The organism is Arcobacter sp. YIC-80 (assembly GCF_044841725.1).
Lineage (GTDB): Bacteria > Campylobacterota > Campylobacteria > Campylobacterales > Arcobacteraceae > Arcobacter_B.
This window is the reverse complement of record NZ_JBJBSI010000011.1, coordinates 1-57,671: the sequence shown is the minus strand read 5'-3', so window position 1 is coordinate 57,671 and position 57,671 is coordinate 1. Positions and strand designations below refer to the sequence as shown.

The following is a 57,671-nucleotide window of genomic DNA, read 5'->3' as shown; positions in this document are numbered from 1 at the left end:
AACAATAGAGTTATCATAATTTGTTAAATCATGAATTATAATTTCTGTATTCTCACCTAAAACTTCGCCTAAAAAGTTAGCAATAGGAATATATTTTTTAACATAAGGGTTCAAAGGATGCCTTTTTATTATGATTGATTTTCTAAATTATAAGAAATATATAAAAAAATGTCAAGATGATAATAAATTGTTATCATGTTAATAAATCTTTTAAAATAATATATATTCTAAAGTTATTAAAGTATAAAAAATATCAGTTTTTGAAACAAAAATATGACTTTTTTATAACAAAAAAACAATAACTGTATAAAAAATACAATAAAAATTTATCAATTCATAATAAAAACTATTTACAATGATAAAAATTTATTATATACTGACCGCAATGAAAATAAATTATCATAAAAGGAATGAAAATGAAAGCAATAAATTCAGCAAAAGCACCAAGTGCAATAGGGCCTTACTCACAAGCAGTAGATAAAGATGGTTTTATCTTTGTATCAGGACAATTACCTATTGATGAAACTACAGGAGAGTTTGCAGGTCAAACTATAAAAGAGCAAGCAAAACAATCTTTAGAAAATATCAAGTTTATTTTAGAAGAAGCTGGTTTAGAAATGAAAGATATTACAAAAACAACTATTTTATTAAAAGACTTAGAAGATTTTGTAGTAGTAAATGAAATCTATGGAAGCTACTTTAGTGAGCCTTTCCCTGCAAGAGCTACTTATGAAGTATCAAGACTTCCAAAAGATGCACTAATAGAAATAGAAGCAATAGCAAAAAGATAATATCAAATTTTACATGGAGAGTTAAAATGAAGAAAGATATTGTAATAGTAGGTGGTGGATGTATTGGGCTTATGTCTGCTTACTGCTTACAAAAAAGTGGTAGAGAAGTAACAGTAATAGAAAAAGGAGATATTACAAGTGGTACATCATTTGGAAATGCTGGCTTATTATCTGCCTTTAAAAAAGCACCTTTAAGTGCTCCTGGAGTTGTACTTGATACTTTAAAACTTATGGCAAAAGGTCAATCCCCTGCAAGTGTTCATCCAACATTTGATTTACACTTATATAAATGGCTTTTAAAATTTGCTGCAAGTGCAACTGAGGCTAGACTAAAAAGAACACTTGCTTTATTTGAGAGATATGGGCAAATAAGTCTAGATATGTATGAATCAATGGTAAAAAATGATGGAATGGACTTTCATTTTTGTAAAGATGGTTTACTTATGATTTATACAGAGCAAAACACTTTTGATGCAAAAGCAGCACTTTGTACAAATCCTGATGCTTATGAGATTCTTTCAAAAGAAAGAACAAAAGAGTATATGCCTATTTTAAATGAAAAAGTAATAGGTTCTATTTTATTAAAAGAAAATGGTCATGTTGATCCAGGTGAATTTATGCTTGAGCTTAAAAAATATCTTGAAAATCAAGGTGTAGAGTTTTTACTAAATGAAGAAGTTCAAAGATTAGAGTTTGAAGGCTCAAAAGTAAGTAAAATAAGAACTTCAAAAGGAACTTATGAAGCTGAAACTTTTGTATTATCAACAGGGGCTGATGATAGTTTAGCAAAGCAAGCAAAAAATAAGTTCATGATGACACCAGCAAAAGGCTATAGTGTTACTTTCAAAATGGAAGATGAACTAAAACCAAAAACATCATCACTTTTTGCTGACTTATTTATAGCAATGACTCCAAGAAGAAATACAGTAAGAATGACTTCAAAACTAGAATTAGGTACTACAAATCCTGATATTGTAAGAAAACAAATAGATAGTATTCATAAAAATTTAGGACTTTACACAAATAAGTTTGAAATGAAAGAGCAAGTAGAGTGGGCAGGGTTTAGACCTCTTACTCCAAATGATATGCCAATTCTTGGCTTTGATGAAACATATAACAATCTAGTTCATGCTACGGGACTTGGATGGTTAGGTATTACATTTGCACCCGCGATTGGGAAGATAATAGGGGAAGTGATTACAGAAGATGGAAAAAATGAGACTAACGAAGATGTGTTGTTGTTCTCAGCATTTTATCAAGGGTAATAAATTTAAGTTTTAAATTTTAAAGGAGAGATTAAAATGATATTAAAAAGAGTATTACTATTTATGGTAGTTTTATGTCTACCAAGCATTGTTTTTGCAGAAGAGACTATAGGTATAGATAAACAAATAGATCAGTTTTTTAGTGATTATTTAGGTTGGTTTGCTAATGCTATCTTTTTTGGAGCTTCAATTGAAGATGGTGTTTCATTTCCATTGATTGTTGGATGGTTATTTGTTGCAGCTATTGTATTTACTATATATTTTGGATTTATTCAATTTAGAAGGTTTGGGCTAGCAGTAGATATAGTTTCTGGAAAATATACTGACCCGAAAGAAAAAAAATCTGGTGAAGTTTCACACTTCCAAGCTCTTACATCTGCACTTTCTGGTACAGTAGGACTTGGTAATATTGCTGGTGTTGGTGTTGCTATTGCTATTGGTGGACCTGGGGCTACATTTTGGATGATTTTATGTGGTTTATTTGGTATGGCTTCAAAATTTACTGAGTGTACATTAGCTGTAAAATATAGAAACGTTAATCCTGATAGTACAGTATCAGGTGGTCCTATGTATTACCTTTCTAAAGGTTTCAAAGATGGTGGTTATGCAACTCTTGGTAAGTTCTTTGCTATTGGTTTTGCTATTATGACAATATTCTCAGCTCTTGGTGCTGGAAATTTATTCCAAGGAAATCAAGCAAACGCGATGATAGTTCAAACATTTGGTATTGCTCCTGGTTATGGTTGGGTTACAGGTGTTATCTTAGCAGTTTTAATTGCTAGCGTGATTATCGGTGGTATGCCTTCAATTGGTGCAGTTACTTCTAAACTAGTTCCATCAATGGCTTTCCTTTATATAGGAATGGCATTAGTTGTTTTAATAGCTAATTATGACAAAATAGGTTGGGCTTTTGAGCAAATACTTGTAGGTGCATTTACTGGTGCTGGTGTTGCAGGTGGATTTCTTGGGGCATTGATACAAGGTCTAAAAAGAGCAACTTTCTCAAATGAAGCAGGTGTAGGTTCTGCTGCTATTGCTCACTCAGCAGTAAAAACGAAAGAGCCTGTAACAGAAGGTTTAGTTTCATTACTTGAGCCGTTTATTGATACAGTTGTGATTTGTACGATGACTGCATTGGTTATTATTATTGCAGGAGTTAACACGGGTGAATTAACAGGTGTTACTTTAACATCAGCTGCATTTACACAAACATCACCAATTTTTGAATACTTATTAACACTTTGTATTGTTTTATTTGCATTCTCTACGATGATTTCATGGTCTTACTATGGACTAAAAGCATGGACTTATCTGTTTGGAGAGGGTAAGAAAACTGAACTTGTTTATAAAACTATGTTTTGTTTATTTGTAATTGTTGGTACAAGTATTAGTTTTAGTGCAGCAATTGACTTCTCAGATGCTGCTATGTTTGCAATGTCGATTTTTAATATCATTGGTTTATACTACTTAATGCCAGTTGTAAAAAAAGAATTACAGTCATATCTTGCGAGAATTGACTCAGGCGAAATAAAAAAATATAAGTAGAGTAATTAGTACAAGAAAGTTTTACTTTCTTGTACAAATGCTATTTTTATGAAGATAATATAAAGTTTTGTGCTTCTTTATATTGTCTTCATAAGAATATCATGTAATAATAAGTACGAAATAGGAGAGAAAATTGGACTTAACAAGAGCAGTATGGGCTGAAATAAACTTAGATAATTTAGCAAATAATATTCGAGAAGTAAGAAGAGTTACTAATCCTAAGACTAAAATATCAGCTGTTATAAAAGCAGATGGTTATGGACATGGAGCAGTTGCTATCGCTCAAACTTTACTTGAAAATGGAGCAGATAGATTTGCTGTTGCTACTTTAAGTGAAGCACTTCAGTTAAGAAAAGAGTTCAAAGAAACTCAAATCATGGTCTTAGGATATACTCCTGAACACTTAGCTCAAGAGATAATCCAAAACAACATAATACAAACAATATATTCACTAGAACAAGCCAAAGAGTTCTCAAAAGTAGCTAAACAACTAAATAAAAATATCGTAGTTCATATAAAAATAGATAGTGGAATGAACCGTCTAGGTATGTTATGTAGTGAAGATACAGTAAACACAGTTTTAGATATAAGTAAGCTAGATAACTTAGTGATTGAAGGTATTTACACTCACTTCGCAGCAGCAGATGAACTAGATAAAACATATACAAAAATGCAAGTAGAGAAGTTCAGTAAAATAGTAGAACAGATAGAAGAAAAAGGTTTAAGTATACCTATCAAACACGTTTCAAATAGTGCAGCTATCATAGATATGCCTGAGTTTAACTTCGATATGGTAAGAGCAGGTATAATGCTATATGGCCTATACCCTTCACAAAGTGTAAATCATGAAAGAGTAAACTTAAAAGAAGTCATGTGTTTAAAAGCAAAAATAGCCCAAGTAAAAGAAATCGAAGCAGGCTCAGGCATAAGCTACGGACTTACATATAAATGTGAACACAAAACAAAAATCGCAACACTACCAATAGGCTATGCAGATGGCTATACAAGAATGCTTTCAAACAAAGCAAAAGTACTAGTAAAAAACAAAATAGTACCAGTACTAGGAAATATCTGTATGGATCAATGTATCATAGACGTAACAAACCTTGATGTAAAAATGGGCGATGAGGTAGTACTATACGGAGGAGATAATAAAGATGGAATCTCAATCGATAGTGTAGCAAACCTTCTAAATACAATCAACTACGAAATCGTATGTATGGTAGATAAAAGAGTCCCTAGAGTCTACCTAAAAGACAATACTAAAACAAACTACAAAGACTATGTACTATGTCTTTGTAAAGACTAAATAAAAATAAATCTCAATAACTTTAATAAAACAAAGAATAATTCTTTGTTTTGTCTCAACAACTACTACATATCAGATATAAATATTTATTATATAAAATAATAATCAAGTATATATTTATAAATAAGTGTTATAAAAACTTACATTTTAATCCAAAATCAACTAAATAAATAATACTATAATAGTAAAATTATTTTAGGTTTGAGATTTGAAGTTGATAGCTATATTAGAACTTTTTAGTTCTCATCTCTCTTATTTGTTGAAATAAAAATAAATCCATTTTCTTAGATAAAAGCGTTTAGAACTAGCACTAAATGCACTAAATCAATTACAAAGTTTATGAAAATGGTATGTTTGATTTCCTATGTGGAAGCACTAAAAGAGAGAATCCCATTGTAGATAAAGGTTTGAGCCTAAGGGTGTTGGAACGAGTTTGTTGGAATTGAATTAGGAGGGATATAATGATTGATGAATTAATAAAATATTTTATAAGTACAGCTGTTATTACAACTGGAATTGTATATATAGGAAAGAAAATTTTTGATAAATCAGCAGATTTTACGTTAAAAAAATTTGAAATGGAGTTAAATAAAAAATATCAAAAAGATGAACGTAAACTAGAAGAACTTAAAAAGTGGACAAATCCTTTATTAAGTTCTTTAAATGGTTTAATTGGAAGATTAAATAATATAGTTAATGAAGATGGGTATAAGAATTTATCAAATAGTAGCTCAGAATATGAATATTATATGCCAAGTACTTTATATTACTTGTCTCAATATCTATGTTATATTCAAATATTAAGAGAAGAAATAAATTATGAAATATTTGATGATAATAAAAATGAAAGTGATTTTTTTCAAGTATTAAAGAAAGTTAATAAGTCATTAAGAGGTAAAAATAATAATTTTGATAGACCTTTATATTCTTTAGAACAAAGAGAAATATCTGAATTAATGATGGAGATAAATAATAAGAATAGTAGAGTTTGCAAAAGTTATTATTCTTTTCATGAAAAATTTGAAACTCCTGAAATGAGAGAAATATTAAAGCCACTAAGAAACTTATTTGAAAACATTCAGAAAAATGATAAAAAATTCAATAGACTTTCTTTATTATTGACTGCGTTAAGAGAATTAAAAAAAGAAAGTGAAAATTTATTAAAGAAGTGACATGAAATATGATAAAGAAAAATTAAACTCTATAGATATTTTAGAAGTTTCTAATATGTTAGGTATCAAGAATACTTCAAAGAAAGGTATACCTTGCTTTAATGGACATGATTCAAAAAGTCCAAGTTTACATTTTTATCATAATACAAATACATTTTATTGTTTTGGTTGTGGAATAGGTACTAAAAATATTAATTTAGTTATGGAATATTGTGATGTTTCTTTTTTAGAAGCTTGTGAGATATTAGAAAAACATTTTTTTGGAAATTCCCCATATCAAAGACCAAAAAGAAAAATCACATATCAATATAAAATAGATTTATTTTCACATGACAGTGAAGTATATCAATGGATTTTAGATAATTCTACTCTAAGTCAAAGAGGTTTAGATTATCTTCAAGATCGGGGATATAGTTTGGAAACTATACGAAAGCAAAGAATTTTTGATATTAGTAATACTGAAGATTTTTTTAAATCTCTTAGAAAAAAGTGGGATGATGAAAGACTTTATAAATGTGGTCTTTTAAAGACTTATGATAATGGCTTTTCTAATTGTTGGTGGTGTTACACAATCGTATTTCCTTGCTTAAATTTAAAAAGTCAAGTAATTAATTTAGAGGGAAGATATATTGACCATGAACATTTAAGATGGGTTCATCTTCCAAATGTAAAATCGTCTATTTATAATTTACAAATTTTAGATCAATGTAATATAGGTGAAAAAGTTTATATTTGTGAAGGTGTATCAGATACTTTATCAATGCTAGAAAAAGGTTATAAGGCTATTGGAATTATGGGTGCTACTAATTTTAAAAAAGAATACATTTATTATTTTATGGATTATGATATATATGTTATCCCTGATAATGATAATGGTGGAGATAATTTTTATAAAAATATTGTAGATGCTTTTTCATTACATAAATCAATTAAGAGAATAACTTTTGATAGAAAGTATAATGATATATCAGATTATTTTAAAGAGTCAAAAAATGTTAAATAAATCTATAATTAAATTAATTGTTGAGTTGGAAAATTTACACTGGGCATGGGAAAAAGCAAGAGATTTTTATAATGATGATAACTATTGGTGTGATGAGTTAGAAATAATAGAGTTTAAAGTAAATTATGAAAATGAACTAAAAAACATTCAAGAATCAATATTGGAAAATAAGTATAAACTATCGTCTTTAAAACCTATATTCTTTCCAAAAACTAAAAGTGAAGATGGCGAGTTAAAAAATAGACAAATGTTTTGGGTATCAATTAGAGACCAAGTTGTATGGCTTGCAGTTATGAATGTAATTGGTAAGTATTATGATATGCAAATGCCTTATTGGAGCTATGGTAATAGATTGTATGTAAATATCTATCCAAATAAAAAAGAGTCAACAAAAGATAAGATACAATGGCTATATGGACTATATAGAAATAGTACTAAAAAAACTTATCGTAATTTTAATCAAAGTTGGCCAAGATTTAGGAAAGATATTTTTATAACTTCTAAGGTAATGACCTTATCTAAAGAGACATATGAAGAACAGTTTAGTGATGAAGAAAAAGAGAATATTATAGAAAATGAAAAACTATCTGATTTACATAAAGTTAAATATAAAACAAATGACTTTTGGGGAGATAAATATGGAGAAGATGTTTATTGGTGTAGTTTAGATTTAAGTAAGTTTTATCCTAATACCCCAGTTAATATAATTTTGAAAAATTTTAAGTTATTTGGAGAAAGAATACAAGAAAAATTTGAAGATTTTGAAATATTATTAACTCTATTAGAAAACTTATTGTCATTTGAGATTGATACAAATAATCCAGATTTTAGTAAAATTGGACTTGATATAGATGAAAAAAGATTCTATGGAATTCCTACTGGTCTTTTTGGAGCTGGCTTTTTAGCAAATATTGCTATGTTAAATGTTGATAAATATTTAAATCAAATTGTAGAAACAAATGCCAAAACAAGTGAAAAAGTTGCATTATTTAGGTATGTAGATGATTTTACTATTTTAAGTCAAAATTATGATAATTTATTATTGATTATTGACTTAATTAATAATAAGTTAAAAGAAGAATTTCAAGGTAAACTAAGTCTTAATTTTGAAAAAACAAAACCTGACGAACTTAAAAACTTATTAGCTTTAAAATATATTAAGATAGATATTTTATCTGAAGAAGAGTATAAAAATATTGAGATTGAATTAAATACGAAAGCAAGAGCTTCTTCAAAAATTGATGCTAATTTTCCAACACAGCTTATGAATCATACTCTTAAAAAAGTTTCCACGTCTAATAGAATTGCATTTGACTTATTAGATTCAGATGAAGAAAAAAAGTTTATTCAAGATTTAGAACATCTTTTAGTTACAGATATATCAGAAGATGAAATTAGAAAAGATACTAGACTTTCATTCGCTTCTTCAAAATTGTCAATTTTAGTACCTCAAAAAAAATATGATTACACAAATATTTATGAAACACATTGTCAAATAAAAAGATTAGAACAAAAAATAAGTGTTAACAGACAAAAAAGAGAATTTATAAATAAGCCAATTGAAGAACAAATTAATAAATTAAAAAAATTATTGGTAGAGAATAAAGAATTTTTGGCATTAGAAATAGAACAAGATAGAAAAAAAGTGTCAATTCTATTAAGATTCGCAATTGAAAATTATCCTGATAAATTAAAATTATGGAAAAACTTAATTAATTTTTATAAAAATATTGGATTTAGTAATAGTCCACACTTAGAAATTTTAGATATTTTTGAGTTATTAAAGAAATTTAAGAGAAATAAGTTAATTAATGAGTTTACTCATGAATATTTAATAACATATATTTATGATGTTTTAACTAATAGTATTTTTTCAGCTATCAAAGTTTATAAGTCAGAGTATATTTCACGTAAAGATAAATTGATAAAAGAAAGTTTTTTTAATCAAATAATAGAATCAAAAGTATCTAAAACATTAAATAATCCAGAAGGTACATCTCAATATAAATCATTTTATTTTAATCAATCTAAAATACTTTTAAATATTGCTATTTCTATAGGAAGATATTATTTTAAAAATTCAAGCATAGAAAGTATAAAATTAAATCAGATTCATTATAGTTGGTTAATTAATAAATTAGACAAAAAACTTGCTAAAGTATTTATAGAACAATATTTTAAATTAAATAAAGATAATAATTTAAATACTAATGATTTGTATTTAATTTCTCTTTATCCAGAGTTTAATTATCAAAATAAAAAACTATATGATAATGAAAATTTTCAATATCTGAAATTTCCATGGTTTTTTAATCATATAAGTAATTTAGATTTTAAGGGGTTTTTAGAAAGTGAGTATTTAAAAAATATATTAAATTTAATAGAATATCAAAAAAAGAAAGAAGAAGAAAAATACATAAATATTTTTTCTTATATCAAAAATAATGAATATTCTGAATTAGATGCCTTAGAATTAATTGCTAAAATTCTCCAACAATCTATTAGAATTGAGTTTTCTTTTGATAGTGAAGATAGTTATGATAAATTAAAAAAACAGTTTCCATATAATATTTATATAAAAAGTAAAAAACTAGAAGTTTTAAATTTTGGAAATGAAAATATTATTGATAAAAGATATTTTCCAGATTTTGTAGATTTTGACTATGATGATTCAGATAGAAAATTTATTTATGGAATAGGAATACTTCTTTATCAACTTATTTCAAAAGATTTAGATTTACTCCCTGAAATGTATCAACCAAGTAATCAATTAATTAATTCAGGTTATTTTATTAGAGAATTAGAGAAATATCATATTTCAACTTTTAGTTATGAAATTATAAAAGCTTGTTTATCTAAAAAAAATAGAGAGTATGTGAAGCAATCATTGGAAAATATGGATATAAATGAATTTGATATTGATGAAGAAATGATAAACATCTCAACATTAAATGGTTTATCAAGTTATGTGAAACAAGCTATTAGTTTTTTAAGAAAAAATCAATTTAAAAATTCTAATAGACAACTAGTCCCAAAAAAATTATTTAGTTTAACTTCTAATTTTGAGAATAATTATATAAAAGAAAAAAATGAGATATTAAAATTAGGATTTATACAAGTGAATTTTGATAGTAATTCCACTTGGGGGCCAGAAAGTGATATTACATTGCATATGAAATCAGATGTTGAAGATTATGTCTGGCAAGAGATTCAAAAGGGTTTTCATAAAATGATTAATCATCATACTAAGCCTGATATTATAATATTACCAGAATTAACTGTTCCTCATCCGTATGTTCAAAAACTAAGAAAACTTGCATCAGAGATTAATGCAGTTACATTTGCTGGAATTGATTGGTTTGTTGATAGTGATAACAGAGAAGTAAAAAATAAAGCTATCATGATTGTCCCTAATAATTGGAATTCATCATTAACATCATATGGCTCTAATATAACTTTTTTAGGTAAAACTAATCCTTCAAATGGTGAGAAAAAAACAATTTTTAATTATGACAAAGTAAAACCTTATAAATTTACTCCAGATGATAATATGTATATCATAGATAGTGGAGAATACGGGAAAATAGGATTCGCAATATGTGCAGATTTTTATGATATTGAAAGATTTGTAGTTTATAAAGGTAGAGTACAGCACATAATAATTTTAGCTCTAAATAAAGATACAAATTCTTTTTTTGCAATTTCAGAAGCAGTTGCAAGACTAGTTATGTGTAATGTAGTTATTTGTAATACTGGAGAGTTTGGTGATTCTTTAGCATTTTCTCCATATAAAGATAGTTTTAAAAGAATGATTTATAGAAATCAAGGTTCTAATCTTTTTTCAACACAAGTAGTTGAGTTACCAGTAAAAAGTTTAGTTGAAGAACAAGAAAAAGAAGCTAAAATTGACACTCTTGATGAATCTAAAATATTTAAGATGCCACCAGTGTATGAGTTTAAACCATAAAAGCATGAAAAAAACTAGATGGAGTTCAAAATGGAAGATATGTGTATTAATTCATAAATCTCTTTACACAAAAGGCATTCAATGCCCCAAAGTACTTTGGCTTAAAAAATACAAGCCAAATGTACTAACATCATTAGATGAAAAAGCCTAAGCTATAATTGAAACTTGAAATATGTTAGGTAATTTAGTTTGTATTCTATTTTTTGATGGATAATCAAAAGCGTATTGAAAACTTGATTATTTAGCATTAGTAAAGATTTTATAGCAATAAAAGGAAACAACTTGATATTAAAAGAAATCGATAAACAAAAAGAAGAAGATATTAAACTTTTAAAAGAAAAACTAAATTTATCAAAAAATGAAAAGCAAAAATATCTAATCAAGCAAGAAATATCCAAACTAGAAACAGGTTTGATAGGAGAAAAAGAGACGGCTTATTTTATAGATTTTAAGTTAAAAGATAGTGAAAATTATGCGATTTTACATGACTTGCGACTTGAGATAGATGGCTTAACTGCACAAATAGACCATCTTCTTATAAACAAAGCAATAGGTATAATACTAGTTGAAACTAAAAACACAAAAGCAGAAGTTACTATAAATGACGATGGAACTATGTTATATAAATACCCAAATAACAAGACTTATAATCAAGCAAATCCATTAGAGCAATCAAAAAGACATGAGCTAGTAGTAGAAAAGGTATTAGACAAATATAATATGAAATTAAATATCACATCTTATGTAGTATTTTTACCAAATGTAATTATCAAAAATAAAACTCTTCCAAAAAACTTTTTAAGATCAGATACTTTTTATGATTCTATTTATACAGAGTTTACACATAGTCCAAAGAAGGTATTAACAGCTGCTGCAAAACTATTTATAAATAAAATACCATCAACAAAAGAGATTAGAAATATAGGCAATATTTTAGTAGCAGAACACAAACCTATAAGTATTGACTACGATGCTAAATATAAAATCAAAAAAGAAATAGAAAAAAAAGTAGAAGAAACTATCATAGAAAAACCTATTTACCATGAAAAAAATATGAAAAAATTCAGAGATATAAAAAGCTCAAAAAAATACATGGGAAATGAAATGCTAAGTTTTATCTGCATTAGCTGTGGAAAAGAACAGAGAAAAGGTTTGAAAACTTTTAGTACAAAAGAGGTTTTTTGTAATCATTGCAAAGTGTAAGATTTTTGGGTAAAAATATTTTTTAATGTTATTATTATCTTTATGATATAAAACTAGGATGATGACATGAATGAATTTGAAAATTGGAGGTCACAATTTGTGACTTCCAATTCTGATAAGATGGGATTAAGAAGTCCACCATATACATTTACTGAGCAAGGTATTTCAATGTTAAGTGCTATTTTAAAAGATTTAGGTAAAAGTGGTTTGCTTTTTCTAAGATGGATATTAGGAGTTTTGATATTTTAGAAAGGTTGTAGATTGGCTGGATTAACCCCATCAAAAAGATGGGTCGTCCCGTAGGAATTTAGAATAAAATTCTAACACAAATTATAAATAAATGCAATAACAAGATAATTGTATTAAAATAATCTGATACAAAAAAAGAACTGGTCACAAATTGTGACCACTTTTGTGTCATGAGTAACACGTGCATAAAAAACCCAAGCTTAAACTCTAAGGTTTAAGACTTAATGGGCGTCATAATAAAATTATATAAAAATATTAGTGATAAGTCAAATGTAGAACCTATTTTAAAACAATCTATAATATTGACTTTGTAGTATAAAGGTACTACAATTTATAAAAATAAAGAGGATTGAATTATGCCTTTAGATTCTACAGTAAGAGCAAGAGTAGATAATAAACTAAAAATAAAGTAATATATGACACTCATACAAAAAACAACAGCCTATCTCATAAGCATACCACTATTTACTATCTGGTTGCTTTTTTGCTTTATTATCTCTCTTATTGGCTCACTTCTTTATAAAAAAAGAGTTCATATTGATTTGGATAGGGTGAAGAAAAGAGAGACTATTTGTAGTGTTTTAAATAGTAAAAAATATCTAAGTGATGAAGAGTATGAGTTTGAAACTTTTGAGGTGGCTTCACTTTATGATGATCTTACTTTTAGGGGATATTTGTTTGTTTTAGCTCCTGTTATATTTTTGCTAAAGCATTTTAGTTTTGCTGATGGGTTTGTTTTTTATCTTGTAAAAAAGTGGATGTATATACACAAGTATCAAAGGCAACACAAGAAAAAACCTAAAAGCTTTTTCTCAGCCCTTATGTCTTTGTGTGTTTTACTTGCCTTTTTTGTAGGGCAGGTTTTGTATAGATTAAAACCTTAAAACCCTTTTTTATTCTCCAAAAAGTACATTCTCTTTTTGATGTATGATTTTAGATGTAAAGAAGTTTACAACTAAAATAGTAAGTATTGGTATTAGTAAGAAATAAAGCACTAGTATATCAGCTCTAAAATCCCAAGTAGACTCAAAAAGTAAACTACTTATAAAGTATGAACCAACACTTCCAAGTATGATACCTATACTACTTGCACTAACTGCTATAAGACCAAACTCCAATAAAAATGAGTTTTTAATAGTCTTATTTTTTATACCTATCATCTTTAGTCTTAGGATATTGTTTTTTTGTAAGTTCATTTGATACTGTATGATGATAAAACTCATAAGAAGCCCAATAGCAACAGAGTAAAAACTCATCTTTTCAGTAATAGCTGTAACATCATCAACTACCGTGGCAAATGACTCAAACAAGCTCTTCACATCTATTACCGTAAGACTTGGAAACTTATCTGTTAATGCAAGTAGCATTTTTGAAGCGTCATACTCACCTGTAGAGATAGTTGCTAGTATAGTTTTTGGAGCGTCATTTATAGCTCCTTCTTGCAGTAGTAAGAAAAAGTTTGGTGTAAACTCTGTCCATTTAACTGATCTTATATTTACTACTTTCGCAACTACTTCAAGTCCTAGCACATCAAATACTACAGTATCACCTAATCTTATGCCTCTTCTTTTTGCATATCTTTTTTCAACACTTAACTCAATAGGTTTTGAGAAGTCATCTGAGTTATAAACTCCACTAAACTCTCGCCCTTCAAGTATTTGCTCAGTTGTTTTCAAATCACTTCTGTATGATAAGTTTACAGCTGAGTTTCTTGCATTTTCACCTTCTTGTGATTGTTCTTTACCGTTTATTTTAAGAACTCTTGCTCGAATCATTGGGGCTATGTTTTCTAGTTTTGCTCCTAGTTTTTCAACTTCTTTACTTATATCTGATAGTTGCTCTTCCTTTGCATCAACTACAAAAAATCTAGGTCTTTCTTCTACACTTTTTGATAAGACATTTGATAAAGAACTTCCAACTTGTGGTATTAAACTAAAAAATGCAGTACATAAAAGTATGGCACTAAATAGTGTAAGTGAAGTTCTTTTTTGTCTTGTGATGTTTTTTAGAGCTAGTGATAAAGCTAGATTATCAAGATGACCTGAAAAATCAAATCTTTTTAATACAAAAGAGCCTATAGCAAAAAGTAGGGCGATGATTACAAGTACACTTAAAGCAAAGAAAAATCCTATATTCCGAGCTGGCGTTACAAAGTGTGAAAGTAGAAGTAAAAACACAATAAAAGGAGTAAAACTTATGATAACTCTTGATAGTTTTCTTTTTTGTCTTTGTACAAGTGGCAGTATCAAAGGAAGACCAATAGATAAACTTAAAGCAAAAAGCACAACAGCAGACTTCACAAAAAACATATAGTCAAGACTAAAATCAAAACTAAAATCAATATACTTCTGAACAAGTGGCCCTATAAACTGTGAAGATGCTGTGATAAAAGCAAAGACTAAAACCGTAGCTATTGATATAAGTACAAAAAGATGAGTTAAGTAAGTCATGATAAGGTTTTTCTTACTAACTCCAATATCATTTAAAACTGTAATATCTTTTTCATGTTTTTTCAAAAAGCCTGAGTATAGATATATAAGTCCCACAAGTCCTAAGAAAAATGAAATCAAAGATACAAGTGATAGGAAATTTGTCAAGAAGCTAAGAACGGCTATTAGTCTATCTCTTCCGTCATTTGGAGATAGAACTCTAAGACTTCTATCAAGTTTTGCTTCTATTTGTTCTTCTAGCTCTTCAAGTTTATCATTGCTTAGATTTTGCTCAAAAAGATAGTTTAGTTTATATCTAGCAGTTGAGCCAAACTTTAGAAGTTCACTTCTTTCAAGACCTTTAGCACTTAAATATACTTTTGGCATAAAGCCACTAAAACTTATGTTTTTAAGACTATCTTCTTTTATGACTTTTACAATAGTGTAGTTTTTACTTCCTATTTTAAGAGTGCTTCCAAGAGTAAGTCCTAGTAAATCTAAAACTTCTTGATATACCCAAACTTCATTCTCTTTTGGGAGGGCTTGTCCTTTTGGATAAGTTGAATTGTCATTGAAAACTAAACCACCATAGTATGGAAAACCTTTATTTATTTGTACAAGCTCCATAAGTCTAGCTCTTTTTTCTGAAGCCACCATACTTACTGTTGAGACACCTTCATCAAAACTTTTGATTTGAGGAAGTAGGTTTTTTACTTGTTCTTTTTGCTTATCACTTATTGGAAATCTAGAGTTTACTACTAAATCAGCTCCAAGTAAACTTTTGGCTTTTGTATCAAGGGAAGTATCAATACTTCCTTTAAAAAACTGTAAGTATGATAGGGAAGCAATAGCCAAACAAAAGTTTAGTATAAAAATAAGACTAAAAGATTTTGACCTTTTAAGTGCTTTTGAAACTAGTTCAGCTACTAACATTTCTCTAAGTTTCCATGATTTAGTGAATAAGTTTCTTCACATCTAGCAGCTACATCTTTTGAGTGAGTTACTAAAATCAAAGTTGTGTTGTTTTTTTTGATTAACTCAAAAAGCTTATCCATTACAGCTATACCTGTATCTTCATCTAAGTTTCCACTTGGTTCATCTGCTAGAATAATTTTTGGATTATGTATCAAAGCTCTTGCTATTGCTACTCTTTGTTTTTCTCCACCACTAAGTTCAGATGGTAAGTGATCAAGTCTATGTCCTAAACCTACACTTTGTAGAAGTTCAATTGCTTTTTCTTTTGGTTTTTTTATACCACATACTTTTGCAGGAAGCATTACATTTTCTAAGGCATTTAAATACGAAACTAGATGAAAGTTTTGAAATACAAAGCCTATATTTGAAGCTCTAAAGTCATTTATCTGCTCTTCTTTCATATCTTTATATGAAACACCATCAAGTAAAATATCACCTGATGTTGGTTTGATAATCCCTGAGATTAGTGAAAGTAGGGTTGATTTTCCACTTCCTGATTTTCCCATGATAGCAACTCTTGAAGCTTTTTTTATATGAAAGTTTAAATCTTCATAGATTTTTACTTCTTGTACGCCTTGAGTGTATGATTTTTTAAGTGATTTGATTTGTAGCATTATAACTCTTCCTTTAAAAACTTGAAAACTTCTTTTGCCATGATTTTATGACCTTTTGGATTTGGATGTATTCCATCTGCTTGGTTTAGTTCTTGAACTCCTGCAACATCTTTTAGTAAAAAGGGCATAAATCTAAGATTGTATTTTTCTTTGATTTTAAGATACATTTGTTCAAACTCTTTTGAGTAAGCAGGGCCATAGTTTGGGGGGGGGATTAACATACCTGCTAATAGTACTTTTGCATTTGCTTTTTGGGCATGAGTTATAATCTCTTCTAAGTTTTTTTGACTTTGAGTAAGGTTTAAACCTCTAAGCCCATCATTTGCTCCAAGAGCTACAAAAACTATATCAGGTTTTCTTTTTAGGTACCATTTTAGTCTTGATAATGCATCACTTGTAGTTGAGCTAGAAACTCCACCGTTTATAACTTTGATATTTTTGTTTAGTTCATTTTTTGCTAGTTCTTGTACTAAGTTTGGATAGGCTTGATTTTTTGATACTCCTAAGCCCTCAGTTAGTGAGTCTCCTAAAAATAGGATAGTTTTAGTACTTGAATTTGCTGTTAAAATTTGTAGTGTAATTATACATAAGATAAAAATTATTTTTTTCATGTTGGTATGTTATCAAAAATTTGTTAACCAATCATAAAGAAGATAAATTAGCTAAAATCAAAAAGAGATTCTTGTTTTTGTTTAAAAGGTTCTATTAGTTTATAGGCTTCTTTTATATAAAAATCAAAGTCTAAAAACTCATAAGAAAAGTCATTTATATTATTACAAAGTTCTATTTTGTATCCTACATTTATACCTATTACTCTTGGCTCGCTATTATTATTTAGAGGTGGAAGGATTTTCTTTAAGGCAAATCCATTTTTACTTATAAAATATCTTATTGTATTTGGTAGTTTCATATAGGTTTTTTCTAGGGAGTAAACTTTTTCAAGTACTAAGTCTATGTTTTTAGTAGCTTTGGTATTTAGTAAAAAGTCATATTTATTTCTATGATTACGTATAAACTCTTCTATTGAAATACCCTTTAAAAGATGAGCTTCAACAGCTTTTTGTACCACAAGACATGAATGATTTTGATTCCAAGCAAGTTCATATTTATAAGCACCTATTTTTTTTGCTTCACCGTTTTCTTTTAGGGCTATATAGTTGTTTACATCTCTTATCCAAAGTTTTTTATAAATAGTTTCTTCTAACTCTAAGCCTGTAAACTCTTGCCAGTGTTTAGAAATGCCTTTGTATAGAGCTTTATCTTTTTTGTCTATTTTAAAAGTAAGACCATCTGTATTTGCTTGTATTAGTGAGACTGAGTCTATACTCATAAGTTTTTCAGCAAGCATACAAAGCATAAGTTGACCATTTAAAGTGATACTTAGAGTCATTTTATAGTCATAAAATGGACTAAATTTATTGTTTGTATCTCCATAAGCTGAGTTAAGAGCTAGTTTTAACATCTTGTTTTGAGAAGTTCCTTTTTCATAAGAAAATCTCATATCTCTTATTTCTTTGTATATATCTACAAATTCAGCCCCTAGATGTTCTGGGTAAAGACCATTTTGTATCACAATAGATGGATAGTAACTAGCAACATCTACATCTATGATTAAGTACTCATCACTTTGGTCATAAAATTTTCCTTCAACACTTCCATGAAGTCCACCAGTTCCAAAGTAAAAAGAAAAATCTTTATAGTTAAGGTGTAATGAAGAAGCTTCATTTTTTGCATTTAGTGTGCAAAAAGATGATAGTTCTTCTAAATCTCCTTTTTTGATATTTGAAAAGACTTTTGACATATCGTTTGTGTACTGTTTTTTTAGGTATTTTAAAAGAGCTTGAAACTCATAACTTTCAAACTTCACATAGTCAAATATTATCCCACCAAAATTTAAAAAGTTTCTTACCGTTTGTCTTGGTTTGCCGTTTATATAGCAGATGTTTTTACCAAGTTTCTCTTCAAGGTTTCGTATAAAGTATCTTTTCCCTATTTTTGTATCACTGTAGTTAAGCATATACTCATTATATTTTGAACTTAAATTTTCTCTAAACTCTATAGCTTCAAAGGAGTGATTGAAAAAAAGTAGGGTTGCTTCAACGTCATGTTTATTGTATTTGATAAGATTATCAAATTCATCTACTTTTAGGTTTTCTCCAATAGTGAAATTTAAATCTTCAATAGAGTTCATACACATATTTACTTCTAAAACTTTTAGACTAACTCTTGTTGCTTTATAATCAAAGTTATGTATTTTCATAAGGTCAAGTTGATTAATCTTTATAGAGTCTTTGTCTTCTTTGTATATGATGTTATTTTTTATTAAATCATCGGCAAAAAGAAATGTTTTGTAAATAAGTTCTTTTAACTCATACTTTTTAGCATTTTTATAAATATATTGAAGTACTGCATAATCAAAGTTTAGGTTATTGTATCCAACTAGTATTTTATCAGTTTTACTTAGCCATTCTAAAGTTTTTAGAAGTTTTGCTAAATCGTTTTGTCTTATGCTTAACTCAAAAACTCTAAGCTCTTTTGTCTGGGCATTTTGCATAACACAAGTAAAGATATTTGGAAAAGTTTCTAAGTCATATATGTAGTATTTCATTAAAGTAATTATAGTTTATATGAACTGTGTACTACTTTATAGAGTTTAAATTACAAATAATATTCTATTATTTAATCATTTATATAATATTATTTTGTGAGGTTAGTAAAATGAAAGATAAAACTATTATTGGTAGAAGAGAGATTATCTCTATTTTAGATTTGGATTTATATGATTTAGATGCGAAGGTTGATACTGGAGCTGATTCAAATGCTTTACATTGTGATGATATTTTTATTGATGATAAAAACTTTGTTCATTTTAAATTACTAGATGAGGTACATCCAGCTTATCATGGTAAAACTATGAAAATGCCTTTATATAAACTAAAAAAGGTAAAAAGTTCAAATGGTGTTGTTCAAGAAAGACCATCTATAAAAGTAAAAGTTGCTTTCTTTGGAAAAGAGTATGAAACAGTTGTCTCCTTGACAAATAGAGCTGATATGAAGTTTCCTATGTTATTGGGTCGATTATTTTTAAAAAATAAATTTCTTGTAGATGTTTCACAAGAGTATTTATCAAAACAGGAGAAGTAATGAGAGTTTATGTATTATCGAGAAATCAAAATCTTTATTCTACAAAAAGATTGCTTGAAGCAGGTGAGCAAAGAGGTTGGGAAATAAAAGTAATTGACTATTTAAAGTGTACAATTGAGATTATGAAAGGTGAATTAGTTATTAACTATTTAGGAAAAGTTTTACCAACTCCTGATGCAATTATTCCAAGAATAGGTGCTAGTAGAACTTTTTATGGTACAGCTATGGTTAGACACTTTGAAATGATGGATGTATTTAGTACATCAGGAAATTTAGCAATTGCTAGAAGTAGAGATAAGTTAAGAAGTCTACAAGTTTTATCTAAAAATGATGTTGATATGCCAAAAACAGTATTTGCCTCAAACATGTCAAGTTCAAAAGATGTAATAGCTCTAAGTGGTGGAGCACCTTTAGTTTTAAAAATCTTAGAAGGAACACAAGGTGTTGGAGTTGTTTTAGTTGATAGTGAAAAAGCAGCTAAATCTGTTCTTGATGCTTTTTATGGAATGGATGTAAACTTACTTGTGCAAGAGTTTATAGAAGAAGCAGGTGGTGCTGATATTAGAGCTTTTGTTGTTGGTGGTGAAGTTGTTGGAGCCATGAGACGACAAGGTGCTGAGGGGGATTTTAGGTCAAACCTACACCAAGGTGGAACAGCAGTTGCTCATAAACTTTCAAGAAAAGAAAAATCAACAGCCTTAGCTGCTGCAAAAGCTATGGGACTTGGAGTTTGTGGAGTTGATATGATTCCATCAAGTAGAGGGCCTTTAGTTATGGAAGTTAATTCATCACCTGGACTTGAAGGAATTGAAAAATCAACTCAAATTGATATTGCTGGTAAGATTATGGATTATATTGAAAAAAATGTAACACCAATAGAACCAAATAAAAAAAGAAGAATCAAAAGAGATAAAATAGGTGTTTAAATTTATAAAGAAATAGATGAATTTTATTCGTCTATTTCTTTTTTTGTATACTCTTTTTCAAAGAAAGATGGGCTATACTTAACAGTAAAAATTCTAAAAGCAAATAAAATAGCAATAATTCCTAAAATAGCAAATATTTTTTTAGAATCAAAAGTGTCATTTACTATTAGCATTATATCTCTAATAAAAAACACAATAGTTGAATCAATCATTAATCTCATTCTAATTCTGTTTTCATCACTTAATAAAAATTCAATAAGCATTCTTACAAGCTCTAGTATAATGATCAATTCTAATAAAGCAACAGCTAGTTTACTAAATGAATCAATAGAATTAAAGTCTTTTATTGATATAAATAGAACTAATGCTATAATAAATTTTATTAGAGGTGGCATGTTTTTTTCAATAAAAAAACTTTTCATTAAAATTCCTTTTTTTTCGAATTATAATCGAAAAAATTGATTTTTATTCTTAAAGTATTCTTATTGTGAAAAAATTATATTTAACTATTTTTTCTTTGTTTATATCAAGTGATGAAACCTTCAATTAAAGAAGAAAAATCTTCAAAAACTTCTTCATCTTTGATAATTAAAGTTTTGAAAAAATAACTCATAGAATTAAAGACAATAAATTAATCCTTAATACGAGAACAGACCCAAAAGATAAAATATTTGCATGTATAGAAATGTTTTATAACTTTAAAAGAAGACATAGTTTTTATAAGTCCAAATGAATTTGAGAAGAGCTATAATAAATTTGTTATTCAATTTAAGGCTTAATTGAATAAAAAAGTGTCTACATACTTGGCATTCCACACTATTTATAATAGCTGTTTTACTAATAAAGGATTTATTACTATGATATTTAATCTATTTAAAAAGAAAACATTTAATATCAATTGTATTTATTTAAAGGATAAGACTAAACACAAGCATTTAGTAAAAGAATTCGATAAAGTTTTTGATGCAAAAAATTTTCTTCGATATACAATTGAAGAGAAACTAAAAGAACTTTGTCCTCAAACAAAAACTTATATAGACTTAGAAGATTTATATTTTAAATCAAGAAAATATTTCTATAAAATAGAAAATGATGATTTTAGTGAAGATGACTATGTAAAGCAGATTGTTCCAAGGGTTTATAAGCAATTCTTGGAAAGAACTATAGATGGAGAATTTAAAAAATTCAAAAGTGAAAAAGAAACAATTATATTTGAAAATATTAAAAACTGTGAAATCTTAGAAGTAAATAAACTAGGTGAGGAAATAGGAATTGTTTACCTAAAAGATAACACAAAAAAGTTTTTAAATATTGAACCCGTTTATCATATAAGTTCTATGTATGGAATAGCAACTTTTTTTAAAATAGATAGTAAACCCTTAGATGCAAGAGTTATGAAAACTACTTATAATGAAGATACAATATTTGAAGAAGATTTCATACAAACTACTCACGATATATTAACTGATATAAAACAAATAGTAAATATATTTCATTTATCAAGCAATCATGATTCATATTATAGAGATGATATAATTGAAATTATCTATAAAAATAATAAAAACACCACAAATTCATATAGATTATCTTTTATTAAAGATGAAGATTCAGAGATAAAACTTGATATTAAAAGATATGAGAATATTTTTTCTTTTAAAACAAGAGTTTTAGATGACAAAGATAAAACAGAATTAAACTATTCCTATGATAAAAAATTTTTTAGCCCGACAATTGAATATAACTATTTTGAAGAAGTTTATGATGAATCAAAAGACCTTGAAAACTTATCTCCTCAAATAACAAGAAGAAGAATTGGAGATTATTATTTAGATTATCCTTGTACAACATTTGGTAAAAAAATCTATTTTACAAAAGAAGATACTGGAGGAATATTAGCTTATAATATATCATACTCACACCTTTTAAATCCTCTTTCTTTACCAAGCAAAGAAATTTATAACTACTTAAATGAAGAAGAAAAAGATAAGCTTCAGCACTTTTTAGCAATTGCCCAACTATATTTAAATGATGTGTATGTAAATAGAGTTTTTGATAATATTTTTACAATAGATAGTTTTATTAATCCAAAAGAAAATGAAAGAATAGAAAAGTTAGAAAAAATACTTAAAAATTGTGATTGGATAGAAAGGTGGTATTATAGTAATGCAGAGCAAGGTCATCCTTATCCTACTAAAGCAGTTGTTATTTATCATAAAGAACATGATAAAAGTAAAAACTTTATACTATTTAATGAAAACGACTGGATAAGCTTTAAATATACAGTTCAATACAATAATAATGTAAAAGATGAAGTAGAAGAGCTATTAAAGGATGTTAGATGAAGAAATTAAAATATAATATTTCTTTTTTACTAATATTTCTATATGCAAGTGTAATAAACCTTAATGCATCAGAAGAAGTAAAAATTGATAAAGAGTTTAAAAAATATGTTCCAAAAGAGTTTCACTACAAATGTGATGGTTTGGGTGACTTATGTAAAAAGTTTTACATAGGATATAATCTATTTCATATTCAAGGAAGAACAAAACAAAGTTTAAGCTATTTACTTGAATCATATAAAAACAATATATCTTCAATACTTAAAAATGATTGGGATGCAAGAGATAATTATCTTACTGATACTATATCTAGACTTTACGGAAGACTTGGTGACAAAAAAAACCAAATTAAATATATAAAACTTTCAATAAAAGCAGGGGAAGAGCGAAATATTTGTTATCTAGGAAGAGAATATGATAAGCTAGATATGCTAAAAGAAGCTTATGAGCTTTTTAAAGAAGGCTCTTCTAAAAACTATACTGAATGTTTTACGGATTATGGTATGTACCTTTTTAATGGACGATATGTGAAAAAAGATAAAGAATTAGCAGGTAAATATTGGAAAAAAGCTTATTGGGACGATAGTTATAATGATATTACAAACTATAATATGGCTGTTTATTATGCATATAAGAAGAATGATTTAATGTATAAATATCATTTGTTAAAAGCATCGCTTTTAGGAGATAATGAAGCTAAATCTTATTTAAAAAATCCATATATAAAAAGTATAAGTACAACAAGACTTTTTTTAGAAGAAGCATTGGGAAGTAAATATAGAGATATTTCAAAGGTAAAAAATTTAGAATTTTCAAATAGTTTTGATCTATATTATAGGCTAAAAGAAATGTTTAATAAAAAAAGCCCACTTTATAGTAAATGGGAAGAAGATTATGAGTATAGCAAAAAAAGATGGGATGAAAATGAGTCAAATGTAGTTAAATTTTATAGAGATCTAAGTTCATTAATTTTTGAAGATAAAAAGCTGATACTAGAAACAACTTTAAATAATCACTTTAAACAAAGAAAAATGATAGTGGATATGAAACTTTTATATAAGGTTTTACTAGTTGATTTAAGTGAAGCTAAGGAGTTTAAAAAATTTTATACTGTAACAGTTGGCTTATTAGCAAAAAATGAAAGTTTTGAATTTAAAAATCAAATCACACAATATAATTATAAGTTTTACTGGTATGCAAAATTTGATAAAGATAGTGGTAAATTAATAGTTGAGATAGGAATCATTTAATGAGTTCAAAACAAAAAAGAAATCTTTTTATTGGATATGTTTTTTTATTTTCTATTATTATGTGGGGTATATTTTTTAATGATAATGAAAAAGAAAATAATTTCTCAAATGCTTCTCTTTCAAATGAACAAATTAAAATATTATCAAATTCTCTAATTAAACCAATTCAAGGTGATATGCCAATGGACGAATATCTACTAATGAAAGAAGTTTTTGAAAAAGACTTTATTATTAATTTTTTAGATTCATTCAATGAGTTAAGTTTTAATGATAAACAACTTTTATGGGATAGCTTTAAAGAGTTTTATAATAATCAAATAAAGTTAAAAAAACTTTTTGAAAAAGATTTATTTTATAAGTTTATGAGTAAAGATATCTCTTATAAATATCATTTTAAAATTAAAACAGTTAATGAATATAAAATCTTTTTAGAATTAATAAGTAATAATAAACAACAAAAAGTATTTAATGTAGATTATTCAAAAAAAGAAAAAGAATTCTCTTCTAAAACTTTTTCAAAAGATTATATGATCGTATTCTTCCCTTATCTTAATCAAAAATTTTATATTACGATAGATAAAAAGGCAATATTAATTGAAATTTACAATCTTTTAGAAAACTCAGCAAAACACTTAGAAATAATAAAAGAAAACTTAGAATAAAAGATGTGTGAAGTTAGAGTTGGATAACTTAATCTATATGTAGAAACTTTTGATAAATTTTAGGTTTGTGTTTATAGTATTTCTTTTTTTGTGAATTTTTATTAGTATAGTACCCATAAATAGGGCACTAAGCCCATATTTAAGGGATTTATCTATTTATCATCCACCATACATTAGATTAGGTAACCAAAGGGCTACTTCTGGGATATATGTAGTGATTAAAAGTCCTACTAAGATAGTCATTGTCCATGGGAACGCCGCAACAATAACATCTTTTATACTCATTCCTGTAAGTCCTGAAGTTACAAATAGATTTAGACCAACAGGTGGGGATACCATACCAAGCTCCATATTGATAGTAATTACAATACCAAAGTGAATTGGGTCAATTCCAAGTGCTACAGCAACTGGAAGTAATAATGGAACCATAATCATAATAATCGCACTTGGTTCCATAAATGAACCAGCTAAGATTAATAAGATATTTACCATTAATAAGAACATGTATTTATCAACATTTGCTTCAATTAACGCATTTGTAATTCCTTGAGGAATGTTTTCAATTGTTAAGAAGTGAGCAAATAACATAGCATTAGCAATAATAAACATAATCATCGCAGTTGTTTTTGCTGATTCTAAAGCTGTTCCCCAAATTTGTGTTACTTTAATATCTTTATAGATAAATACAGAAACAACAAATGCCCATACACAAGCTACTGCTGCAGCTTCAGTTGGTGTAAAAATACCACCATAGATACCACCAATAACAATAACAATTGTCATTAATCCCCATGCTGCATCTTTCATCTTTTGAAGTCTTACTTTTAAAGGAGCTGGCTCAGTTTTTTCAAATCCAAGTCTTCTTGCACCTATATAAGTTACAACCATCATCATAAGACCAAGCATAATACCTGGCACAACACCAGCCATAAATAACTTACCAATAGAAACTTCTGCAGTTACTCCATATACGATAAGTACAATTGATGGTGGGATTAAGATACCTAATGACCCAGCCGTAGCAATAGTACCAACTGCATATCTTTTAGGATAACCAGCTTGCATAATAGCACCAAACATAATAGAACCAATAGCAACAACTGTTGCAGGTGAACTACCAGAAACAGCAGCAAAAATAATAGATGCAAAAATAGCTGAAATTGGAAGACCACCAGGTAAGTGACCTACACAAGCTTTTGCAAATTCAATAATTCTAGTTGCAGCTGAACCTTTTGAAAGTAAATTACCTGCAAAAATGAACATTGGAATAGCCATAAGCGAGTAATGCTCAACTTTTTCAAACATCATTGCTGAAATTTCAATTGGTGAAATTGACGTAAATAACATTAATGTTGTAAACGTAGCTACACCTAAACAAATTGCGATTGGAGCTCCAAGAATTACAAGGAAGAAAAATATACCAAATAATACACCTACACTCATTATAGCATTCCTCCTGTTTTCTTTTCTACTTCTTTAACCATATCATTTAACTCTTTTACGTGTTTATTTGAATCATCATCATGTTTAACACCTAATTCAGCTAAAACCATTTCAGCTTCACTTTCAGGTACTACTTTATCATGTGGAGTTTTAATAATATGCACTATTTTTTCTGCTACTCTATATGCACCAAATGCAAAAGAAACAGGTATAACTAAATATACAATCCACATAGGCATATCCCATAAATCAATAGATCTTTCATCAAGTTCTGCCACTAGTAATAAATATTCATATCCATAATATGCAACTGCAAGTAAAAAGAAAAATGTTACAATATGAGAAATTAATAACATTGGTTTAGCAATTTTTGTTGGAACAACATCTAATACTACTGTAACAGCAATATGAGCATCTTTTTTGAAGCAATACGCAGCTGCAAAAAAAACACTCCATAAAAATAAAAAGATTGTAAGCTCTGTTGCCCATACTAATGATGCGTCAAATACATATCTTGCTACAACATTAGTAAAAGCAATAGCAACACCGGCTGTAATACCGAATGCTGCTATTGTTTGATTTATAAAGCCTATAAGTTTACTTATAAAACTAAACATAATTTACTACTTTGTAGCAATAGTTTTTTTGATTAAATCTTCACCAATTGTTCTATTAGAGTAGAATTTTGGGTAAATTTTACTAACTTTTTGTCTCCATGCATCTCTTTGCTCAGGAGTTAAAGTATGAATATTTAATTTACCAGTAGTTTTTGCATACTCTTTAATTTTTTCTAATTGAGAATCATTTAATTCTTGTGCGTATTGTCTTTCTTTTGCTGTAGCTTCTTTCATTGCTTGTTTTACATTTGCTTGTAAATCAGATGGTAATGAATTCCAGAATTTTTTTGACATTACAACTAAGTAACCTAAGTATCCGTGATTTGAAATTGTTAAATCTTTTTGTACTTCATGGAATTTTTTTGTATAAATGTTAGAAATTGTATTTTCTTGACCATCAATAACACCTTGTTGTAAACCTGAATAAACCTCTGAGAATGGCATCATTTGAGGATTTGCATCTACTGCATGGAATTGAGCTTCTAATACTTTAGAAGACATAATTCTAAATTTTTGACCTTTTGCATCTTCTGGATTAATTAAAGCTTTTGTAGATGATGATAATTGTTTAAATCCATTATCCCAAAAATCTAATGCTACGATACCTTTAGCTGTTACTTTATCTTTTAAAGCTTGGCCTACTTCACCGTCTTGAACTCTATGTAAGTGATCAATATCTTTGAAAAGGAATGGTAAATCAAATAGTGCTAAGTTTGGAACAATCTTACCAAATTTAGAAAATGAAGGTGCTGCCATTTGAACAGAGTTTAATCTTAATGCTTTTAAAACTGCATTATCTTTATATAACTGTGATGATGGATAAACTTGAACGTCAATTTTACCACCTGATAACTCTTCTAATCTCTTTTCAAAGAAATCTGCTGCTTTACCCTTTGGTGTATTTGGGCTTACTACATGTGAAAACTTTAAAGTATACTCCGCTGCTAATCCTGATGTTGCAACCATTGCTGCTGCAATAGTTCCTAGTACTAATTTTTTCATATCATTTCTCCTTAATTATTTTGATATAAGAAAATTATAGTAAAAACTTATGTCACAATTATGTAAAATCAACAAAAGTTTTAAACTTATTTTAGCTTATTATAAGATATTAATACTATTTATTAAATTTAGTTTAAGTAATACAAATTGTAATACTAAATGTAGTGTTTTCTAAGTCACATAAAAGTTTCATATTAATTTCAAAAAGTTGCTATAGGTACCATGAAATCAATCTTCTATAATATGACAAAAATTAGAAGCCAAAATTAATGACAAGTTTTTTTTAACCATTTTTTAAACAAGATTAGAGTAGTATATTCCACTTTTCTTAGGAATATAAAAGATTAAAACAAAGGAAAATAATGGGTTCTAATTTAGACTTACTAACTTCTTTTAAAGATAACTGTGGTTTTGGTCTTGTTGCTGATATGAAGAACAGACCAAGTCATAAGAATTTAGAAGATGCAATAACTTCGTTAGAAAGAATGATGCACAGAGGTGCAGTAGCAGCTGATGGTAAAACAGGAGATGGTTCTGGTTTACTTTTATCAATGCCAGATCAATTTATGAGAAAAGTAGCTATGCAAAAAGGTATAGATTTACCTGAAAAATATGGTGTAGCTATGATCTTTACAAAAGATTTACAAGATATTGAAACTTTTAAAGAGTTCTGTGAAATAAATGATTTAAAAGTTGTATTAACAAGGGATGTTCCAGTTGACACAGAAGCACTAGGTCAACAAGCACTAGAAACATTACCTTATATTATTCAAGTATTTGTTATTCCAAATACTCTAATGTCATCAAAGAGATTTGATGCAATGCTATATATGACAAGAAAAGAGTGTGAACACAAATTAATAGATAAGAAAGATTTTTATATTCCTACATTCTCATCTAAAGTGATTGCGTATAAAGGTCTTGTAATGCCTACGCATATTAAGCGATTTTATGTTGATTTAAGAGATGATGATTTTAAAATCTCTTTTTCTTTATTTCATCAAAGATTTTCAACAAATACATTACCTCAATGGAGATTAGCACAACCATTTAGGGCTATAGCACACAATGGTGAAATAAATTCTGTTGAAGCAAATAGATTTAATGTAAAAGTTAAGTCAGAAAAAATTAAATCAGAAGTATTTTCTGATGAAGAAATAAAAAGACTTCTACCAATCTTACAAGAAGGTGGTTCAGATTCTGCTTCTTTAGATAATATGTTTGAATTTATGTTAGCAAATGGTGTAGACTTTTTTAAAGCAGCAAGATCATTAGTTCCTGCTCCTTGGCAAAACTCACCACACATGGATGCGGATTTAAGAGCATTTTACGAATATACAGCAACTGCTATGGAAGCATGGGATGGACCTGCTGCTGTATCTTTAACTGATGGTAGACATATTGGATGTTTAATTGATAGAAATGGTTTAAGACCATCAAAATATGTAATTACAAAAGATGATAAATTATATATTACTTCTGAGTATGGAACATTAAAAATTGATGAAGATAATATCAGTGAAAGAGGTAGATTACAATCAGGACAGATGATTGGACTTGATCTTAAACATGGTAAAATATTAAAAGAAGAAGATATAAATGACTATTTAAAATCATCACAGCACTATGCTAAGTGGTTAAATGATGATATGGATTACTTACAAGAATATATTGAAGACTCTTTTTTAAATATAAGTGATTATAAAATAGAAAACTTAGAGAAAAGACAAAAATATTTTAATATTACTTATGAAGCAATTGATCAAATGATAGAGCCAATGGCTAAAGATGGTAAAGAACCAGTTGGTTCAATGGGTGATGACACTCCTTTAGCATGTTTTTCAAAAGTAAATAGAAACTTTACAGACTTTTTTAAACAAAAGTTTGCACAAGTTACAAATCCACCGATTGACCCATATAGAGAAAAAGTTGTAATGTCTTTAGAAACTGGATTTGGTAAGGTTCAAAATATACTAGTTGAAAAACCAGAAGATGCTAAAAGAATTAAAGTAGCAAGTCCTATTTTAATGAAAGAAAAATTTGATGTTTTATTTTCATTTGGTGATGAAAATTCTCCAAGATATGATGAATATTATAAAAACAGAGTATTCTCAACTACATTTAAAAATGATTTAAAAGAAGCATTAAAAAGCTTAGCTTCTTATGTTATAAAAGCAGTAAAAGAAGATGGTATTTCAATAGTTATCTTAGATGATAGAAATATTAGTGAAAACACAAAACTTATTCCTATGGCAATGGCTGTTGGATATGTAAATCAAGTTTTATTAAAAGCAAATGTTAGACATTGTGTTTCAATAGTACCTGTAACAGGTGAAGTATATGATCCGCACATGGCAGCAGTAATGTTAGGTTTTGGTGCTCAAGCAATGTATCCATATATGATGTATGCAACTACTGTAGCATTATATGAAAGAAAAGAAGTATCTAAATATGAGATGCAAAGAGTACTTAAAAATACACAAAAAGCATTAAATGCAGGTCTTTTAAAAATTATGTCAAAAATGGGTATTTCTACAGTTGCTTCATACAGAAATTCATCATTATTTGATGCGATTGGATTATCTGATGAAATTATAGAAGACTGTTTCCCAGATGCTTATTCTGAGTTAGCAGGTCTTGGATATGAAGATATCGAGGAGAGAATTGAAAAATCTCATTTAAATGCTTTCCATGATGATAATCACATGTTCCCACTTGATTTAGGTGGATTCTACAAATATATAAATGGTGGTGAATACCATGATTATGGTCCAGCTACAACAAGAGCTATGCATAATAAATCTGCAACTACAAAAGAAGAGATTACAGACTTTGATGGACTTAAGAAATTAGTTCAAAATAGAGATAAAAAATTTATTAGAGACTTTTTGGAATTTAATTCAGATAGAAAACCTATTTCTATTGATGAAGTTGAATCAAAAGAAGATATCTTTAAAAGATTTGCTTCTGCTGCAATGTCATGTGGTTCTATTTCTCCAGAAGCACATGAAGCATTAGCACAGGCTATGAATACAATTGGTGGATCATCAAACTCAGGTGAGGGTGGAGAAGATCCAGCAAGGTTTAATACTTTAAAAAATTCTAAAATTAAACAAATCGCATCAGGTAGATTTGGTGTAACTCCTGGTTATTTAAGAAGTGCTGAAGAATTACAAATCAAAGTTGCACAAGGTGCAAAACCAGGTGAAGGTGGACAATTACCAGGACATAAAGTAACAAATCTTATTGCTACATTAAGACATACTGTTCCAGGTGTAACTCTTATTTCTCCACCACCACACCATGATATTTATTCTATTGAGGATTTAGCTCAGTTAATTTTTGATTTAAAACAAATCAATCCAATGGCAAAAATAACAGTTAAATTAGTATCTTCTGTAGGTGTAGGAACAATTGCAGCAGGTGTTGCAAAGGCTTATGCTGATAAAATTATTATCTCAGGTGGAGATGGTGGTACAGGTGCTGCTCCATTAACATCTATTAAGCATGCAGGTAACTCTTGGGAAATGGGACTTTCAGAAGCTCATAATGCTTTAAAAGCAAATAATTTAAGATCTTCTGTTCATGTACAAACAGATGGTGGATTAAAAACTGGTTTAGATGTTGTTAAAGCAGCTTTATTAGGTGCTGAATCTTATGCATTTGGTACAGCTGCATTAACACTTCTTGGATGTAAAATTTTAAGAATTTGTCATACAAATAAATGTTCAGTTGGTGTTGCTACGCAAGATGAAGATTTAAGAGGACACTTTACAGGAACTGTAGAAAGACTTATTTCATATTTTACATTTATTGCTCAAGAAGTTAGAGAAATACTTGCAGAACTTGGATATAAAACAATCGAAGAAATTGTTGGTAGATCTGATTTATTAAAAGTAATTGATGATAAATTTGCACAAAAATTTGACTTTCAAAATATTTTAAGAAAAGTTGATGGAATTGATACTTGTCAAAAAGAATCAAATGACCCATTTGATGATAATAAATTTGAGAAAGAATTATTAAAAAAAGTTCATAGAACAATAGAGAATCCAAATACTCCTATAAAAGTTAATACAGAAATTTCTAACTTAAATAGATCATTTGGAGCTCTAATTTCTGGAGAAATTGCTAGATTTTATGGTGATTCTGGATTACCAGAAAACTCAATCAATATTAATCTAAAAGGTATTGCTGGACAATCTTTTGGTGCTTTCCTTTCTAAAGGAATGAGTTTAACACTTGATGGTGCTGCTAATGATTATGTTGGTAAAGGAATGAATGGTGGTAAGATTATAATTAATCCTGCTCATCAAGGTCAAGAGTTTGCAGGTGCTGGTAATACTTGTTTATATGGTGCAACTGGTGGAAAATTATATGTAAGAGCAAGTGTTGGTGAAAGATTTGGTGTTAGAAACTCTGGAACAATAGCTGTAGTTGAGGGTACAGGTGATAATGCTTGTGAATATATGACTGGTGGTATTGTAGTAATCCTTGGAAATACTGGTATTAACTTTGGAGCAGGTATGACAGGTGGTATTTCATTTGTTTATGATCCAGAAAAAGCCTTTGTTGATAAAATGAACCAAGAGTTAATCGAAGCAGTTAGAATAGATACAGATGCAGCAGAAAGAGAAAGATTATATCTGAAAAGATTACTTTTAGATTATGTTCATGAAACTGAAAGTGAAGCAGCACAAAATATTTTAGATAATTTTAGAGCAGAAATTAGAAACTTCTGGATGGTAAAACCAAAAAATATGACTGTATTACCATTAGATCCAGATGAGGGAGATTAAAATGTTAAACTTTACAAAATTTGAAAGAATTAACCCTGAAAAAAGAGATGTACTTCAAAGATTAAAAGATTTTAATGAGATCTATGAAGTGTTTGGAAAGCAAAGAGCAAAAGAACAAGCTGATAGATGTATGCAGTGTGGAGATCCATACTGTCATACAGGATGTCCATTAGGAAATTTTATACCAGCATGGTTAAAGCAAACTGCTACTAAAAATCCTGATTTAGCTTTTGCTTTATCAAATGAAACATCACCTTTTCCTGAGATTTTAGGAAGAATTTGTCCTCAAGATGTACTTTGTGAAGGGGCTTGTTCTTTAAATACAGGTCATGGTGCAATTTCAATTGGTGCTATTGAAACTCATATTAGTGAAAAAGCTTTTGAAAGAGGTTTAAAACCTAAATTTACTGATAAAAAAGTAGATAAAAAAATCGCTGTAGTTGGTTCTGGTCCTTCTGGTATTTCTGCTGCAACTTTTCTTTTAAGAAAAGGTTACCAAGTAGAAATGTTTGAAAGAGAAGATAGAGCTGGTGGTTTACTTATGTATGGAATTCCTGGGTTTAAACTTGATAAAACAACTGTAAATAGAAGAATTAATTGGTTGCTTGAAGCTGGTATGAAACTTCATTTAAATTGTGAAGTTGGAAAAGATGTATCAGTAAAAGAACTTGAAGAAGATTTTGATGCAATCTATCTTGGAACTGGTGCAAAAGATGGTAGATACACTGGAATGGATGGGGAAAAAGAGGCTTCAAATGTTCATTTAGCAATGGATTTTTTAACAGGAATTCAAAAAAGAAATCTAGGTACTGATGTAGAGTTTATAGATGTAAAAGATAAAAATGTAGTTGTAATTGGTGGTGGAGATACTGCAATGGACTGTGTAAGAACATCTGTAAGAGAAAAAGCTAAATCTGTTAAATGTTTATATAGAAGAGATGAAGCTAATATGCCTGGATCTAAAAAAGAAGTTGTAAATGCTAAAGAAGAGGGTGTTGAATATGTGTTTAATGTTTCGCCTAAATCTTTAAAAATTGAAGATGGAAAAGTAAGTGCTGTTGAATTATTAACTACATCTATGTCTGATCCTGATGAGTCAGGAAGACAAAGAGTTGTGTTCAATGAAGGTACTGAATATTTTGAAGAAGCTGATGTAGTAATTCTTGCTTTAGGATTTTCACCAGAGAAACCACAATTCTTAAAAGAATTAAATATTGAAACTAATTCGTGGGGTGGAATAGAAACTACTAATTATCAAACATCAAATAAAAAAGTTTATGCAGGTGGAGATTGTCAAAGAGGTGCTCACCTTGCTGTAACTGCAGCTGTTGATGGTAGAGAAGCTGCAAAAGCCATAATTGAAAAACTTTCATAATGATTGAAAATATTGCAGAAGCTTATAAAGAAGACTTTATAAGTTCTGTAATAAATGCTAACAAAGAACTATACAAATATATACACTTTAATTTAAAACAAACAGATTTAGAATACTCAAATATTATAGGATATGGTGGAGATAATTCTTTAAATATTGATTTATATGCTGAAAATATTTTTATTAAATATTTGAAAAAATTTGGAAATATTTATTCTGAAGAGTGCGGTTTTTTAGATTATAAATCAGACTTTACAATTATTATTGATCCTCTTGATGGAAGTGATAATTTTTATTCAGGTTTAGAGTATTATGGAAGTTCTGTAGCTTTAAAATATAGGGATAAAATTATTGCAGGTTTTGTTTGTAATTTAGCTACAGGTAGTTTAATATATAAAGCATTTAATTATGAATTAAATGAGATAAATTTAGATAAAAAAAATATCATAAATAGTGAAAAATTAAATAAATTTGGTATTTTTGAAAGAGCTTATAAATATCCAAAAATTACATATAAATTATATAAAAATCACATAAAATATCGTTCTTTAGGGGCAGCAGCGGTTTCCTTGGCTTTTGCTAAAAATTATGATTTTGTATTGTTTATGGGTGATATTAGAGAGTTTGATATTGCTGCTTCTTTATATATATGTAACGAACAAAATATTTATAAAAGTAAACATTTTTTACTTATATCTAAAAATATACAAAAAGTTGAGCTGATTAAAGAAATTATAAAGAATAATAGGTTATAACTCCAACATATATTTTAAAACTAGGGATTGGTGTTATATGTCTTTAATTATTACTGATGAATGTATCGCATGTGATGCATGTAGAGATGAGTGTCCAAATTATGCAATCGAAGAAGGAGATCCAATATATTTAATTGACTCTGATAGATGTACTGAATGTGTTGGACACTTTGAGGAACCACAATGTATTGAAGTTTGTCCAGTTGACTGTATTATTATAGATCCAGATAATCAAGAAACAATGGAAGAGTTAAAGTTCAAATATGAACAAATAATGGAAGAAGAAGCCTAATGGCAAAGATTACAACTATTATAGATATTGGGTCAAACTCAATGCGTATGGTTGTATTGGAAAAAAGCAGTAGATTTGCTTTTAACCTAATCAATGAAACAAAAAGTAGAGTAAAAATTTCTGAGGGTTGCTATGAAAATAATGGCAATCTTCAAGAAATACCTATGCAAAGAGCTTATGAGTCACTAAAATCTTTTTTAAATATATCTAAATCATTAAAATCAAGAAAAATTATATGTGTTGCTACTTCGGCTTTAAGAGATGCACCTAATGCAAAAGTTTTTTTAAACAGAATTAAAAATGACTTTGGTTTAAATATCAAAGTAATTGATGGAGAAAAAGAGGCTTTTTATGGAGGTATTGCTGCGTCAAATCTTATTCATGAAGACAATTTTATAACAGTTGATATTGGTGGAGGTTCTACTGAATTTTCATTTGTAAATAATGGTGTTATTTTAAAATCAATTTCATTAAATATTGGAACTGTAAGAATAAAAGAGTTGTTCTTTAATAAAAATGATATTGAAGGTGCAAGAAAATATATTTTAGATAATTTAAAAGAGCTTTTTGATTTAAATATGAATGTTCCTCTAACGGCAGTTGGTATTGGAGGAAGTATTAGATCTTTATCAAAACTTATAATGCAAAAAAATGAATATCCTCTTGATATTTTACATGGTTACAAATATAATGTTGAAAATGAATTTTCTCATTTTGATTTGATAGTAAATGCAAAGACGAATAAAGAACTTAAAAACCTTGGAGTAAAAAAAGATAGATTTGATACTATAAAAGAAGGTACTTTTATTTTTAAAACTATTTTAGAAGAATTAAATATTAAAAAAGTTATAACCTCAGGTGCTGGAGTAAGAGAAGGAGTTTATCTTTGTGACTTACTTAGAAATACTAATAATAAGTTTCCTTCAAACTATAATGTAAGTGTTAGAAGTTTACTTGATAGATTCCAAATTGATCAAAAACAAAGTGCATATTTTGGCTCAAATGCTGGTAAAATTTATGATGTATTAAAACCACTTCATGAGCTTGATGATAAATTTAGACAACTTTTAATAATAGCTTCTAAACTTCATACAATTGGTAGTTCTTTAAACTTCTATAAATCAAATGATAATGCTTTTGACTTTATATTAAATGGTTTAAACTATGACTTTCAACATAGTTCAAGAGTTATAATAGCTCATACTATTAAATATTCTAAAAAATCTTTACCAAATAAAAGTGATTTAGAAAAATTTAGTGAACTTTTACCTAAAACTCACGATATGAAATGGATGTCATTTATGATTGCATTAAATATAGCTGTTAATCAAGATCTATCAAGACCAAATACTCGATATATTTTAAGTGATAACACTTTAAAAATTGAATTAGAAAATAAATCTTTTATGATAGCTTCAAATATTGATAAGTTGGAGTTACCAAAAAATTTAAAATTAGAGTTAGTTTAATGAAAAGTATTATTTATCAGATATTTCTTTTAATTGTTTTTATATTAAGAAAAATGCCAAAGTTCTTAAGAAGAGGATTTTTTAGATTAATAGCAAAAAGTGCTTATTTATTCGCTTCAAATACAAACAATATTATAAAAGCAAATCTTGATTTAGTTTTTGATGGAAAGATAAAAGAAGATGAATTACAGCAAATTCAAAAATATTCTTATTTTAATATGATTTTGTGGGTTCAATCTTTAATTGAAAATTTAGACGTGAGTGATGAAGAACTAAAAAAAACAGTTAAAATAGAAAATGAAGAAATTCTCACTAATTTAAAAAAAGAAAAGAAACCAATTATTTTAATATCAGCACATTTTGGAAATATGGAAATGTTAAGTTGTTATTTGAATAAATTTATAACTCCTATTTATCAAGTAGCAAGAGAGTCTAATTTTAATGAAATGGATAAATTTATAGTAGAAGCAAGGGAAAAATCAGGTGCAAAAATCATTTTTAGATCAGGTGCAGTTAAAAAACTTGTAAAAGCTATGATGAAAAAAGAAGTGGTATCTTTAATAATTGATCAGAATATAAATTCAAAAGATGGTACTGAAGTAAATTTTTTAGGTAAAAAAGCTTATCAAACAAGTACAGCAGCACTTTTAGCAAGAAAATTTGAAGCAAATGTAGTTCCTGTGGCTATTTATAACAAAGATAATTATAATTATACAATAAAGATATATAATCCTATAGAACCAATAAAAACAGATAGTGAAGAAGATGATATTAAAAAAGCTTCACAATTGCATGCTAATGCAATATCTGATATAATACTTTCAGATAAAAAACAATGGTTTTGGCCACATAAAAGATTTAAAAGTCATTATAGAGAGATATATGAAAAGAATATTAATAATAAGTGATGGAAAACCAGGACATCTAAATCAATCAATTGCTTTTTGTAAGATTAAAAATATTAGTTATGATATTTTAGAAGTTAAATTTAAAACAAAATTACATAAAGCTATGTCTTATTTCTTTGATAGAATAAACTATTACACAGATGATTTATTTGAAGAATACAGAAAGTATTATTATGAGTTTTATGATGCTGTTATAAGTACAGGTTCAGGCACTTATTACTTTAATAAGTTTATTAGTAAGAATCAAAATAAAAAATCTATAGTTTTAATGCTTCCAAAAGGTTATAAATTTATTGATTTTGATTATATAATTGCTCAAGAACATGATAATTTTCCTAAATTAGATAATATTTTAGAAATACCTTTAAATTTGTCTTTTCCAAAGCCTAAAAATATTTTACAAAAGGTAGAAGATAAAAAAGCTATTGGGATTATAATTGGGGGAAATAATTCAGTTTTTACTTTAGATACTGATAATTTAAGAAATGAATTAAATCTTATATTTAAAAAACAAAGGGATAGTTTAAAATATATAACAACTAGCGCAAGAACACCTTTTGAAGTAGATGGATTAATAGATGAGTATGATTTTGATTATAAACTTATTTATTCAAGAGAACCTGAAATAAATCCAGTATATGACTTTATAAATGTATGTGATGAATTATATATAACTCAAGACTCAACTTCTATGCTAAGTGAAGCAAGAGCTAATACAAATGCTAAAATAAATATCATAAATTTAAAATCTAAAAAAGAGAATACAAAATACCATAGATTAGTAGAAAAAGTATCTTCTATGGAGAGAAAAGTAGATTTTGAAAAACTATTAGAAAGAGTGGAAATTTAATATAGAAAAATTTAGAGTAGTTCAAGTCTTACCTGAATTAAATGAAGGTGGAGTTGAAAGAGGAACAGTTGAATCAAGTAGAGAGTATGTAAAAAAAGGTTTTGAGTCTATTGTAATAAGCAATGGAGGAAAACTTGTATCTCAAATACAAGTAGATGGTGGAAAACACTATACTTTTGATGTTTGTAGTAAAAATATCTTAACTGTTCTTTTAAGAATTGTTGCTTTAAAGAAACTATTAAATAAAATAAACCCAGATATAATTCATGTAAGAAGTAGAGTTCCAGCATGGCTTGTTTACTTTGCAAAAAAGAACTTAAAAGCTAAAATCATAAGCACTGTTCATGGTTTTAATAGTGTAGGGTTTTACAGCTCGATTATGACAAAAGCTGATCATATAATATGTGTTAGTAATTCAATAAAAGAGTATATTCAAACCAATTATCAAACTTCATCAGACATTATAAGCGTTATTCCCAGAGGAGTAGATACAAAGTTATTCAATAAAAAGAATTTAGACAAAGATTTTAAAAATGATTTTAAAAATAAATATGATTTAAATGAAAAATTTGTTGTATCTATAGTTGGAAGAGTAACACAATTAAAAGATTATGAAACATTTATTAAAGCAATTTTAGAAGTTAAAAAATCTATTCCTAATGTAAGAGCTATTATAGTTGGTGGAGTTAGAGAAGACAAAAAAGAGTATTTTGATTCATTAAAGAAATTGATTAAAGATTTAGCTTTAGAAAACACTATTACTTTTACAGGAAGCCAAAGTAAAATAGCAGAAGTTTATGACATAAGCAATGTAGTAGTAAGTAGTTCAAAAAAACCTGAAAGTTTTGGTAGAGCAGTAGCCGAGGCAATAGCTTTAAACACACCAGTAGTTGCAACAAATCATGGAGGGGTTAAAGATATAATAATTGAAAATGAAAATGGTTTTTTCTTTGAAATAGGTGATGTAAAAGAATTAAGTAAAAAAATAATAAAATGTGGACAATTAAACTTTGATGGTTTAAATTATATAAAAAGTAACTTTTCTTTAGAAAATATGATTGAAAAGACTATTGCTGTTTATAAAGGAGTTCATCATTAATAATATATTAATTAGCAAGAATGAAAGTTTAATTTTTAAATTTTTATTAGTACTTTGGATAATGTCAATACCATTTAAAAATGCTATTTTTCAAGGTTCTATGGCTTTGATTATTCTTTTTTTTATCTATTCTTTGTTTAAACATAAAGATTACACTATTTTAATAGAGAACTTAAAAAAAGTTAAATACCTATCTATAGGATTCTTTTTAATTGTTTTTTCAATGATATTATCAAATTTAGTCAATCCTGAAAACTTAAGTCAGAAGTCATGGCATACTACTTTTATGTTTGTTATTAGATATGGTTTGATTTTTGTTTGTTTAGCATATTTCTATAAAAAAAAGTATTTTCAAGAAAAATTTGTTAAAATTCTAGTGTATTGCTCATTATTTTATTTAGCTTTATTAGGCTTATATGAGCTAATTTTAAATCCTTCTATTTTAAAAGGAATTGGTATTCATGGTACTTTAAATAATAGGAACTCTTTTGGCTTACATATGGGAATGGGAGTTGTTTTAAGTGCGATTCTTTTTATGTATAATAAAAAAGTAGCAGTTTTACTGTTTACTATTTTTACATTTCTTATGATATTTTCATTCTCAAGATCTTCTTGGGTTGCTAGTTTTGCATCTATATTTGTATTGATGGTATTTAACTATAGAGAAATAAAAATGAATCATATATTATATATGTTTGGTTTTTTAGGGCTGCTTTTAGCAGTTTATTTTTCTTCTGATTCTCTTCAAATGAGATTTTCTCAATTACTTGAGGGATATTCAAGTCATAGAACAACAATTTGGGCGTATACTATTGAATTTATAAAGTTAAACCCTATTATTGGATACGGTATAGATTCTTGGTCAAGTTTACCAAATGCTTATTTAAATAAATTTCCTGATCCTCATAACATGGTTTTAGAAATATTATTATATACAGGGCTAATTGGCTTCTTTTTTTGTTTTCTAACTATTTTTATAATTTTAAAAGAAATAGTTAAAAGTAAGAATTATATTTATCTTTCTATTTCAATTTATTTTTTAGTTATTACACAATTTGATTTTGGAGCTTTTTTTACAAAAGAAATATTGAGCTTTTTAACGATTTTTGTTTTTCTAATTTATAGTAAAAAATTTAAGGAAGCTTAGTGGAATTCTATTTGTGGCTCTTTGTATTAATATTTATTTCTTTAATTGTTTTTTCAATCAGATTTAAATGGTGGAAAAAAAATATTTCATACTCTTACCCTAGAGTTTTGATGTATCATATGATTTCAGAGCACTTGCCAAAAAAACAATCTAAATTTAATAGATTAAGAGTAAAACCAGAAGAGTTTGAAAAACAGTTAATATGGTTAAAAAAAAATAATTTTAAAAGTTTTACATTAAGTGAATTAGTTTCTTTAAAAGAAATTCCACAAAAAGCTGTAGTTATAACTTTTGATGATGGATACGAAGATAATTTTACTAATGCATTTCCTTTATTAAAGAAATATGGTTTTAAAGCAACTATTTATATAGTCTTAAATAGATTTAATAAAGATTGGGCAACTGATAAAGATTTAAAAGTAAGTTCAAATGAATTAAATAATGAAAAGATGTTAACAGATGAACAAGTTAAAAATATGATACAAAGTGGAATAATTGAAATTGGCTCACACACATTAGATCATGTAAATTTACCTGAATTAAATATAAATGAAAAAAAACAACAACTTTTAAAATCAAAAGAACAATTAGAAGAGTTGTTTAAAATTAATTGTACTTCATTTGCTTATCCTTTTGGTTTTCATGATGAGAAGGATGTGAGTCTAGTTGAAGAACTAAACTATTCAAATGCGACTACAACTTATAATTCAGTTTATGATAAAAAACTATTTTCAAATTATAAAATTCCTAGAATTATGATAAGTGGTAGACAAGGTATATTAGCATTTATCTTAAAGATAAAAAAAGGAAGAGTACGATGAAAATTGGTTACTTTTCTTGTTCTAGGAAATTTGGTGGTATAGAAAAAATAGTAGTTGATACATTAAATGAATTAGTAAAAACTAATGATTGTTTACTTATTGTACCTTTTGGTTGTGAGTTTAAGTATAAACTTGATAAAAAAATAGAGGTTTTAGAATATAAATCTTACGATAAAAGGTATAATCCTTTTTTATATTTGGAAATTATAAAAAATATTAAAAGTTGTGATATTGTGCATACTCATGGTGCAAAGGCAACTCAAATAAGCTATATTTTGAGTAAATTTATTTCCTTTAATCATATTGCAACAAAACATAATAGTAGAAAAGGTAAAATATTTAATAAAGTTAAAAATGTGATTAGTGTTTCTAAAAAAGTTTCAAAAACAATAACTCACAACAGTAAAGTTATTTATTTTGGACTTGATTATAAAGAACAAAACTCACAACAAAACTCAAAATTCACAATGGTAGCAGTGGGAAGACTTGATCCTATTAAAGGATTTGATAACTTAATAAATGAGTTATCAAAATTAGATTTTGATTTCGAACTTAATATTATTGGTGAAGGGAATCAAAAGTCTCAGCTTAATGAATTGATTAAAAGTAAAAATTTAGAAGGCAAAATTAAATTAATTGGTTTTAAAGATAATATACCTAGTTATCTGATAAACTCTAATATTCAATTAATTTCTTCGTTAAGTGAAGGTTTACCTATTACTTTGATAGAAGGCTTACTATATAGTCCTATTATAATATCTACACCTGTAGGAGGTATTGTTGAAGTTTTAGACAAAGATTATTTGCTTAATATAGAACAGTTCCCTAAAAAGATAAATGATATATATATGAATTTTGAAAAGGAAAAGAAGAACTTTTATATTAAACATGAAAAAATTAAAAAAAGTTTCGATAAAGTAAATTATATAAATAGTTTAATGAAGTATTATAAAGGTATATTAGATGAAAAAACATCTTAAAATTGTTCACTGTGGGATATTTAATGAAAAAGATAATGGAAACTTTTTTTATGGTTTAGAGAGAAAAATAAGTCATGGCTTTATTCAAAATGGACATTTTGTTTATGATTTTAGCTATAGAGATATAGAAAGAAATAACAGAACTTTTGGAGTTAAAGATAGTGGACTAAAAAAAATGAATTTATCTTTGATAGAAATTTGTAAAAATATAGATGCTGATATTTTAGTTTTAGCTAAAGCTGAAAAGATTTTTAGAAGTACTATAGAAACTATTAAAAAGACTCTTCCAAATATAAAAGTAATACAGTGGTACGTAGATCATTTAGAAGAAAAAAAAGATTTTTTCGAAAAACTAGATTGTATGGATGCTTTTTTTTATGCAAATGCAAAAGAATTAAAAAATCTTTCTTTAAAATATACCGATACAATATTCTCTTTTTTCCCAAACATTTCAGATCCAGCTTTTGATAAAAGTTTGAATTATGAGAAAACAACTGACGTATTATATATAGCAAGGGATTATAAAGAAGATGTTAGAACTAAATTTGCATTATTACTAAAAGAGTTTTGTGAAAAGGAAAATATAAAGCTGAATGTTTTCGCATCTTTAGGAAAACCAGCTATTTTTGGAAATGATTTTCATAAGGAAATAGCTAAGTCTAAAATTGCTATCAATTTTAATAGAGATGACCATTTAAATGAAGTAAATCAAGAAAAGGTGCTAGGAGCTTCTGATAGAATGGCACAATTTTTAGGTTCAAAGGTTTGTACATTCTCTCCTAGAATAAAAGGTTTTGAAAAGCTATATGAAGATGAAAAAGATTTAGTATATTTTGATTGTCCCAAAGATTGTTTTGAAAAGATAAAAAAATTTTTACAAAATAAAAAGTATTTAGAAATTGCTCAAAATGGTCAAAATAAAACATTTGATATTGCTAATGCAAAAAGAGTTACAAATTTTATGTTAGAAGTTTTATTTAATCGTTCAAAAGCAAATAGCTATGAGTGGGCTGAATATAAATACAAAAAAGGAAAAGAATTATGAGAATATTACATACATTACATTGGGTTCAGTTTGCAGGGACTGAAAGGTTTTGTGTGGACATTTGTAATGAATTATCAAAGAATAATGAAGTCTACTTACTTACTCATAATTTAATAAAACCATATATTAATAATAAAGTAAATTTACTTGAAATAAATTTTGAAAAAAATAGATATAATCCAATTTTTTTATATAAAATTGCAAATATAATAAAAAAAGTTAACCCAGATGTTATTCATGTTCATAATACAAAAGAATTAGAAGTTATGTATAATGCAAGAATTTTTTTGAATAAAAAAATACCAATACTTGCAACCAAACATACACTAACACCTAAGAAAAAATTTGTATTAGCTGATTTAGCTGTTGGTATACTTGAAGAAACACATTCTATTATTAACGCTGATAATACACTTATTATAAAAAATGGAATGGCATATAAAGAACCTAAACCTGTGAAGAAAGAAGACAAGTTTCATATTGTTTCTGCTGCAAGATTGACACCTGCTAAGGGTATGGATTTAATTATTAAAGCTTTAGGATTAGTTAAATTTGACTACAAATTTAGCATTTTTGGGGAAGGAGAACAAAAAGAAGAGTTAATTCAGTTAATTAAACAACTAGGTTTAGAAGATAGAATAAAAATAGTAGGTTTCGTTGATAATTTAAATGATCATTTAGCAAGTGCTGATGTACAAATTATTGCTTCTGTTTTTGAACCTTATGGTTTAACAGCAATTGATGGTATTTATTATTCAGATGTTTTACTTTCAACAAATACTGGTATTTGTTCAGAAATATTAGATAAAGATTTGATTTTTGATCAGAAACCAGAAGCTCTTGCCTCTAAATTAGAAGATTTATTTGTAAACTATGAGTATTATTTAGAACTATTTAAAAAAGTAAAAAATAGAAAAGATGATTTTAGTATATCTAAAATGACTAGTGAATATATTAAAGCTTATGAAAGTCTTTTATAATGATTGAAAGTTTAATTTTTATAATAATATTTTTAGCTTTATCCTTAAGATATAATTGGTGGAGAAAAACTCATAGTTTAAATAAAGCTAGAATTTTAATGTATCATAGTATAAGCGAACATAAAATAAATGAAAAACATAATAAGTGGAGAGTGAAACCAAAAGATTTTGATAAACAAATGAAATGGTTTTATGATAATGGTTGGAGTTCATATACTATTTCAGAGTTAACATCTTTAAATAGTATTCCTGAAAAGTCTTTTGTGGTTACTTTTGATGATGGTTTTGAAGATAATTATATTAATGCCTTTCCTATATTAAAAAAGTATAATTTTAAAGCAACTATTTATCTTGTACCTTTACAAAATGAAAATCATTGGGAAAAAGATAATACAAGTTATTTATCAAAGCTTTTAGATGAAAATCAAATAAAAGATATGTTGTCATCAAATTTAATAGAGTTTGGTTCTCATACTTTATCTCATAAAAATTTATTAAAAATTGAAAAGCTTGAAGATTTAGAAAAAGAAATCTTTTTTTCAAAACAAAAAGTTGAAGAGCTCACAAAAACTGAATGTAAGGCATTTGCTTATCCTTATGGAAAATTTGATGATAGAATTATAGATATTGTGAAAAAAGCAGGCTATAAAAATGCTACTGTTGTAAAAAGAGGTTTGTTTGATAAGACAGATGATGTTTTTACTATAAATAGATTAGGTATTTTGGGTACTGAAAGTTTTATTGATTTTCTATTAAAAATTTTTAAAGTTAGGAATAAATTATGATAAAAGCTTCTGTTTATATAATTTGTAAAGATGAAGAAAAACACATCAAAAGAGTTTTAGAAAGTGTAAAGGATTTTGATGAAATAATTATTGTTGATAGTGGAAGTACAGATAAAACTTTAGAAATAGTAAAAGATTATACTAATAATATTTTTCATCAAGAATGGCTTGGGTTTTCAAAACAAAAGCAATACGCAAAGGATTTATGTTCAAATAAATGGGTTTTAAACCTTGATGCTGATGAAGAACTTACAACTGATTTAAAAAAAGAAATAGAAGATACAATTATACAAGACCAAATTGATGGATTAGATATAAAAATTTCAAGTATGTATTTAGGGAAATTTAATAATAAAAAATCAAAATTTAATAGAAGAATAAGATTTTTTAAAAAAGAAAAAGGTAATTATGAAGATAAACTAGTACATGAATCAATAAAAATAGATGGGAAAATAAAAAATGCTTCTGGTTTTATTTATGATTATGGAATAGTTGATTTATCTACACATCTTTTAAAAATTAATAATTATTCATCTTTAAGAGCAAAAGAGAAAAATAATAAAAAGAAAAAATCTTCTCTACTTAAACTTATTTTAGTTATGCCTTTATCTTTTATTAAGTCTTATATTTTAAAAAGAAATTTCTTAAATGGAAGAAGAGGTTTTATATCTTCTATAAATAACTCATATTATGCATTTTTAAAAGAAGCAAAACTCTATGAATTAGAAAAAAAGAAATAGAATAATGAAATCAAAAATACACTCAATATTTATTTATCCATTAATATCTCTATTTGCATATTTACTAAAAGGCACTAAAGAAAACTATGATGATTTTTTAACAGATAATACTAATAGAATCAAGAGATTAGAATTTTTAAATATAAATAGTGAAAGTCACAAAAATAGTTTTTTTCAAGACATAAAATATTTTTTTGATAAGAAGTCACCTTTATATGACAAAACATTTGTAAATATCTATGTTGACTTAGAAAAAAATCCTGAATCAAAATGTTATGGTTTATACGATTTTTTAAAATTTGTTAGTATGTATTACTCTTCTTCAATGTTAAGTTCAAGAATTACAAATGATAATTTATATGTAAAACTTATTTTTAATAAAAATAGTTTTAACGATGAAGAGTCTTTGACTAATTTGTTAAGATACATGCTTTTAGTTTATGCTTCAAGAAAAGTTGAATTTTTGTATATGGATAAAACAACTTTGCCTAAAAAAGCGATAGAAATAGTCAATAACTTTGAAGATAAATTAAACAGTTCAAAGTTTATAAATTTTTCTAAATCAAAAGATTTACATGTTTTAACTTGTGAAAAGAAAAAAGAAAAATTTGATATTATTTGGTCTAGTTCAAAAAGAGAGATAGACTTAACAGATTTTAATAGAGTTTTTGATAAATTTGGTCAGGAATTAAAAAAAGATATAAAAATCACAAATAGTCCAATATACGCTTATCATTAATATAAAGAGTTTAAATGAATCAAATATCAATTTCATATAAAACAAAAAGTAATCTTATAGATGCTTTACTAAAACAAGAAAATATTATAGAAGTACAAAATACTGGTATTTTAAAGAAACTTTCTTTTTTAAAAAAAGAGTATGCAGATATATATTTTCATTCAGGGAGTTTAGATGAGAAAAGTAAAAGTGAAATACTTAATTCTAAAAAGGTTATAGTTAATTCAAAAACTCTAAAAACAGAAATACTTAAAAGTTTAAATGAGCTTGATCCTACAAAAATTGAATGTATATATCCAAGTATTGATATAAATTATGAAAAACCTAAACTTATTAAGAAAAAAGTTTGTGATACTTTAAATATTAATTCAAAAAAAAGGATCATTTTTTTTACTGCTAAAAACTTTAAAAATTCTGGAGTAAAAGAGTTTATAGAAACTTTATTTTCTTTAAATGAACAAAATATTTTAGGAATAATAGCAGGTGATAAAAAGCAAATTAATAGTTTAAAATTTCAAATATCAAAGTTTGATTATTCTTCTAAATTGCTATTAGTTGAAGATTATGAAAATATAGAGGAACTTTTTTTAGCATCTGATATTTTCTTTTTGCCCACATATAATAAATATTTTGCTTCTAGTATTCTAAAAGCAATGTATTGTAAAAATGTAGTTTTTACTACAGTAAATAATCATGCAAGTGAATTAATAGATGTTTTTTCAACTATGGAGAATCCAAATGATAGATCAGCTTCTTTTAAAATTGATGCTGTTCTTATGGAAAAAGACGAAATGAAAAAAATTAAAAAAGATAATAGAAAACTAGCAAAAAAATTTACCTTAAATCTTAATTTAAAAAGAGTAAATGAAATTATCAATAATTTAAATAAAATTTAAGTCTATTAAGATAAAATACGCAAATATTTTTCACTATATAAGGAAGACAAATGTCAAGAAGATGTGCAATATCAGGAAAAGGACCTATGGTTGGGAACAACGTAAGTCACGCTAAAAACAGAACTAAAAAGAGATTTTTACCAAACTTAAGAACAGTTAGAGTTACTTTAGAAGATGGTACAACTAAAAAAATCAGAATCTCAGCTAAAGAGTTAAGAACTCTTAAAAAACACTCATAAGAGAGCACTAGAAAAGTGCTTTCATGAGCATCTTTAGAAGAATCAAAAAAGCCCTTGGCTGGGAAATTAGATCAGTCAAACCAGAATACGACTTAAATCCATTAATATACTCACAATTAAAACCATTTAGATTACCATTTGTATTAGTTCAAATCATTATGATGATAGGTACATTAGGTTACATTATCATTGATGACTTTTCAATCTTAGACGCAATATTTCAAACAGGTATTACATTTACAACTGTTGGATTTGGAGAAATAGCTCCTATTTCACCTGCTGGAAGATTTTTTACTATTACGCTTATTATATTTGGTTTTGCAGTATTTACACTTTCTACTGCTGTTTTAATTGATACTGTAGTTAAAGGAAGGTTGTTTGACCTATATAAGGAAAGAAGTATGTTATATAAGATTGCAAGACTTAGAAGACATTTTGTTATTTTCTATCATAATGAGTATACTTCACAGTTAGCAAAACAGTTTAGGGAAAATCATATTCCTTTTGTTGTTGTTGATCCAAGTGAAGATATAGAACAAATAGCTAAAGAGAATGGTTATCCATATTTTGTAAAAGAAGAACCCTATAAAGAGGTTGCATTTTTAAAGTCTCACTTAAGTTCTGCAAAAGGTGCAATATCTTTATCAAAGAATATTTCAGACAATATTACTTTAATTGCTTCTGTTAGACTTTATGAAAAAGAGCTTGGAAGAAGTCCTTTTTTAATTATTTCAAATGCAGAAACGCAAAATGAAAAAATAAGACTTAAAAAACTTGGAGCTGATAAAGTTGTTGCAACTCCATCTTTAATGGCAAAAAGAGTATCTGCTATGGCTATTAGGCCAGATATGGAAAATGTGCTTGATGAATTTTTATATAAAAGAGATACTCCTATTGATATGGAAGAGGTTTATGTAAATGAAGAGTCTTGGGTTGTAAATAGAGAGATTAAAGATTTACATTTAAGAGATAGACTTAAAGTTTCAGTTATAGGAATAACTGAAAAAAAGGGTAAATTTATTCAAATGCCTAAAGGAACAATACTTATTAGTGCTAATTGTAAACTTTTACTTGTAGGTTCACAAAAAGGTATTTCAAGAGCAAAAAGAATAATAAATTTAAAAGAGAAACCAGAGGATATATAAGATGTTTACAATATTACCAATAAAAGGTTACATTGATCAAATTGATGGCTTTAATTGTGATGGTATAAGTGCAGGACTTAAACCAAATGGCAATAATGATTTAGGTTTTATTTATACAAATGAACCATCTGAAGTACAAGCTATATTTACAGAAAATAGATTTCAAGCAGCACCATTAAAACATTATTTACAATATGAAGAGAATTTTAAGACGAACTTTGTACTTATTAATTCAAAAAATGCAAATGCAATGACAGGAAAAAAAGGTATAGAAGATATTGATACTATTTTTTCATCATTAAATTTTGATTTAGTAAATCCAATCATGAGTAGTACAGGAGTAATTGGAAACCCTTTACCAATTGAAAAAATAGTAAATGGTGCAAACTCTTTTGATTTAAATGCTAAAAATGGTGAGAATTTATCAAAAGCTATTATGACAACAGATGCTTATTCTAAAACTTGTATGTATGAAGTAAAACTTGAAGATGGAAGTTCATTTAAAATAGGTGCAGTTGCAAAGGGTGCAGGGATGATAAATCCAAACCTAGCAACTATGCTTTGTTTTATTTGTACAGATGCAGCAGTTCCTTCAAATGATATGAAAGAAGCATTAAAAGTAAATAGTGAAACAACATTTAATGCAATATCAGTAGATGGAGATACATCAACAAATGATACAGTAATGATATTAGCAAATCAAAAATCAAATGCTTATGACAAAGAGGCATTTTTTGAAGCTGTAAGATTAGTAATGCATGATATGGCAATGCTAATGGTCGCAGATGGTGAAGGTGCAAAAAAGGCAGTTGCATTTGAAGTTAAAAATGCAGCAACAAAAGAAGAAGCACAAATAGCTGCAAAAGCATTATCAAATTCATTACTTGTAAAAACAGCACTGTTTGGTGAAGATCCAAACTTTGGAAGAATTGCATCCACAATAGGAGCATCAAGAGTAACTAGTGATGAAGAAAAGTTAGTTATATCATATAATGATGTTGTTGTTTATAATAAAGGTGAAATCTGCTTTGATGAAGAGCAAGAAGTAAAAGCAGCAAAAGTACTAGAAAATGATAAATTTAAAGTTATTTGTGATTTAGGAGTAGGGGAGTATAGTTTTACAGCATACGGATGTGATTTAGGTTATGAGTACGTAAAGATTAATGCCGATTACAGAACATAATAATAAATTTAAATTATCTTAAGTTCTTGGGGTGTATAATTATTTTATAAATCAACAAGAGGATGATAAAATGTTTCATGAACATAGAGAACTAATCGCAGAGTTAAAACAAAAAGATGCACATTTTCATAAGTTATTTGATAAGCATAATGATTTAGATGAAGAAATTACAGAAATGGAAAAAAATCATGCTGATCAATTTGAAATTGAAGCAAAGAAAAAAGAAAAATTAAAATTAAAAGATGATGTTTATAATATGATCATCAAATATAAAAACGAAAAAGCATAAATAACTTTTATATATTAAAAAAGAGACTATTTTTGGTCTCTTTTCTTTCATAAATAACTTACTCAACTTAGCCTAAGCCCACTTTAGATATAATATCTAAATTTTATATTACAAAGGCCTTTTTTTATGGAAAACCTTTTTGAAAACCAAGATATTATTGATATAAATATTGAAGATTCTGTAAAAGCTTCATATTTAGATTACTCAATGAGTGTTATTATTGGTAGAGCACTACCAGATGCAAAAGATGGATTAAAACCAGTTCACAGAAGAATTTTATATGCTATGCATGATTTAAATATTTCTTCAAAATCTGCATATAAAAAATCTGCAAGAATTGTTGGAGATGTTATTGGTAAGTATCACCCTCATGGTGATAGCTCAGTTTATGATGCACTAGTTAGAATGGCACAAGATTTCTCAATGAGAGCTCCTTTAGTTGATGGACAAGGAAACTTTGGTTCAATTGATGGTGATAATGCCGCAGCAATGAGATATACAGAAGCTAGAATGACTAAAATATCTGAAGAGGTTTTAAGAGACATTGATAAAGATACAATCAATTATACTCAAAACTATGATGATACGTTAAAAGAACCAACTGTTTTACCTACAAGAGTTCCAACTTTATTATTAAATGGTAGTGAGGGTATTGCTGTTGGTATGGCTACAAAAATTCCACCACATAATTTAAATGAATTATTAAATGCAGTTTTATATACTATTGACAATCCAGAAGCAACAGCAGAGGATTTAATGCAATTTATTCAAGGTCCAGATTTCCCAACAGGTGGTACTATCTTTGGTAGAAGAGGGATCATTGATGCTTATAAAACAGGGCGTGGAAGAGTTAAGATAAGAGCTAAGCATCATATTGAAACAAAAGGTAAAAAAGAAGTAATTGTTTTAGATGAACTTCCATATCAAGTAAATAAATCAAGATTAATTGAACAAATAGCAACACTTGCTAAAGACAAGCAAATTGAAGGTATTTCAGAAGTAAGAGATGAATCTGATAGAGAAGGTATTAGAGTTGTAATTGAATTAAAAAAAGATGCTATGGGTGAGATTGTATTAAATAATCTTTATAAATCTACACCAATGGAAACTACATTTGGTATTATACTTTTAGCAGTTCATAATAAAGAGCCAAAAGTATTTAATTTACCACAACTTTTAAATATTTTCTTATCACATAGAAAAACTGTAATTATTAGAAGAACAATTTTTGATTTAGAAAAGGCAAAAGCAAGAGCTCATATTTTAGAGGGATTAAAAATTGCATTAGATAATATTGATGAAGTAGTTCAAATTATTAGAGCTTCTGCAAATGATGCTGAAGCAAAAGAAAAACTTCAAGATAGATTTGGACTTTCAACAATTCAATCACAAGCTATTTTAGATATGAGACTAGGAAGATTAACAGGTCTTCAAAGAGATAAATTAGAAGCTGAATATCAAGAGTTATTAGCTTTAATTGCTGAGTTAGAAGCTATTTTAAAATCTGAAGAAAAATTAAATGAGATTATTAAAGAAGAATTAGTAGAAATTAAAGATAAGTATTCTGATGAAAGAAGAACTGAAATTGAAGATTCTTATGATGAAATTGATATGGAAGACTTAATTCCAAATGAGCCAATGGTAGTTACTATAACTCACAATGGATATGTAAAAAGAGTTCCAATTAAATCTTATGAAAAACAAAGAAGAGGTGGTAAAGGTAAAGTAGCAGTTACTACTCATGATGATGACTTTATTGAAAAATTCTTTGTTTCAAATACTCATGATACTTTAATGTTTGTAACCAATATGGGACAATTATACTGGTTAAAAGTTTATAGAATTCCAGAGGGAAGTAGAACAGCAAAAGGTAAAGCAGTTGTTAACTTAATTAACTTAAGACCTGATGAAAAAATTATGGCAATTATCCCAACAGATGATTTCGATGAGTCTAAATCATTAGCATTCTTTACTAAAAATGGTATTGTAAAAAGAACTTCATTATCAGAATTCAGTAATATTAGATCAAATGGTGTAAGAGCAATTGTACTTGATGATTTAGATGAAATAGTTACAGCTAAAATTACAAACGTTGAGTCTGAATATATTATGATTTTTACTAGTTTAGGTCAATGTATTAGATTTGAAATAGATAAGACTAGAGAACAAGGTAGAAGTACTAGAGGAGTAAGAGGTATTAAGTTTAAGCATGATACTGATTATGTTGTTGATGCTGATGTAATTGATTCTATAGAACAAGAATTATTAACAGTATCTGAAAAAGGTATAGGAAAAAGAACACTTGTTGAAGAGTATAGACTTACAAATAGAGCAGGTTCTGGTGTTATTTCAATGAAATTATCACAAAAAACAGGAAATGTTGTAGGTGAAGTTTTAGTTGATGAAAGTATGGACTTAATGGCATTAACTTCAATTGGTAAGATGATTAGAGTAGATATGCAAACTATTAGAAAAGCAGGAAGAAATACTTCTGGTGTTATCATCGTTAATGTTGATAAAGGTGATAAAGTTGTATCAATTGCAAAATGTCCAAAGCAAGATGAAGAAATTGAAGTAGATGAAAATGGTAATGTTATTAGATATAACGAAGATGGAGAAATAATAGAAGAAATAGCAGTTGAGGATAAAACTCAACAAAATATTGAAGAATCTTCAAATGATAATTTAGAAGAAAAGGAAGAGTAATATGAGAAAATTTAATGTCGCAGTTGTAGGAGCAACTGGTGCAGTAGGTGAAGAGCTTTTTAGAGTTATGGCAGATTATGACTTTCCAGTTAATAATATTGTTCCTTTAGCAAGTGCTAAAAGTGCCGGCTCAAAAATAGAGTATAAAAATAAAGAATACACAGTTTTAGAACTAACTGAGACTGTTTTTGAAGAAAATGAAGTTGATATAGCATTTTTTAGTGCAGGTGGAAGTATTTCAGAAAAGTTTGCTAAATATGCTGTAGAAGCAGGTGCAGTTGTAATTGATAATACAAGTCATTTTAGAATGAATCCAAATGTTCCTTTAGTGGTTCCAGAAGTAAATCCAGAAGATATTGCTTTTTGGAGAGAGACAGGAATTATTGCTAATCCAAACTGTTCAACAATTCAAATGGTATTATCTTTAAAGCCCTTAGATGAGTTATATGGAATTAAAAGAGTTGATGTATCTACTTATCAAGCAGTTTCAGGTGCAGGTAAAGCAGGGATGGAAGAACTTGTAAAACAAATGCAAGATTTCTTTGCTTTTAAATTAGATGAGAGTAAAAAAGATGCATTTGCACACCAAATTGCATTAAATGTAATTCCTCAAATTGATGTTGCACAACCAAATGATTTCACTAAAGAAGAAATGAAAATGGTAAACGAAACTCAAAAAATTCTTCATAAAGAAGTTCAAGTAGCTGCTACTTGTGTAAGAGTACCTGTATTAAGATCTCACTCTGAATCAATTACAGTAACATTTGACGAAAATGTAGATGTAGATGTAAATGAAGTTAGAAGTGCTTTAGAAAACTTTGAAAATGTTGAAGTTATTGATGATTTAGAAAATAATGCTTATCCTATGCCAATTGTATCAACTGATACAGATATGACTTATGTAGGTAGAATCAGAAAAGATGTTTATGCTCCTAATATCGTACATTTTTTTAATGTTGCAGATCAAGTAAGAGTAGGTGCAGCAACTAACTCTGTTAGAATTGCATTAAAATGGATTGAAATGGAGAGTGACATTTAATGATAGAAAAGCTTTTTGAAAGTGCAATGTGGAAAACAAGATTTCTTGTACTTTTCGCTGTACTTTTTGGCTTATTAGGAGCAGTAGTATTATTTATTATTGCTAGTATGGATATATTTAGTATCGCAAAATATGCTTTTGATACTATTATAGTTCATGCTCATCCTGAAAATTTTCATGAAGATGTAGTAAGTGGCATAATTGGTGCTGTTGATTTATATTTAATAGCAGTAGTTATGCTTATATTTTCATTTGGAATATATGAACTTTTTATCTCACCTATTGATCATTGTGAAGAAGCACAAGATGATTCAAAAATCTTATCAATTACATCTTTAGATCAATTAAAAGATAAAATAGCAAAAGTAATTGTTATGGTTTTAGTTGTAAATTTTTTTCAAAAAGTATTACACACTGAATATAATGGTGCTTTAGAAATGTTGTATTTTGCTTTAGCAGTGACTGCTTTAGCTATTGGACTTTTCTTTTTAGGAAAAGTTGGAAAAAAATAAAAAGGTAAATTATGTCAAAAATTTTTGTTGATGCGTGTTTAAGAAAAGAGACTCCTTATACTCCTGTATGGATGATGAGACAAGCTGGTAGATATTTACCAGAATATATGGAAGTTAGAGCACAAGCTGGAAATTTCTTGAATTTGTGTCATGATCCAGAAAAAGCTTGTGAAGTTACAATCCAACCTTTAGATATTGTTGGTGTTGATGCTGCTATTTTATTCTCTGATATTTTAGTTATTCCAAATGAAATGGGAATGCACTTAGAGTTTGTAAAAGGTGAAGGACCAATCTTTAAAGAGCCAATTAAAACTGAGGAACAATTAGATGCTTTAATAGGTGGTGAAGATGCAGCTTCAAAATTGACATACGTTTATGAAACTATTAAATTATTAAAACAAAGATTACCAGAAGATAAAGCACTTATTGGATTTACTGGTGCTCCTTGGACTTTAGCTACATATATGATTGAAGGTCAAGGTACTAAAACATATAATGTATGTAAAAAAATGATGTATTCTAATCCTGAATTTTTACATAAAATCTTAAGAAAAGTTACTGATGTAGTTAAGTTATATATGGAAAAACAAATAGAAGCTGGTGCAGATGTTGTTCAAATCTTTGATTCATGGGCGGCTGCAATTGAACCAGGAAGATATGATGAATTTTCATGGAAGTATATGGTAGAAATTGCTGAGCACTTAAAAGAGAAATATCCTCATATTCCAGTAATTATGTTCCCTAAAGGAATTTCAGCATTTATTAACATGGGTGGAGTTTACGGAAACTTTGATGTATTAGGTATTGATTGGGGAACACCAATGGCTATGGCAAAAGCTAAGCTTGGAGATAAGTATGTTCTTCAAGGAAATATGGAACCTTGTAGATTATATTCTAAAGAAGAAACTACTAAATGTGTGGAAAAAATTCAAGAGACTATGCAAGGTGAGGGTCATATCTTCAATCTAGGACATGGTATTTTACCAGATGTACCTGTAGAAAATGCAATTCACTTCGTAAAAGAGTGTCATAGAGTCTCTAGAAAATCTTAATAAAAATCTCAAAATAAAATAAGTAGCTTTTGCTACTTATTAAAGAAAGCCAAACAATGCCTTACTCAAACTCAATAACTTTTGGACCAATTGCTTCAAGAAGATTTGGAATTTCACTAGGAATTGATCTTTCTCCTAGTTCAAAACAGTGTAATTTTGATTGTTTATATTGCGAACTTGAAGGTGCAAAAACTGTTTCAAAAATGACAGAGTACCCAAGTGTAGAAGATGTAATAGCAGAAATAAAAACAAGTTTTTCAAAAAACGAAAAAATAGATGTTATAACACTTACTGCAAATGGTGAACCTACACTTTATCCTAAATTAGATGAACTAGTTGATGAAATCAACAAAATAAAAAAAGATACAAAAACTTTAATTTTATCAAATGGTAGTACAATTTATAAAGAAGATATATTTAATACACTTATGAAAATTGATACAGTTAAATTATCTTTAGATTGTGTAAGTGAAAAATGTTTTAAAAAATTAGATAGAACAGATAAAAGTATAAATATAAAAAAAATTATTCCTTCAATGATTGAATTTTCAAAAAAAACTAAAAATGATTTTGTTTTAGAAATACTTTTTGTAAAAGATTTAAATGATAAAGATGATGAAATTACTTTACTATATGATGCAATAAAGCAAATTAATCCAAAAAGAGTAGATATTGGTACTATTGATAGACCTCCTGCATATAAAGTTAAACCAGTAAGTTATGATACTTTAGAAAAAGTAGCAAATACATTTGAAGGTATTAATGTAAATATTGCATATAAAAATAGGCCTAAACATTTAAGCTTATATTCAAAAGAAGATATAGTTCAAACATTAAAAAGAAGACCACTTACAATTGAAGATATTGAAAATTTATTTGATGAAGAGTCTAAGAATAATTTAAAAGAACTAGTAAAAAATAGTAAAATATCACTTGTAGACAGTAGTGGAGTTAAATTTTATAAAAATTTATAAATTTTTATAAAATTCCCTTGACAAAGAAAATATTTTTTACTATAATTCCACTCCATTAAAAAAATGGTTAAATAATCCGGCATAGCTCAGTGGTAGAGTAGATGACTGTTAATCATTTGGTCCCTGGTTCGAATCCAGGTGCCGGAGCCATTATTTTAATACATTTCAAATTTATAGATTCCGGCATAGCTCAGTGGTAGAGTAGATGACTGTTAATCATTTGGTCCCTGGTTCGAATCCAGGTGCCGGAGCCATTTATAAATTATTCAACAAAATCCGGCATAGCTCAGTGGTAGAGTAGATGACTGTTAATCATTTGGTCCCTGGTTCGAATCCAGGTGCCGGAGCCACTAATAAGCTTTTATCTAGAAGAACTTAAGTTCTTCTAGCTAAAAGCTTTTTTTTTGCCAAAAAATTATCTCCACTAAATACTAATATAAATCAAAATACCTAAAAAAACTAAATAGTTACTAAGATAGAAATCATATAAATATAAAAACTTGATATTATATTAAATAAATGAAAATACAATCTTATTAAATATAATGAAATTCCTTTAATCTATAAAATTAATATTGTTTACTTATTATATAAAAGAGAAAATAAACAAATGAAGAATATAAAAATACTGTCCAATTAAAATAGAACAATAATGAAATAAACTATAAATAAGAGTAAGTAAAATAAATAAAAATCCAATAAAGATAAACAAAAAATAAAAAAAGTTAAAAAAAACCAAAAAAGAGAAGTAAAAACCCAATAAAAGCATAGTAAAAAGCAGAAAAAAAGACAAAAAGATTACAAATTGAGCAATTTAAGTTAATATTTAGGAAAACTTCTTGACAAAGGGGAGAAATTTGTCTATAATTCCCGTCCAATTTCAGAGGAACGACAAAAAGTTCTAAAGAGATTAAGATCTTTAAAAACGAAGGTTAATAAGAAGTAAT

The 57,671-nt window shown here is 27.4% G+C and carries 50 protein-coding genes and 3 tRNA genes (1 of these 53 running past the window's edge); 44 read left to right on the top strand and 9 right to left on the bottom strand.

The window, feature by feature from the left end; all coding sequences use genetic code 11:
* Positions 1 to 114, bottom strand: partial view of a transcriptional regulator gene (locus ACH5BK_RS12780; RefSeq protein ID WP_404308019.1) — the 5' end (the start) only. It extends 537 nt beyond the left edge of the window; only the first 114 of its 651 coding nucleotides appear in the window; its start codon is at positions 112 to 114; the stop codon falls past the left edge of the window.
* 302 nt (positions 115 to 416) lie between these two features.
* Between ACH5BK_RS12780 and ACH5BK_RS12775 the strand changes: the two genes are divergently transcribed.
* From ACH5BK_RS12775 to ACH5BK_RS12730, 10 genes are all read left to right on the top strand, one after another.
* Entirely contained in the window at positions 417 to 791 is a 375-nt protein-coding gene (locus ACH5BK_RS12775; RefSeq protein WP_404308017.1) for a RidA family protein, read from the top strand.
* A gap of 26 nt (positions 792 to 817) precedes the next feature.
* Positions 818 to 2,056, top strand: a complete 1,239-nt coding sequence (locus tag ACH5BK_RS12770; protein WP_404308015.1) for an NAD(P)/FAD-dependent oxidoreductase — start codon at positions 818 to 820, stop codon at positions 2,054 to 2,056.
* Positions 2,057 to 2,092: 36 nt separating this feature from the next.
* Entirely contained in the window at positions 2,093 to 3,601 is a 1,509-nt protein-coding gene (locus ACH5BK_RS12765; RefSeq protein ID WP_404308013.1) for an alanine/glycine:cation symporter family protein, read from the top strand.
* Between the two features lie 133 nt (positions 3,602 to 3,734).
* Positions 3,735 to 4,910 carry an alanine racemase gene (gene alr / locus ACH5BK_RS12760; RefSeq protein ID WP_404308011.1) on the top strand — a complete coding sequence of 392 codons (1,176 nt, stop codon included), beginning with the start codon at positions 3,735 to 3,737 and terminating at the stop codon, positions 4,908 to 4,910.
* 461 nt (positions 4,911 to 5,371) lie between these two features.
* Positions 5,372 to 6,082 (top strand): hypothetical protein, encoded by a 711-nt coding sequence (locus ACH5BK_RS12755; RefSeq protein ID WP_404308009.1) that lies wholly within the window; start codon positions 5,372 to 5,374, stop codon positions 6,080 to 6,082.
* 1 nt (position 6,083) lies between these two features.
* Positions 6,084 to 7,085, top strand: coding sequence for a CHC2 zinc finger domain-containing protein (locus tag ACH5BK_RS12750; RefSeq protein ID WP_404308007.1), 1,002 nt, complete (start codon positions 6,084 to 6,086; stop codon positions 7,083 to 7,085).
* Complete coding sequence (locus ACH5BK_RS12745; protein WP_404308005.1) at positions 7,075 to 11,052, top strand: reverse transcriptase domain-containing protein; 3,978 nt, start codon at positions 7,075 to 7,077, stop codon at positions 11,050 to 11,052. The genes ACH5BK_RS12750 and ACH5BK_RS12745 overlap by 11 nt, the downstream gene beginning before the upstream one ends.
* Before the next feature lie 282 nt (positions 11,053 to 11,334).
* Entirely contained in the window at positions 11,335 to 12,255 is a 921-nt protein-coding gene (locus ACH5BK_RS12740; protein WP_404308003.1) for a nuclease-related domain-containing protein, read from the top strand.
* Between the two features lie 66 nt (positions 12,256 to 12,321).
* Entirely contained in the window at positions 12,322 to 12,504 is a 183-nt protein-coding gene (locus ACH5BK_RS12735; protein WP_404308001.1) for an ORF6N domain-containing protein, read from the top strand.
* A 416-nt stretch (positions 12,505 to 12,920) separates the two neighbouring features.
* Complete coding sequence (locus tag ACH5BK_RS12730; protein WP_404307999.1) at positions 12,921 to 13,388, top strand: hypothetical protein; 468 nt, start codon at positions 12,921 to 12,923, stop codon at positions 13,386 to 13,388.
* 9 nt (positions 13,389 to 13,397) lie between these two features.
* Here ACH5BK_RS12730 and ACH5BK_RS12725 read toward each other — a convergent pair whose 3' ends face one another.
* From ACH5BK_RS12725 to ACH5BK_RS12710, 4 genes are read right to left on the bottom strand one after another with little or no spacing between them, the layout of a single operon-like run.
* Positions 13,398 to 15,866 (bottom strand): ABC transporter permease, encoded by a 2,469-nt coding sequence (locus ACH5BK_RS12725; protein WP_404307997.1) that lies wholly within the window; start codon positions 15,864 to 15,866, stop codon positions 13,398 to 13,400.
* A complete protein-coding gene (locus tag ACH5BK_RS12720) occupies positions 15,860 to 16,522 on the bottom strand; it encodes an ABC transporter ATP-binding protein (protein WP_404307995.1) in 663 nt (220 codons plus the stop codon). The genes ACH5BK_RS12725 and ACH5BK_RS12720 overlap by 7 nt, the downstream gene beginning before the upstream one ends.
* Entirely contained in the window at positions 16,522 to 17,133 is a 612-nt protein-coding gene (locus ACH5BK_RS12715; protein ID WP_404307993.1) for an arylesterase, read from the bottom strand. The genes ACH5BK_RS12720 and ACH5BK_RS12715 overlap by 1 nt, the downstream gene beginning before the upstream one ends.
* Before the next feature lie 47 nt (positions 17,134 to 17,180).
* A complete protein-coding gene (locus ACH5BK_RS12710) occupies positions 17,181 to 19,130 on the bottom strand; it encodes a hypothetical protein (protein WP_404307991.1) in 1,950 nt (649 codons plus the stop codon).
* Positions 19,131 to 19,240: 110 nt separating this feature from the next.
* Here ACH5BK_RS12710 and ACH5BK_RS12705 point away from each other — a divergent pair, with 110 nt between their 5' ends.
* Positions 19,241 to 19,666 carry an ATP-dependent zinc protease gene (locus tag ACH5BK_RS12705; protein ID WP_404307989.1) on the top strand — a complete coding sequence of 142 codons (426 nt, stop codon included), beginning with the start codon at positions 19,241 to 19,243 and terminating at the stop codon, positions 19,664 to 19,666.
* Positions 19,666 to 20,592: a 30S ribosomal protein S6--L-glutamate ligase gene (rimK, locus tag ACH5BK_RS12700; protein ID WP_404307987.1), complete on the top strand. Its 927-nt coding sequence runs from the start codon at positions 19,666 to 19,668 to the stop codon at positions 20,590 to 20,592. Before ACH5BK_RS12705 ends, rimK begins: the two co-directional genes overlap by 1 nt.
* Before the next feature lie 23 nt (positions 20,593 to 20,615).
* Here rimK and ACH5BK_RS12695 read toward each other — a convergent pair whose 3' ends face one another.
* Positions 20,616 to 21,014, bottom strand: coding sequence for a phosphate-starvation-inducible PsiE family protein (locus tag ACH5BK_RS12695; RefSeq protein ID WP_404307985.1), 399 nt, complete (start codon positions 21,012 to 21,014; stop codon positions 20,616 to 20,618).
* 435 nt (positions 21,015 to 21,449) lie between these two features.
* Here ACH5BK_RS12695 and ACH5BK_RS12690 point away from each other — a divergent pair, with 435 nt between their 5' ends.
* The 3 genes from ACH5BK_RS12690 to ACH5BK_RS12680 are packed head-to-tail and all read left to right on the top strand — an operon-like array spanning position 21,450 to position 24,843.
* Complete coding sequence (locus ACH5BK_RS12690; protein ID WP_404307983.1) at positions 21,450 to 22,934, top strand: hypothetical protein; 1,485 nt, start codon at positions 21,450 to 21,452, stop codon at positions 22,932 to 22,934.
* Positions 22,931 to 24,181, top strand: a complete 1,251-nt coding sequence (locus ACH5BK_RS12685) for a hypothetical protein (protein WP_404307981.1) — start codon at positions 22,931 to 22,933, stop codon at positions 24,179 to 24,181. The genes ACH5BK_RS12690 and ACH5BK_RS12685 overlap by 4 nt, the downstream gene beginning before the upstream one ends.
* Positions 24,181 to 24,843, top strand: coding sequence for a hypothetical protein (locus tag ACH5BK_RS12680; RefSeq protein WP_404307980.1), 663 nt, complete (start codon positions 24,181 to 24,183; stop codon positions 24,841 to 24,843). Before ACH5BK_RS12685 ends, ACH5BK_RS12680 begins: the two co-directional genes overlap by 1 nt.
* 159 nt (positions 24,844 to 25,002) lie before the next feature.
* On the opposite strand, the gene ACH5BK_RS12675 is transcribed toward ACH5BK_RS12680, so the two are convergent.
* From ACH5BK_RS12675 to ACH5BK_RS12665, 3 genes are read right to left on the bottom strand one after another with little or no spacing between them, the layout of a single operon-like run.
* The gene (locus tag ACH5BK_RS12675) at positions 25,003 to 26,286 is read right to left on the bottom strand and encodes a TRAP transporter large permease (RefSeq protein ID WP_404307978.1); all 1,284 of its coding nucleotides are present in this window, start codon (positions 26,284 to 26,286) and stop codon (positions 25,003 to 25,005) included.
* A complete protein-coding gene (locus tag ACH5BK_RS12670) occupies positions 26,286 to 26,903 on the bottom strand; it encodes a TRAP transporter small permease (protein ID WP_404307976.1) in 618 nt (205 codons plus the stop codon). The genes ACH5BK_RS12675 and ACH5BK_RS12670 overlap by 1 nt, the downstream gene beginning before the upstream one ends.
* Before the next feature lie 6 nt (positions 26,904 to 26,909).
* Positions 26,910 to 27,905, bottom strand: a complete 996-nt coding sequence (locus ACH5BK_RS12665) for a TRAP transporter substrate-binding protein (protein ID WP_404307973.1) — start codon at positions 27,903 to 27,905, stop codon at positions 26,910 to 26,912.
* A 362-nt stretch (positions 27,906 to 28,267) separates the two neighbouring features.
* On the opposite strand from ACH5BK_RS12665, the gene gltB reads away from it, so the two are divergent.
* The 29 genes from gltB to ACH5BK_RS12520 all read left to right on the top strand — a co-directional run bounded on the left by gltB (position 28,268) and on the right by ACH5BK_RS12520 (position 57,074).
* On the top strand, positions 28,268 to 32,704 hold the full coding sequence (gltB, locus tag ACH5BK_RS12660) for a glutamate synthase large subunit (RefSeq protein ID WP_404307971.1): 4,437 nt from the start codon (positions 28,268 to 28,270) through the stop codon (positions 32,702 to 32,704).
* A 1-nt stretch (position 32,705) separates the two neighbouring features.
* Positions 32,706 to 34,079, top strand: coding sequence for a glutamate synthase subunit beta (locus tag ACH5BK_RS12655; RefSeq protein ID WP_404307969.1), 1,374 nt, complete (start codon positions 32,706 to 32,708; stop codon positions 34,077 to 34,079).
* Complete coding sequence (locus tag ACH5BK_RS12650) at positions 34,079 to 34,834, top strand: inositol monophosphatase family protein (RefSeq protein ID WP_404307967.1); 756 nt, start codon at positions 34,079 to 34,081, stop codon at positions 34,832 to 34,834. Before ACH5BK_RS12655 ends, ACH5BK_RS12650 begins: the two co-directional genes overlap by 1 nt.
* A 37-nt stretch (positions 34,835 to 34,871) precedes the next feature.
* The gene (locus ACH5BK_RS12645; RefSeq protein WP_404307965.1) at positions 34,872 to 35,126 is read left to right on the top strand and encodes a YfhL family 4Fe-4S dicluster ferredoxin; all 255 of its coding nucleotides are present in this window, start codon (positions 34,872 to 34,874) and stop codon (positions 35,124 to 35,126) included.
* The gene (locus ACH5BK_RS12640) at positions 35,126 to 36,595 is read left to right on the top strand and encodes a Ppx/GppA family phosphatase (RefSeq protein WP_404307963.1); all 1,470 of its coding nucleotides are present in this window, start codon (positions 35,126 to 35,128) and stop codon (positions 36,593 to 36,595) included. The genes ACH5BK_RS12645 and ACH5BK_RS12640 overlap by 1 nt, the downstream gene beginning before the upstream one ends.
* Complete coding sequence (locus tag ACH5BK_RS12635; RefSeq protein WP_404307961.1) at positions 36,595 to 37,503, top strand: lipid A biosynthesis lauroyl acyltransferase; 909 nt, start codon at positions 36,595 to 36,597, stop codon at positions 37,501 to 37,503. Before ACH5BK_RS12640 ends, ACH5BK_RS12635 begins: the two co-directional genes overlap by 1 nt.
* Positions 37,478 to 38,353, top strand: a complete 876-nt coding sequence (locus tag ACH5BK_RS12630) for an ELM1/GtrOC1 family putative glycosyltransferase (protein ID WP_404307959.1) — start codon at positions 37,478 to 37,480, stop codon at positions 38,351 to 38,353. The genes ACH5BK_RS12635 and ACH5BK_RS12630 overlap by 26 nt, the downstream gene beginning before the upstream one ends.
* Before the next feature lies 1 nt (position 38,354).
* On the top strand, positions 38,355 to 39,452 hold the full coding sequence (locus ACH5BK_RS12625; protein ID WP_404308064.1) for a glycosyltransferase family 4 protein: 1,098 nt from the start codon (positions 38,355 to 38,357) through the stop codon (positions 39,450 to 39,452).
* Between the two features lie 61 nt (positions 39,453 to 39,513).
* Complete coding sequence (locus ACH5BK_RS12620) at positions 39,514 to 40,599, top strand: O-antigen ligase family protein (protein WP_404307957.1); 1,086 nt, start codon at positions 39,514 to 39,516, stop codon at positions 40,597 to 40,599.
* Entirely contained in the window at positions 40,599 to 41,420 is an 822-nt protein-coding gene (locus ACH5BK_RS12615) for a polysaccharide deacetylase family protein (protein ID WP_404307955.1), read from the top strand. Before ACH5BK_RS12620 ends, ACH5BK_RS12615 begins: the two co-directional genes overlap by 1 nt.
* Positions 41,417 to 42,400 carry a glycosyltransferase gene (locus tag ACH5BK_RS12610; protein WP_404307953.1) on the top strand — a complete coding sequence of 328 codons (984 nt, stop codon included), beginning with the start codon at positions 41,417 to 41,419 and terminating at the stop codon, positions 42,398 to 42,400. The genes ACH5BK_RS12615 and ACH5BK_RS12610 overlap by 4 nt, the downstream gene beginning before the upstream one ends.
* Complete coding sequence (locus ACH5BK_RS12605) at positions 42,384 to 43,445, top strand: glycosyltransferase (RefSeq protein ID WP_404307951.1); 1,062 nt, start codon at positions 42,384 to 42,386, stop codon at positions 43,443 to 43,445. Before ACH5BK_RS12610 ends, ACH5BK_RS12605 begins: the two co-directional genes overlap by 17 nt.
* A complete protein-coding gene (locus ACH5BK_RS12600; protein WP_404307949.1) occupies positions 43,442 to 44,425 on the top strand; it encodes a glycosyltransferase in 984 nt (327 codons plus the stop codon). Before ACH5BK_RS12605 ends, ACH5BK_RS12600 begins: the two co-directional genes overlap by 4 nt.
* The gene (locus tag ACH5BK_RS12595) at positions 44,425 to 45,210 is read left to right on the top strand and encodes a polysaccharide deacetylase family protein (RefSeq protein ID WP_404307947.1); all 786 of its coding nucleotides are present in this window, start codon (positions 44,425 to 44,427) and stop codon (positions 45,208 to 45,210) included. Before ACH5BK_RS12600 ends, ACH5BK_RS12595 begins: the two co-directional genes overlap by 1 nt.
* On the top strand, positions 45,207 to 45,950 hold the full coding sequence (locus ACH5BK_RS12590; RefSeq protein ID WP_404307945.1) for a glycosyltransferase family 2 protein: 744 nt from the start codon (positions 45,207 to 45,209) through the stop codon (positions 45,948 to 45,950). The genes ACH5BK_RS12595 and ACH5BK_RS12590 overlap by 4 nt, the downstream gene beginning before the upstream one ends.
* A 4-nt stretch (positions 45,951 to 45,954) precedes the next feature.
* Complete coding sequence (locus tag ACH5BK_RS12585) at positions 45,955 to 46,689, top strand: hypothetical protein (protein ID WP_404307943.1); 735 nt, start codon at positions 45,955 to 45,957, stop codon at positions 46,687 to 46,689.
* A gap of 14 nt (positions 46,690 to 46,703) precedes the next feature.
* Positions 46,704 to 47,585, top strand: a complete 882-nt coding sequence (locus ACH5BK_RS12580) for a glycosyltransferase (RefSeq protein WP_404307941.1) — start codon at positions 46,704 to 46,706, stop codon at positions 47,583 to 47,585.
* 50 nt (positions 47,586 to 47,635) lie between these two features.
* The gene (gene rpmB / locus ACH5BK_RS12575) at positions 47,636 to 47,824 is read left to right on the top strand and encodes a 50S ribosomal protein L28 (RefSeq protein WP_254575847.1); all 189 of its coding nucleotides are present in this window, start codon (positions 47,636 to 47,638) and stop codon (positions 47,822 to 47,824) included.
* A 23-nt stretch (positions 47,825 to 47,847) separates the two neighbouring features.
* Entirely contained in the window at positions 47,848 to 48,969 is a 1,122-nt protein-coding gene (locus tag ACH5BK_RS12570; RefSeq protein WP_404307939.1) for a potassium channel family protein, read from the top strand.
* 1 nt (position 48,970) lies between these two features.
* Positions 48,971 to 50,152 carry a bifunctional glutamate N-acetyltransferase/amino-acid acetyltransferase ArgJ gene (argJ, locus tag ACH5BK_RS12565; protein WP_404307937.1) on the top strand — a complete coding sequence of 394 codons (1,182 nt, stop codon included), beginning with the start codon at positions 48,971 to 48,973 and terminating at the stop codon, positions 50,150 to 50,152.
* A 70-nt stretch (positions 50,153 to 50,222) separates the two neighbouring features.
* Positions 50,223 to 50,441: a YdcH family protein gene (locus ACH5BK_RS12560; RefSeq protein ID WP_404307935.1), complete on the top strand. Its 219-nt coding sequence runs from the start codon at positions 50,223 to 50,225 to the stop codon at positions 50,439 to 50,441.
* Between the two features lie 126 nt (positions 50,442 to 50,567).
* On the top strand, positions 50,568 to 53,147 hold the full coding sequence (gene gyrA, locus ACH5BK_RS12555) for a DNA gyrase subunit A (RefSeq protein WP_404307933.1): 2,580 nt from the start codon (positions 50,568 to 50,570) through the stop codon (positions 53,145 to 53,147).
* Between the two features lies 1 nt (position 53,148).
* On the top strand, positions 53,149 to 54,186 hold the full coding sequence (locus tag ACH5BK_RS12550; RefSeq protein ID WP_404307931.1) for an aspartate-semialdehyde dehydrogenase: 1,038 nt from the start codon (positions 53,149 to 53,151) through the stop codon (positions 54,184 to 54,186).
* Positions 54,186 to 54,698 carry a YqhA family protein gene (locus ACH5BK_RS12545; protein ID WP_404307929.1) on the top strand — a complete coding sequence of 171 codons (513 nt, stop codon included), beginning with the start codon at positions 54,186 to 54,188 and terminating at the stop codon, positions 54,696 to 54,698. The genes ACH5BK_RS12550 and ACH5BK_RS12545 overlap by 1 nt, the downstream gene beginning before the upstream one ends.
* Before the next feature lie 11 nt (positions 54,699 to 54,709).
* Complete coding sequence (gene hemE / locus ACH5BK_RS12540; protein WP_404307927.1) at positions 54,710 to 55,750, top strand: uroporphyrinogen decarboxylase; 1,041 nt, start codon at positions 54,710 to 54,712, stop codon at positions 55,748 to 55,750.
* 56 nt (positions 55,751 to 55,806) lie between these two features.
* A complete protein-coding gene (locus ACH5BK_RS12535) occupies positions 55,807 to 56,724 on the top strand; it encodes a radical SAM protein (protein ID WP_404307925.1) in 918 nt (305 codons plus the stop codon).
* Positions 56,725 to 56,799: 75 nt separating this feature from the next.
* Positions 56,800 to 56,874: transfer RNA gene (locus ACH5BK_RS12530), tRNA-Asn, on the top strand.
* 29 nt (positions 56,875 to 56,903) lie between these two features.
* Positions 56,904 to 56,978: transfer RNA gene (locus ACH5BK_RS12525), tRNA-Asn, on the top strand.
* A gap of 21 nt (positions 56,979 to 56,999) precedes the next feature.
* Positions 57,000 to 57,074 (top strand) — tRNA-Asn (locus tag ACH5BK_RS12520).
* Positions 57,075 to 57,671 lie beyond the last annotated feature (597 nt).

Bases quoted from the DNA above. Each gene is read 5' to 3' on its own strand.
- ACH5BK_RS12775 (WP_404308017.1), top strand. From the start codon at position 417: ATGAAAGCAATAAATTCAGCAAAAGCACCAAGTGCAATAGGGCCTTAC.
- ACH5BK_RS12770 (WP_404308015.1), top strand. From the start codon at position 818: ATGAAGAAAGATATTGTAATAGTAGGTGGTGGATGTATTGGGCTTATG.
- ACH5BK_RS12765 (WP_404308013.1), top strand. From the start codon at position 2,093: ATGATATTAAAAAGAGTATTACTATTTATGGTAGTTTTATGTCTACCA.
- ACH5BK_RS12755 (WP_404308009.1), top strand. From the start codon at position 5,372: ATGATTGATGAATTAATAAAATATTTTATAAGTACAGCTGTTATTACA.
- ACH5BK_RS12750 (WP_404308007.1), top strand. From the start codon at position 6,084: ATGAAATATGATAAAGAAAAATTAAACTCTATAGATATTTTAGAAGTT.
- ACH5BK_RS12745 (WP_404308005.1), top strand. From the start codon at position 7,075: ATGTTAAATAAATCTATAATTAAATTAATTGTTGAGTTGGAAAATTTA.
- ACH5BK_RS12735 (WP_404308001.1), top strand. From the start codon at position 12,322: ATGAATGAATTTGAAAATTGGAGGTCACAATTTGTGACTTCCAATTCT.
- ACH5BK_RS12730 (WP_404307999.1), top strand. From the start codon at position 12,921: ATGACACTCATACAAAAAACAACAGCCTATCTCATAAGCATACCACTA.
- ACH5BK_RS12725 (WP_404307997.1), bottom strand. From the start codon at position 15,866: ATGTTAGTAGCTGAACTAGTTTCAAAAGCACTTAAAAGGTCAAAATCT.
- ACH5BK_RS12720 (WP_404307995.1), bottom strand. From the start codon at position 16,522: ATGCTACAAATCAAATCACTTAAAAAATCATACACTCAAGGCGTACAA.
- ACH5BK_RS12715 (WP_404307993.1), bottom strand. From the start codon at position 17,133: ATGAAAAAAATAATTTTTATCTTATGTATAATTACACTACAAATTTTA.
- ACH5BK_RS12710 (WP_404307991.1), bottom strand. From the start codon at position 19,130: ATGAAATACTACATATATGACTTAGAAACTTTTCCAAATATCTTTACT.
- ACH5BK_RS12705 (WP_404307989.1), top strand. From the start codon at position 19,241: ATGAAAGATAAAACTATTATTGGTAGAAGAGAGATTATCTCTATTTTA.
- rimK (WP_404307987.1), top strand. From the start codon at position 19,666: ATGAGAGTTTATGTATTATCGAGAAATCAAAATCTTTATTCTACAAAA.
- ACH5BK_RS12695 (WP_404307985.1), bottom strand. From the start codon at position 21,014: ATGAAAAGTTTTTTTATTGAAAAAAACATGCCACCTCTAATAAAATTT.
- ACH5BK_RS12690 (WP_404307983.1), top strand. From the start codon at position 21,450: ATGATATTTAATCTATTTAAAAAGAAAACATTTAATATCAATTGTATT.
- ACH5BK_RS12685 (WP_404307981.1), top strand. From the start codon at position 22,931: ATGAAGAAATTAAAATATAATATTTCTTTTTTACTAATATTTCTATAT.
- ACH5BK_RS12680 (WP_404307980.1), top strand. From the start codon at position 24,181: ATGAGTTCAAAACAAAAAAGAAATCTTTTTATTGGATATGTTTTTTTA.
- ACH5BK_RS12675 (WP_404307978.1), bottom strand. From the start codon at position 26,286: ATGAGTGTAGGTGTATTATTTGGTATATTTTTCTTCCTTGTAATTCTT.
- ACH5BK_RS12670 (WP_404307976.1), bottom strand. From the start codon at position 26,903: ATGTTTAGTTTTATAAGTAAACTTATAGGCTTTATAAATCAAACAATA.
- ACH5BK_RS12665 (WP_404307973.1), bottom strand. From the start codon at position 27,905: ATGAAAAAATTAGTACTAGGAACTATTGCAGCAGCAATGGTTGCAACA.
- gltB (WP_404307971.1), top strand. From the start codon at position 28,268: ATGGGTTCTAATTTAGACTTACTAACTTCTTTTAAAGATAACTGTGGT.
- ACH5BK_RS12655 (WP_404307969.1), top strand. From the start codon at position 32,706: ATGTTAAACTTTACAAAATTTGAAAGAATTAACCCTGAAAAAAGAGAT.
- ACH5BK_RS12650 (WP_404307967.1), top strand. From the start codon at position 34,079: ATGATTGAAAATATTGCAGAAGCTTATAAAGAAGACTTTATAAGTTCT.
- ACH5BK_RS12645 (WP_404307965.1), top strand. From the start codon at position 34,872: ATGTCTTTAATTATTACTGATGAATGTATCGCATGTGATGCATGTAGA.
- ACH5BK_RS12640 (WP_404307963.1), top strand. From the start codon at position 35,126: ATGGCAAAGATTACAACTATTATAGATATTGGGTCAAACTCAATGCGT.
- ACH5BK_RS12635 (WP_404307961.1), top strand. From the start codon at position 36,595: ATGAAAAGTATTATTTATCAGATATTTCTTTTAATTGTTTTTATATTA.
- ACH5BK_RS12630 (WP_404307959.1), top strand. From the start codon at position 37,478: ATGAAAAGAATATTAATAATAAGTGATGGAAAACCAGGACATCTAAAT.
- ACH5BK_RS12620 (WP_404307957.1), top strand. From the start codon at position 39,514: ATGTCAATACCATTTAAAAATGCTATTTTTCAAGGTTCTATGGCTTTG.
- ACH5BK_RS12610 (WP_404307953.1), top strand. From the start codon at position 41,417: ATGAAAATTGGTTACTTTTCTTGTTCTAGGAAATTTGGTGGTATAGAA.
- ACH5BK_RS12605 (WP_404307951.1), top strand. From the start codon at position 42,384: ATGAAAAAACATCTTAAAATTGTTCACTGTGGGATATTTAATGAAAAA.
- ACH5BK_RS12600 (WP_404307949.1), top strand. From the start codon at position 43,442: ATGAGAATATTACATACATTACATTGGGTTCAGTTTGCAGGGACTGAA.
- ACH5BK_RS12595 (WP_404307947.1), top strand. From the start codon at position 44,425: ATGATTGAAAGTTTAATTTTTATAATAATATTTTTAGCTTTATCCTTA.
- ACH5BK_RS12590 (WP_404307945.1), top strand. From the start codon at position 45,207: ATGATAAAAGCTTCTGTTTATATAATTTGTAAAGATGAAGAAAAACAC.
- ACH5BK_RS12585 (WP_404307943.1), top strand. From the start codon at position 45,955: ATGAAATCAAAAATACACTCAATATTTATTTATCCATTAATATCTCTA.
- ACH5BK_RS12580 (WP_404307941.1), top strand. From the start codon at position 46,704: ATGAATCAAATATCAATTTCATATAAAACAAAAAGTAATCTTATAGAT.
- rpmB (WP_254575847.1), top strand. From the start codon at position 47,636: ATGTCAAGAAGATGTGCAATATCAGGAAAAGGACCTATGGTTGGGAAC.
- ACH5BK_RS12570 (WP_404307939.1), top strand. From the start codon at position 47,848: ATGAGCATCTTTAGAAGAATCAAAAAAGCCCTTGGCTGGGAAATTAGA.
- argJ (WP_404307937.1), top strand. From the start codon at position 48,971: ATGTTTACAATATTACCAATAAAAGGTTACATTGATCAAATTGATGGC.
- ACH5BK_RS12560 (WP_404307935.1), top strand. From the start codon at position 50,223: ATGTTTCATGAACATAGAGAACTAATCGCAGAGTTAAAACAAAAAGAT.
- gyrA (WP_404307933.1), top strand. From the start codon at position 50,568: ATGGAAAACCTTTTTGAAAACCAAGATATTATTGATATAAATATTGAA.
- ACH5BK_RS12550 (WP_404307931.1), top strand. From the start codon at position 53,149: ATGAGAAAATTTAATGTCGCAGTTGTAGGAGCAACTGGTGCAGTAGGT.
- ACH5BK_RS12545 (WP_404307929.1), top strand. From the start codon at position 54,186: ATGATAGAAAAGCTTTTTGAAAGTGCAATGTGGAAAACAAGATTTCTT.
- hemE (WP_404307927.1), top strand. From the start codon at position 54,710: ATGTCAAAAATTTTTGTTGATGCGTGTTTAAGAAAAGAGACTCCTTAT.
- ACH5BK_RS12535 (WP_404307925.1), top strand. From the start codon at position 55,807: ATGCCTTACTCAAACTCAATAACTTTTGGACCAATTGCTTCAAGAAGA.